Source organism: Cupriavidus sp. FW305-F7, assembly GCF_058782875.1.
Genome location: NZ_JBYSYC010000021.1, coordinates 56,100 through 112,913 on the forward strand (window position 1 = coordinate 56,100; position 56,814 = coordinate 112,913).

The window sequence follows — 56,814 nt, forward strand, 5'->3', positions numbered from 1 at the left end:
TTGCGCCGCCGCAGGCTCTCTCAGCATACGGGACCTATTTAAAAATACCTAATAGCGCACTTAATATTGCCAATGTCTATTACTACATACATTGATCCAGAGTCTGAATTGTCTGTGTCGGCAACACAACGCGAATTGCAACAACAATCATTCGTATTTATATTTCGACTCGCCCAGAGGAAGACCCCATTTTGACCCCTTTCGCGCAACACCGGCCCAGGCATATTCGTGCGTGGCGGCGTAGGACGGCTGGGCCCCGACCGCAGGGGTAGACCAAGACCATAACCATGAATCGCCGCACCCGCATTGCCACCGCGCTGCTCGCGCTGTGCGCCACGCCCGCCGCCACTCTCGCCCAGCAAGCTCCCGCACCTTCAACCACCACCACGCAGATAAAGCCGGCCGCCACGCTGCCGGCAGTGGTGGTCAACGGCGAGGCCTCCCGCGGCGATTTCAACGCCGGCAAGGCGTCGCTGAGCAAGCTGCCGGCCGACCTGCGCGACGTGCCGCAGTCGGTCACCGTGGTGAACAAGGCGCTGATGGAATCGCAGGGCGTCAGCTCGCTGGCCGATGCGCTGCGCAACGTGCCGGGTATCACTATCGGCGGTGCCGAAGGCGGCCAGATCGGCAACAACATCAACCTGAACGGCTTCTCGGCGCGGACCGACATTTACCTGGACGGCTTCCGCGACCGCGGCCAGTACTATCGCGATACCTTCGCACTCGAGCAGGTCGAGGTGCTGATGGGGCCGTCGTCGATGCTGTTCGGCCGCGGCTCTACCGGCGGCGTGATCAACCAGGTCAGCAAGAAGCCGACGCTGAAGGCCGCCACCGAGGTGACCGGCTCGGTCACCACCAACGGCCTGGTGCGCGCCACCGCCGACTACAACACGCCCACGGGCGACACCTCGGCGTTCCGCATATCGGCCATGGCGCAGGACGGCAAGCCGAGCACGCGCGACGAGATGACGGTGCGGGACTTTGGCATCGCGCCGTCGTGGCGCACCGGCATCGGCACCTCGACCGAGATCACGCTGTCGGCGCTGCTGCAGCATAACCGCGACATGCCGGACTATGGCTTCTCGAACCTGAACGGCCATCCGACCAATGTCGACCGCAATACCTTCTACGGCTTCACCGACGACCGCACCATCCAGGACATCGCGTCGCTCAACGCCGGCATCACGCACAAGTTCTCGCCCAACCTGCGGCTGCGCAACCAGACGCAGTTCAACTACGTTGAGACCGATGCCCGGGAGACCGCGCCCAACTCGGTTGGCTCGGTCGGCGCCAGGGGCTTCACGCCGCTCACCACCAGCACGCTGCCGCTGGACCAGCTCTTTGTTCGCCTGCAGAGCCATGACCGCAAGATCCGTGACTACTCGATCTTCAACCAGACCGAACTGACCGCCAGCTTCGACACGGGCCCGGTCAAACACACGCTGCTGGTGGGGGCCGAAGTGGGCCACGACGGCTACAACAACCAGAACTACTATCGCAACGGCAGCTGCAACGGCGTGGCGCTGAACCCGGCCGCCACTGCGACCGCCGCGGCTGGCACCTCCGGTTTCGTGGCCTGCGAGCCGCTGGTCAATCCGGCCTACACCGCGTCGCCGGCCAGCGTGCCCACCAGCACCGGCAACCTGCAGGGCGGCTCGGCCAATACGCTGGCGGCCTACCTGAACGACTCGATCGAGTTCAGCAAGCAATGGAAGGCGGTGGCGGGCGTGCGCTACGACCGCTACATGGCCAGCATCACCAACTCGGTCAACTCGACCAACACCCTGGGCAACACCGCACTGGCCAATGCCGAGCAGACGGTCAACTTCACCAGCGTGCGCCTGGGCGGCATCTGGCAGCCTACCGAGGCGCAGTCCTACTACGTGTCGTACGGCACCTCGTTCAACCCATCGCTGGAGCAGCTGACCGGCACCGTGGGCCAGCAGAGCCTGGACCCCGAAAAGAACAAGTCCTATGAAGCGGGCGGCAAGTGGGACCTGCTTGGCGGCGACCTGTCGCTGACGTCGGCAATCTTCCAGATCACCAAGGACAACGCCCGCAGCCAGATCGACGCCACCACCTATGCGCTGAGCGGCAAGATCCGCGTCAACGGCTTCCGCGCGGGCGCCACCGGACGCATCACCAGCCGCTGGCAGGTGTTTGCCGGCTACACCTACCTGGATGCCGAGATCGTCAACGGCATTGCCGCCAACACCACCGGCAAGGTGCCGACCAACACGCCCAAGCACACCACCACCGCCTGGACCAGCTACGCCTTCCTGCCCAACTGGGAAATCGGCGGCGGTGCCTTCTATATGTCGGAACGCTTTGCCAACAATACCAACACCGTCCAGGTGGGCAGCTTCGTGCGCTGGGACGGCATGCTGGCCTACCACCAGCCGAAGTACGATGTGCGGCTGAATCTGTTCAATATCTTCGACAAGAAGTATTACGATGCGCTGATTCAGTCCGACGGCGGGCGGTCCGTACCCGGCACCGGCCGCACGGCGATGCTTTCGTTCACCTACCGGATGTAACCCGCGGCTGGCGGCCCCCTGGTGCCGCCGGTCGTGGCGCCAGGAGCCCCATGCTAGTCGTCATCCCCAAAGTTCTCAGCGCCGAACAGGTCGGCGCCCTGCGCCAGCGCCTGGAGCAGGCCGGCGAGGCCTGGGTGGACGGGCGCGTCACCGCCGGTTACTCGGGTGCGCCGGTCAAGTTCAACCAGCAGATCGACGAACGCTCGGAAGTGGCACGGGAGTGCCAGCAGCTGATCCTGTCGATGCTGGAGCGCAATCCGCTGTTTATCAGCGCGGCGCTACCCAACATCGTCTATCCGCCGATGTTCAACCGCTACAGCGAAGGAATGACCTTCGGCGCCCATGTGGACGGCAGCGTGCGCATCCATCCGTACGACGGGCGCAAGCTGCGCACCGACATCTCGGCCACCCTGTTCCTGTCGGAGCTGGACAGCTACGACGGTGGCGAGTTGCAGGTGCAGGACACCTACGGTGCCCATTCGGTCAGGCTGGAGGCCGGCGACATGGTCGTCTATCCCGCCACCAGCCTGCACCAGGTCACCCCGATCACGCGCGGCGTGCGGCTGGCCAGCTTCTTCTGGATCCAGAGCCTGGTGCGGGACGATGCCCGGCGTGCGATGCTGTTCGATATGGACAATGCGATCCAGACCTTGAACCAGACCGGCGCCGATGAGGGCGCCCGGAGGACGCTGGTGGGGTGCTATCACAATCTGCTGAGGCAGTGGGGCGAAACGTGAGATCGGGGCGCCTCGCGGTGTGATGGCATGACACGCCCGCCATGCGGCGGGCGGCCTTGCAAATCGTCTCCCCCGGCGTCTACCCGCGGATGGAGAAGTCCACGCGGTTGGGCGCGCCCTTGTCCTTGATGCCCTCGGCGCTGAGCTTGGGCGCGGTCAGGAACAGCCGGCTTTCCGGCACCTTGCCCTCGCGTTCAAGCGACTGCTTGACCACCAGTGCGCGTTGCTCGGCCAGGCGCTTCAGGTCGGCCTCGGTGACCGTGGAGTTGGCCATCAGCAACTTTTCCATTTCCTCGGGCGGCAGGGATTTAGTGAAGCCGACGAAATTGCGCGGCTTCTTCATGGAAGTGCGCTTGTAGACCTGCTCCAGGTACTTCGGGTATTCCTGTTTCGAGACCTTGATCTCGGCGCCCTGCTCGCCGGCTTCGTCGTTGCCGGCCTCGCCGCCCGCCTGTGCGCTGTCGCGCTGGTCGCGCCGCTTCTGCTCGGCCACGCGCGCATCCAGCCACGCGCGGCGCGCGCCGGCCTCGTCGGTGGCCGGGTCGATGCGGCCGCTGATTTCCAGCCGCAGCGACGGCCTGTCATTGAGCGCCTGGCCCAGCTTGGCGATCTTGTCCTTGGCCGCCGGCGTCAGCGTCGCGGTGCCGGGCGCGAACTCGACGTAGCCCAGTTCCTCGCCCCCGCCGCCGCCAAAGGCCGAGGCGATCAGCGAGAACGGCGACGTGATCGCCTTGGTCAGCAGGTTGACGATCACGCGCACGATCACGCCGCCGATGCTGAACTCCGGATCCGACAGCGAGCCCGACACCGGCAGGTTCACGTCGATCACGCCGTTGCGGTCCTTCAGCAGCGACACCGCCAGCAGCACCGGCAGCTTGGTCGCATCCGGGCTGTCGACGCGCTCGCCGAAGGTGAGCTGGTCCAGGAACAGGTGGTTGCTCGCATCGAGCTTGCCGTTCTCGATCTTGTAGGCCACGTCCACCGTCAGCTTGCCCTTGGTGATCGGGTAGCCGGCGTACTTGGCCGCATAGGGCGTGAGCCGGGTCAGTTCCACGCCCGAGGCCTTGGCGGCAATGTCCAGGAACAGCTGCTCACCCAGCGGATTGAGCTTGCCGCTGATATTGACCGGCGCATCGTCGTCGATGCGGCCATCCAGCACCAGGTCGGCCGGGGTGGGGTCGCCCGACGACACCTTGGACACCTTGCCCTTCATGCCGGTCAGGTTGGCCGAGTAGTTGGGCTTGACGAAGAAGTCCGAGAAATTGATGTTGCCCTTCTCGAGCGAGACCCCGCCGATGCGCACCTGCGGCTTGGGCCCGCCCGGCTTCTGCTCCACCTGGGCCGTGCGCGTATCGCCGACCTGCACCGGCGGCGTTGCCGGCGCCGATGCCGGGCTGGCCTGCGTCAGGCTGGTGGACGGCGCTGCCTCGCCCTTCGCGGCGCCGCCGGCCATCACGTCCTGCAGGTTCAGGCGGCCGTTGGCGTTCAGGATCACGCGGGCATAGAAGTCAGACAGCGCGACATTGCCCAGGCTCACGCGCATCGGCCCCTTGCTCTCGTCCATGGCAAAGTCGATGCCCGACACCGCCAGCGAGCGCCAGCGCAGGAAGTCGTCGCCGCTGATACGGTCGACCGTGCGCACGTTGCCGGATAGCACGTTGCCAGCGAATTGCGCCGCGATGGGCTTGCCTGTGGGCGCGTCGACATTGAGCTTGCCCTTGACCGTCAGCGTGCCGCTGCGCAGCGCGGCATTGAAGCGGTCGGCCAGGTAGGGCTGCAGCGGGCGCATTTCCACCTCGCGCAGATCCAGTTGCAGGCGGCTGGCCGGGACGGTCGGCAGCACCGAACCGTCCACGCCGATCACGCCGCGCTGGCCTGACTCCGCATGCAGCCTGACCGGTACCGCCGCCGGCGTCAGCGGCCAGGCGATGGCGCCGGTGGCGAGCGCGATATTGCGGAACTCGTGGATCACCGGGCGGCCGCGGTTGGCCTCGGCTGGCTGGTAGTCCGCCAGGCGCGCGCTGCCGCCGTCAAAAGTGACCTTGCCGATGTTGGCCTTCCAGCCGCCGGGGGCTGGCGCGCCGCTGGCGGTGGCTGCGGCCGGTGCGGCCTGGCGCGGCGTGGCGCGCGCCTGCTGTGCCGATTCCGTGGCCCACAGTCGCGCCATCTCGATCAGCTGGCCGTGGTAGTCGCGCGTGGCGGCGATCTGCGGCTGCGCCAGCGTGACCTGGCTGGTGGCGAAGGTCTGTTTGGCGAGGTCGAACTGGATATCTTCCAGCACCAGCTTTTCCGCACGCAGCAGCGGCAGGTTGGCGCCTTCGCGGTCGGCGGCGGCGCGCTCGCGTTCGCGGCGGCTGGCGCGGGGGCCAGCGTTGCCGTTGGCAGTGGCCCGCTCCTGCGCGTCAGCGCCGGCGCGGGCGGCCGCGGATACCGGCATCGTCACCGGCTCGCGCGTCGCGACATAGAGCGGCGCCAGCTCCAGCCGCGACTTTTCCAGCACGAACTGGAACTGCGGCGTGGCCCACGCCATGCGGTAGTGCAGCTCGGCATTGACCGCGGTCTCGCCGAACTGGCTGCGCAGCTCGCGCGGCCACCACGCGGCAAACCCTTGCGGGCGCAGGCCGGTGGTTTCCAGCGTGCCGGCCAGCGTGCCGTCGCGCAGCAACAGGTCGCCGGTGTGGTGCAGCGTCTGGCCGTCGGCCACGGTCAGCGTGGCGTCGATGCGGGCCGGCTTGTCCCCTTCCGTGCCGGCAAAACCCTTGACCTCGGCATCGAGCGGGCCGAGCGCAAGCTTGCCCTGGCCCGACGGCGCCAGCGCGTCCTCAAACCCCAGCCTGGCCTGCTTCACGACGATGCGGTCGACCGCATAGCGCCACGGCACGTCCTTGGCTGCCGTGGCCGGCGGCGCCGCGGGCGTTGCCTGGGCGCCTGACGCCGCGACGGGCGCGGATGCCGGTGTCGGTGCCGGCGCCACACCATCGGTGGACTTGCTGACCGCCTGCGGCAGGAACGCCGTGGCCAGGTTCAGCGAGCCATCCGCGCGCCGTGCGGCTTCCACGCCGAGCCCTTCAATCTCCACGCTGCGCAGCTGCGCGCGGTGGGCCAGCGGCTCGAGCTTGCCGATATCCACTGCCAGGCGGCCGCTCTTGACCAGCGGCTGGCCGGCGCGCGTGACGACCTCGGCATCGCGCAGCGCGGCCGTGCCCATCACCAGCATCTCCTGCGTGTCCTTCTGCTGGCGGAAGGCCACGGTCAGGCGCGTGTCGAGCTTGCCGGACTTGACCTCGGCATCGCGCAGCGGCGGCGCGAACGCCATCAGCCGCGCGACCTCCAGGCCGTCAAGGTTGACGTTGAGCCGGGTCTGGCGCGAATCGGCAAACGGCAGCACCTCGCCATCGAGCGCCAGCGGCGTGCCGTTGACCTGTGCGCTCAGCGTGGGCCGCGTCACGATCTCGACGTCATGCGGCAGGTTCGACAGGAACGGCAGGGTCAGCGTCAGGTTGTCGACGCGCAGGCTGGAACCGAGCTGCTTGTCGTCATAGCTGAAGCTGGTGCCGGTGACCGCGATGTTGTTGACCGAGAAGCGCGCGGGCTTGGCATCGGGCGGCTTGGGCGGCAGGGCCGCAAGCTTGTCCTGGACATCGGCAAAGCTCATGCGGCCGTCGGCGCCGCGCAGCACGTGCACGGCCAGCCGGTCGACATGCAGGTTGTCCACCACCGGCGCCAGGTGCCAGACCGAGGCCAGCGAAGTATTGGCCTCGGCCTCGCCCAGCGTCAGCGCGGGGGTCTTGCCGTCGCGCTCATAGATAGTGAGGTCCGTCAGCGTGGCCGCCAGCTCGAACGGGCGCACGTGGGCCTTGCCCAGCGTGACCTTGCGCCCCAGCGCCTCGGTCGCGTTCTTTTCAATCAGGTATTTGAGCAGCGGCGGGCCGCCAAAATACCCCGCCAGCCCGAACACCGCGAGCGCCGCGACCACGCCGCTGGCGACGCGCGTCGCCAGCCGGCCGCGTGGCGTGGCAGCCACTGCCTGGATGGATTGCTTGAAAGCCATGTCGTTCCAGAAGATCTGACCCCGCATTCCGATGCTGCACGATGGTTTGTGCCCCGGATTTCACATTTTTCGACATTATGGCAACGGTTTCGGACAAAGCAAAGAAATCAGAATTGCCCCCTCAACGCCGCATAGGCCGATCTGGTATCTTTACGTCCTTTGCGAAGCGTTTCGTCGCAAGCCTGCGGCTTACCCGCCACATCGTGCCTGCCTCCCCTGCGCTGTACCCACCGGCCACACCCATCACGTATTCCGTGCTGCGCGCTTCGCATGCGATCTCTTCCATGCGAGTCCATTCATGTCTACCACCAGCAGTACCGCCGTGGGTGTCGGCGGCGCGCCGCGAGCCAGCGCGCGCCCGCTGACCGGCCAGGATTACAAGACCCTTGCCCTTGCCGCGCTTGGCGGCGCCCTTGAGTTCTACGACTTCATCATCTTCGTTTTTTTCGCGACGGTCATCGGGCAGCTGTTCTTCCCGCCGTCGGTGCCGGACTGGCTGCGCCAGTTGCAGACCTTCGGCATTTTCGCGGCCGGCTACCTGGCCCGGCCGCTGGGCGGCATCATCATGGCGCACTTCGGCGACCTGCTCGGCCGCAAGAAGATGTTCACCCTGTCGATCCTGCTGATGTCGGTGCCCACGCTGCTGATGGGCCTGATGCCCACCTACCAGTCGATCGGCCTGGCCGCGCCGGTGCTGCTGCTGGTACTGCGCATTCTGCAAGGCGCGGCCGTCGGCGGCGAAGTGCCCGGCGCCTGGGTGTTCGTCTCGGAGCACGTGCCGGCGCGCCATGTCGGCTATGCCTGCGGCACGCTGACCGCGGGGCTGACTGCCGGCATCCTGCTGGGTTCGCTGGTCGCCACCGGCATCAACAGCGTCTTCACCCCGGCCGAACTGGCCGACCACGGCTGGCGCGTGCCGTTCCTGATCGGCGGCGTGTTCGGCATCGCCTCGATGTACCTGCGGCGCTGGCTGCATGAGACCCCGGTCTTCGCCGAACTGCAGCAGCGCAAGGCGCTGGCCGCGGAAATGCCGCTGAAGTCGGTGGTGCGCAACCACCGCGGCAGCGTCGCGGTGTCGATGCTGCTGACCTGGATGCTGTCGGCCGGCATCGTGGTGGTGATCCTGATGACGCCCACCTTCCTGCAGAAGCTGTACGGCTTTGACGCGCGCACGGCACTGGTCGCCAACAGCGTTGCCACGCTGTGCCTGACGGTCGGCTGCGTCGTCTCCGGCGCGCTGGCCGACCGCATCGGCGCGCGCCGCACGCTGTTCTTCGGCGGCCTGCTGCTGGCCATCTGCGCCTACGCGTTCTACACAACCATCTTCACCCGCCCCGACCTGCTGCTGCCGCTCTATGCGCTGGCCGGCTTCCTGGTCGGCACCATCGGCGCGGTGCCGTTCGTGCTGGTCAATGCATTCCCGGCGCAGGTGCGCTTCTCGGGCCTGTCATTCTCGTACAACGTGTCGTATGCGATCTTCGGCGGGCTGACGCCGATGGTCGTCACGCTGATGCTGAAGCAGGATCCGCTGGCGCCGGCCCACTACGTGGTCGCCCTGTGCGTGCTGGGCATGGTGACCGCGCTGTTCGTCAAGGACCGCTCGCGCGGGTGACGCTGCTGCTGCAATGAAAAAGGGAGGGCAGGCGCCCTCCCTTTTTTCATGCGCGCTTCTTGCGCATTGGTGCCGCCGGACTTCAGCGCCGGTGCTGGCTGAAGAACTGCCACATCATCGAGCTGGCATCCGGGCCGATATCGCTGTGGTAGCCATAGCTGGCGTCCCCACCGCTCCAGGCGTGGCCCAGGCCCTCCACTTCCACCAGCGTCACCAGGTCGCGGCGCCAGCGGCCGAAGCGGTATTCATGGGACCGGCCCGGCGCTTCGTCATCCGGGTTGGACCGCTCGGGCGTACCGGCGAGCCGGTCTTCCAGGCCGTTGTAGGCCAGGAACTGCCGCGCCAGCAGACGGCCGTTGACCGGATGCACGGCATCGTCGGCCAGGCCGTGGATCACCAGCGCGGGCATCTCGGGACCGCCCGGCGTCACGCCGGCGGCATCCAGCAGCCATGACGGCTCGGCGGCCGAGCCTTGCTGCATCGCCCGCAGGCCGGCGCGCGGGTTGTCGGCCGCGCCGATGACCACGCCGGAATGCAGGGCCGCGGCCGCCACCTTGCCCGGGTAGCGCAACGCCACCAGCGCGGCCATGGCCGCGCCGGCGGACATGCCGGCCAGGTAGATCTCGCGCTCGCGTACGTCGTGGCGCGCGGCCAGCGTATCGATCAGCGCGGCCACCGCCTGCGCCTCGCGTCCGCCCTCGGCGGCACCCAGGTCGAACCACTGCCAGCAGCGCTGCACCTGGCGCCGCAAGGGTTGTTGCGGGTAGGCCACGATAAATCCCTCGCGCTCGGCCAGCGCATTCATGCGGGTGCCGGCCGACAGGTCATCCGGCGTCTGGCGGCAGCCATGCAGCACTACCACCACCGGCAACGGGCCGCGATGGGCCTTGGACGGTATGTAGAGGTGATACGAGAGTTGCGGCACCAGTTCGCCGGGCAGCGGCGCCAGGCGCAGCCTGTGCGCCTGCCAGGTACCGGGCAGGGAATCCGGCGCGGGTGCCGGCCGGGCGGGCCGGACTTTGCCCGGCGGGCCAGCAGGGCGAGCCGGTGTGAGCGGATTCAGCGAATCCATGCGGCCCAGCCAGGACTTCACCTGGGCTTCTGTGCGGGCTTGCGCGCGGCTCAGTCGCCGGATCTGCGCATGCCAGTCAGCGGCGAGGCTTTTGGTCATGAGGACTCCTGGTCGTGTGACGGAATCTCCCCCCTATGCCTTTATTGTTGCGTTGCAGCATACCATAATCAGCCTTACGTCCACCGGCGTGCCCCCGTCGTTATGGCACAAACGCAACGCGCCTCGCCCCCGCGATGCGAAATTTCTAAATTAGCAATACGAAAGAATGCAGATCGCAGCGAGATGGCTTGCGTTGCCGGCGTCTTATACTTGGCCATCGCCACCGGAGGACAATGACACCATGCCGGACAGCGGCGCCCCAGCCTGCCTGCTCTGCCTCTTTCGCCACGTTTGCCATAGCGCGGGGGCGCAAGCTCCCCTGTCGCACGCACCGGTGGCGCTGCAGCCGCAGCGGGTGGAAGTGCGCACCGGCGAGCATGTTTTCCGCCAGGGGCGCCCTGCGCTGACGGTCTACCCCCTGCGCCATGGCAGCGCCAAGCAGGTCTATGAATCGCCGCTGGGCTGGCGGCAGGTAACGGGTTTTTCGCTGCCCGGCGATGTGCTGGGGCTTGAGCCGCATGAAGGCCCGCTCCACGGGACCGCCGCCATCGCGCTGCAGGACTCGGTGGTTTGTGCTGTATCGGTCGAGTCCCTGCGCGCGCTCATGCAGGCCGCCCCATTCCGTGAAACGGTGCTGGACGCGATGCGCCGCAATGCCGAGCGCGAACGCGTGCTGCTGGTGGCAGTGGGATCGATGAGGGCGCCGCAGCGCCTGGCCATGCTGCTGCTCGACCTGGCCGGCGAGCAGGCGCGCCGCGACGGCAACCGCGACGGCGCGCTGACGCTGGCCATGTCGCGCACCGACATCGCCAGCCTGCTCGGGCTGACCCTGGAAACGGTGTCGCGGCTGCTGTCGCGCTTTGCCTCGGTCGGGCTGATCTCGGTGCGCCAGCGGCACCTGCGCATCATCGACCGCGACGGGCTGGCCTCGGTCTATGCCGACCTGGATCCGGCCCCGCGCCAGGCGGCGGCCAGATCAGACGCCTACGGCGCGGAGTTCGGCGAACCTCGGCTGGCCTAGACGGCTGGCCGGGGCGCAAGAGGGCTCAGTGGTCCGCCACGAGCTGCCAGCCGGCCGGCGAAAAACTGCGGATAGTCCTGGCGCGCGATGCCGTGCTGGACCCGAGGTCGCGCTCATAGAACACGCGGTCGCTGCCGAGCATGAAGGTGTGCACGCCGGTATCGCCATAGCGGGCCGGCCATGCAATCAGGCCGTACTTGGCGTCGCTGCCCTTGGCCGGCGGCAGGATCCGGTAGTGGTAGCCGTAGAAGGCGTCTGCGGCTGCGTATCCGGGCCACGGCCAGCGCATCGGGACCGATCGGGCTGGCGTCCTGCTCGCTGGCCGCGGGCCAGTACAGGCCGTTGGTCTTGCCCGGCGCGCTGATCAGCTGGGTGGCGTAGCGCCCCTGCCCCACCTGCTCTGCGTAGCGCTGCTGGGCATCGGCCAGCTGCAGCAGCGTTTCCATCGTCACCAGTTCATTGCGCCCGAGCCGGCGGCGGCGCACTTCCTGCTGGCCGGCGCGCAGGTCGAACTGCCAGCCGTCCTTCTGCTTCGCCAGCGGCACGAGGAAGGTCCATCCGCTCTGCCCGACCTCGATCAGCGCGCGGCGCTCGCCATCGGGCTGTACGGCATGGTGGCGCGCCCAGGCGCCAAGGAATTCATAGACATCGTCCCGGTCGATGGCGCCCTGCGGCACCAGCGACTGGTATTGCTTGCCCAGCACGCGCTGCAGGGCGTCGCCGTCGCTGCGCGCGATGGCATCGCCCAGCGCCTCGGCGGCCGCGTCAGGACCCGGGAACACCTGCTGGGCCATCGCCGGCAGGCCCAGGGACAGGGCGACGGCCGCCACCAGCGTGCGCAGCGCGCGCTCCGGCTGCAGCAGAGAATGGGTTATCGGTCATGCGCATCATGACTTACCGACCATGGCCGAAATGTTCACCGCCGCCGCCCAGTCCACCACCCTGGCGCCCGCCGCCGTTCTGGTGGAACCCGCCTGGGCGCGCATGCGGCGCTTCCCGCTGCGGCGTTGCCGCGTGCTGGGTCTGCTGGCGCACGCGGTCGCCGTTGCCGGCACCGCGCAGCGCGCTGTCCCGGTTGGCATTGCGGGCACGGTCGCGGGCCTGGGCCTGGTCTGCGCGCTGGCGGTCGGCACTTGCCGGCCGCGGATTCTGCACGCCACCGCCGGCCGCACCGGGCCGCGAGCGCTCTGCCGCCCCGCCCGCATGGCCCGCATGGCCCGGGATGGATTGTCCGGTACGGCCCTCGAAGGACTGCGCGGCGCGCTCACGCGCCTGGTCGCGCTGGGAAGGCTGGCGCTGCACCCCGCCGCCAGCAGGCCCCACGCGCTGGCCGGCTTGCGCACCCTGCTGGCGGCTGGCGAGGCCAGACTGGCGCTGCTGGTCATAGCGACCGCGCACCGCCGCATTGTTGTAGGGCACGTTGCCGCGGTTGGCGGGGTTGTGCTGCCAGTTCACGTTGGCACGATTGACGTCCAGGCGCTGGTTGACGTTGATGTTGTTGTAGCGGTTCACATTGATGTTGACGTCATGGCTATTCCAGTTGAACCCGCCCCACATCGCATCGACCGCCGCCACGCCAAGCCCGAAGCCGATGCCCGTTACCAGTGCCGTGGCAAACACGGAGCCGGGCGGCGGCGGGTAGTACGCCGGCGGATACGCGGGGTACGCCCAGGTGCCGTAGACCGTGGTCGGGTTGTAGGCCGGCACGTAGACCACTTGCGGATTGGCCGGCTCGATCTGCACGATCGTGGTGCCGCCGGTGGTCTGCGTCACGACCTTCTGCTGCTCGGTCGTCTTCAGCGTGCCCGCGTTCGCGCCTGCACCCGCAGCCGCTGCACCGAATCCATCACGTCGTTGGGCTGGGCCAGGAAAGCGTCGCCGACCGACTGCACCGACTGCGGCTGGCGGCCCATCATGTCGAGCACGGACGGAAACGCGGCCAGCGACTGCACGCTGGGGTCCCAGGCCTGGCTGGCGACTGCCTTGGTCGCAGCATCGCCAGACAGGCTGGGATTCGCCTTGGACCATTGCGCCGCAGCCGCGACATCAGCCGGAAAGGCGGCCGCCATCAGCACCTGCGACAGCAGCGCATCGGGATACAGCGCAATCGGCGCGGTCAGCTGGTCAAGCTGGGCATTGCTCAGTTTGGACTGCGCCATCGCTGGCCCGTGCGGCGCCATCAGCATCAGTGCCAGGCACCATGCGAAGAGGTGTTTGAAACAGTGCATGTAGGCTCTCCACAAGTACGCAGGTGACGGCCTGCTGCCGGGGGGCGCCTCAGCGGCGCTGCTGCGCGCACTCCTGGCGATACGCCTCTTCCAGGCGCTTGCGATCTGCCTGCCGTTCCAGTGTCGGATAGGTGCGCCCGTCGGCAGTGGCTACCGACGACTTGCCGGTGGACCACTGCGGCCCGCCGGGCAGCGCGTTGATCTGGTCCAGCAATGACTGGCAGTGCTGCCGCTGCGACGCGGACAGCGTGCCATCAGGTCCTTCCACCACGGCCGTGGCTTCGTCCAGCATCCGTGGCGGCGGCGGGGCCACCATCGGGGTGCCGGCGGCCGCGGCCGCCGATGCAGCACTGGCCGCCCACGCCGGGACAGCCACCATGGCGGCGCATGCCAGCACGCCCGCCTTGATCAGAAACTTCGTCAAACCAATACTCCAGAACCCTCCGCGGTATGTGGAACCGACACCGCGGCGCATTGCAGGAACCGTCCGCCGCTAGCGATCCTTGCCTGTGCCATTGCGGCGGCCGGTACGGTTGCGCATCAGCTCAAGCTTGAGCAGCGCATCCGCAAGCATACTCTTCAGCCGGGCATTCTCTTCCTGCAGCTCGCGCAACTTGCGGCCGTCACGTGCATCCCCCTGGCTGGGCTGGCCATAACGGGCACGCCATCCGTAGAACGAAGCATCGCTGAAACCATAGCGCGCGCACAGCTCGCGCACTGGCACGCCACTGGCCGCCTCGGCCAGGTAGCTGCGGATCTGCTCTTCCGAATACCGTCTGTTCACGAATCTCTCCGCATCACAACAGCGGGCCTCAAGCGGCGCCAGCCGCGCCGCCAACCGTGCCGACTCTGGCCCTACGTTAGCCCAGGGCCGCGCCAAAAGGCAATTCAGTGTCTTCGCTGCGCGAGTTAAGAAAATTATCTCTGCGCAAGCTGCTGCGTGCGCTGGCGCGCATTGCCAAATTTCGTTAAGCCAATTTGGAATCTAGTTAGACCATTGGCGCTGCGCATCGCGGAAACGGAAATGCCGGCCCCCATATCACATGAGCATGACGGCCTTCTGCACGGCGGTGGTCGTGCATGAATCGGCCCGCAACCCCGATTTCAAGCCATGTATTGATGTACGGACAAAGACGTGCTAAAGAAAATTAGAAGACTGCCCTCAATTCAAGTTTCTATGACTTTCGCTGAGCATGTATTAAGATTCCTCGGCACAACTAAATTTCGCACGCCTTCGCGCGGCGCCCTGGCGGCGCCGGCAGAAGAGCGGCCAGGCAGCCCGCACCACCCTGACGTTGTACGGTGCGCATTCCACGCTGCCAACATGTACCGGGCCTGAAGGATCGAGTCGTCACTGCGCCATTTGTCGACGCAAGTCGGACATTTAGGAGTCGTGCCATGCGTTTTCGCAGCATCCTGCCCGGGCCTTTGCCCGCCTGGTTTTCATCCGGACATGCCCGCATTGCTCGCCGTGCATGCCGTTTGCGCCTGTCCCAGTCAGGGACCGGATCATTGCCCTGACACCTGGCCGCTCTTGCGCCCCATGCGCAGTGCAGTACGCGTCGGACAAGCAAAAAAACAGCGAAAACAAAGTCGTGGATCGGGAGAAGTCGGAATGCGTCACGTCAGCACGAAGTTGTTGCATGTCTTTGTCCTCGTCATGGAATACCGGGACCTCAGCGCCGTTGCAGCCTGCACGCAGGGACGCGTGCCCACGGTGGCCTACAGCCTCGCGCGCTTGCGCGAAATCACCGGCGATCCGCTGTTCGTCAAGCGCAACGGGATGCTCGAACCCACTCCGCACGCCCTGCGCCTGGAGCAGACGGCGCGGCAGATCCTGGCCAAATGGAACCAACTGGTGCGCCCCGGCGAGCCTGGCCTGAGCAAGCGCCGTGACGACGGCAGGCGCGTCTCGATCGGCTTTTCATCGTCGATCGGCGACCCGGTCATCACCGAGATCCTGACGGCACTGTGCGAGCAGTTTCCGCAAGACAGCTTTGTCACGCGTCCGGTGATTGCCGACGCCGCGCTTGCCGGCCATCTCGGCAGCGGCGAACTGGACTGCGCCTTCGTCGTCGACAGCGGCCACGATCCCGAATGCGTGCGCCAGCACAACATCATGGCCACGCCGCGCCGGCTGGTCAGCGCCACGCGCGGCGGCAGCCATGACGAAGGCGAAAGCGAAAGCGACTGGATCCTGCTGCAGGAAGACTGCGAGGCCGGCAGCCCGCTGCGGACCTTCCTGAGCCGCCAGGCCAGCACCCCGGGGCATCGCGAGACCGTGGTCCCGTCATGGCATACCCAGATCACGCTGCTGCATTCGGCCGGGGGCATCTGCCCGGTGCTGGACTTCAACGTGCCGCTGGTCACGCGCGAGCGCTCGACGCGCCTGCTAGCACCGCCAAGCAGCTTCCCGGAATGGGCCGCACTGCATTTCTGGGCACCGGAGCGCAGCGGCGACAAGGGCGTGCTGCGCGACATCATGGACGTCGGCAGCGCCGTGCTGCGCGACCCGCTCAAGGCCATCGACGGCCGCCGCAACGGGCGCCCCGCAGCCCACGCGCAGCCCGCGCCGGCCTGACGCAACTCCCGCAGCACCGGCGTCCGGAAGGCGCTGGCAGCCGCATGGCGCCAGCGCCTTTTTCTTTGGCCTCGCAGCAGCGGCGGCGTCTTTATTGCAGTCTTGAGACATTTTTCCGAGCGCTGACCTTGCGCTACACTCGCGCGACTTTGGCCCGCTCAGGCCGATGCGCCATGGCGGCGCTTTGCGAATCCTCCTAGTTTCGCCAGGCCGCGCTGCCGATATCCTGCAATGGCATTGCAGCGGTCCGGCCGTCTCCCGTTTGGCCCGGTCCCGGGGCAATGCATGCAGTTGTCTGGCGTCGTATTGTTTGGCGTCGTTTTTGCGCCGCACGTCTCGCTGACGTGCGGCGTTTTCTTGATGTCGGCGCTGCCACGAACCAGAATCGAGCAGCAACCAGATGACATTGAGGATCCTGCTTGCCGACGACCACCCCCTGGTAAGCGCGGCCGTCGCGGACCGCTTGTATACCCAGACCGGGTGGGAGGTGTGCGGCAGCGTGACCAGCGCGACGGCCTTGCTGAACAGCGTGGAAAGCCTACGTCCCGATGTCGTGATCACCGACTACCACATGCCCGCACAGGGCGAGGGCAACAGCGACGGCCTGCGCCTGCTTGCCAGCCTGCGGCGGCGGCATCCGTCGCTGGCCGTGATCGTGCTGACCTCACCAATCCGCTGGTGCTGCGCTCCATCCTCGACACCCAGGTGCACGGCCTGTTGCTCAAGGACTCGCCGCTGTCAGAACTGGTGACTGTGGTTTGCCGTATCCAGCGGGGCTTCCACTACATCGGCAAATCCGCGCTGGAAGTCCTGTCGCAGGCCGATCCGGGCAACCCGGCCGCACCCGGCCAGGCCGGCGCGGAGCGCCTGTCCCGGCGTGAAATGGAAGTATTGCGGCTGTACCTGACCGGGCGGTCCGTGAGCGAGATCGCTGTCCTGCTCTGCCGCAGCGTCAAGACCATCAGCCGGCAGAAGAACTGCGCCATGCAGAAGCTCGGCGTCACCAACGACCGGGAACTGTTCGAATTTGCGGCGCTTAACGGCATGCTGCTGACTGCCTGAGCACCAGCGGCACGAGCGCAGCCGTATCAGGCGGCGTCGGCTGCCTGTGCCGCGTGGGCCTGCGCGTAGGCGATGCCGGCCTCCAGCCGCGCCAGGCCGCGCGACAGCTCGCGCATGGTCGACGGCGACACCTCGGCCAGCACATCCTCCAGGAAAGCTGAGCGCAGCGGCATGGCTTGCGCCACCACCTGCTGGCCGGTCCGTGACAGCGTGACGTGCGTCACGCGGTTGTCGCGTTCCGAGGTGCTGCGCTCCACCCAGCCAAGTTCCTGCATGGCCTTGAGCTGCCGCGTCAGCGCGCCGGGGTCCATGCCGACCAGGTCAGCCAGCGCCTTCTGGCCGATCGCGCCCTCCTGGTGATGCAGCGCATGCAGGATGCGCCAGCGGGGCAGCGGCAGCCCCAGGCGCTGCTCGAACGCGGCCGCGTAGGCGCGGTAGGTGCGGCCGAACTGCTGCAGTACGGCCACGCTTTGTCGCTCCAGTTCCATCCGTTTTCCTCAGGTTACGTTGCAGGCCGGCGCGTCAGTCGGCGGCCATGGCGGGCGCCGGCGCCCGGGTCAGCTTGATCGACGGTACCCGGCGGGCGCACCACACGCCCAGCGCGGCGGCCACCGCAGCGACCACCAGGCCGAGGTGGATGGCACTGACCAGCGACACGCGCGCCTGCTCCAGCAGCAGGGCGCCATTGTGCCCGGCTTGCTCAAGCTGGCCGAGCAACGCGACTTGCGACGCCTTGTCGATCAGCACCTGCGGGTCCGCCATGCGCGCCGTCCACTGTCCGGCATTGGCGGCGGCCAGCGCATGTTCCACACCTCCGGTATAGCTGCGCGTGACCAGCGTGCCCACGATCGCGGTGCCAACCATGCCACCCACCATGCGCAGCGATTGCAGCATGGCCGTGGCAATGCCAAGGTGTTCGCGCCCTGCTGTCTGCTGCGCGAACACCGTCAGGTTCGGCATGATGAAGCCGAGCCCGAACCCGCCGATCAGCATGATCGTCAGCAAGACGCCGTGCGGCATACTGCGCGTGGCCTGCGACAGGCCTAGGCAGGACACCGCCAGCATGCCAAAGCCGGCATAGAGCATGGTATTCGGGCGGCGAATGCGCGTGACGATGCGGCCGTTAAGAATGCTGCCCACGGTAATGCAGACCACCAGCGGCGTGATCAGGATGCCAGCCTCCTTCGGCGAATAGCCAAAGCCGCCCTGGAACAGCAGCGGCGCATAGAGCAGCAGCGCGAACATGGTGAAGCCCGTGAACACCGCCAGCTGAAACAATGGCGCCAGCCCCGGGTTGCGGAACATCTCCACCGGCAGGATCGGGTTGGCACAACGCTGCTCCCACTGCCACAGCGCCACCAGTGCCACCGCCGCCAGCACCAGCAAGCCGCCGGTATAGGCGTCGATCCCGCGCGCCGGCAGCAGTTCAACGCTCAGCTGCACGCACCCCAGCCCGCCTGCGATCAGCAAGGCACCGAGCCAGTCCACGCGGATCGGCCCGCTATGTGCCTGCTGGCGCAGGTGCGGCAGGTAGCGCCACGCAAACCACAGCCCCAGCACGCCCACCGGCAAGTTGACATAGAACACCGCGCGCCAGCCGTACCACTCCGTCAGCAGCCCACCCAGCGACGGCCCCACCGCATTGGCAATGCCGAATGCCGCGCTCATCATCACCTGCCAGCGCAGCCGCACATGCGTATCCGGAAACAGGTCGGCAATGCAGGCAAAGGCGGTGCCGACCAGCATGCCGCCGCCAATCCCCTGCAGGGCGCGCGCCAGCACCAGGAACGGCATGCTCGGCGCCATGCCGCACAGCGCCGAGGCCACCGAGAAGACCACGATCGATGCCAGCACGAACGGCTTGCGCCCGTAATAGTCCCCCAGCCGCCCGAACACCGGCACGGTGATCACCGATGTCAGCAGGTAGGCCGTGGCAACCCAGGCGTAGTACTCGAAGCCTTGCAGCTCGGCCACCACGGTCGGCAGCGCCGTACCGACCACGGTCTGGTCCAGCGCCACCAGCATCACCACAAAGGCCACGCCAAGCATGGCCAGCAGGGACTCGCGAAACGGCAGCACCTGGCCGTTGACCTCGGACTTTTCTGGCTGTGGGGTCACTTTATTGCTCGATCAATCGTTGTGTTATCAAGCATTATAGGTGCAGTTCGGCCAGCTGCGTCATTGCCCTGTGATCGCGAGAAATAATGTCGCCCCCTCATTCGCAACCGCCAACAGGCATGGGCTTGCCGGAAACCCTTGTTTGCAAAGGCTTTCTGGGAAACCGCCAGATTTTGCACGAAAAGCACCATTGCCCCTCCTTGCAACTATCTGACAGATCAGCTATTGTCTCGTCAGCAAGCAAGGAAACTCGCCATGGACCACTACTCAAAGGAAGACTTCCAGATCACCCAGAGCATCGGCTTCTTCCTCAACCGCGCCCGCAACACGCTGCTGATGGAAATGGATGCGGCATTGAAGGACCTGGACATCACGGGCCAGCAGATGGGGATCCTGATGTCGCTCACGCATGGCGTCGCTACCACCCCCTTCGAGCTGAGCAAGTTGCTGGGCATCGACACCGGCCTGATGACCCGCATGCTGGACAAGTTGGAGGCCAAGGGCCTGCTGTCACGCAGCCGCAGTCTCGACGATCGCCGTGTGGTCAACCTGACGGTGACCCGAAAGGGCCAGGAAGTTGCCGAGCGCATCCCGGATGTGGCCCCCAAAGTACTCAATCAGCGGCTCAGGAACTTCAGCAAGGAAGAATTTGCCGAGTTCCGCCGGCTGCTTGCCAAATTTGCGGGCGCCTGAACGCCTCTTTTTTGCCCATTTGGTTGATTTGGTCAAAAGGTGCCAGGGCCTGTGCCCGCCTTTTTTTACCCATTTAACTGACAGATCAGACAATGCTCAGTCAAATTACTCTTCCGGAAGCGCTCCGCCTGGCCTGTCGCTTTGCCGGTCTCCTGCTGTCGGTGCTGGTAGCAGCATTCCTGAGCGCCTGTGCCAACTACGCCGGCATCCACAGCGACAAGCAAATCGCCGAACCTACCACCTACACCACCACGCAAAGCATCCCCGCCGAGCAGGGCCACTGGCCTTCGGCGGACTGGGCCGACCAGTTCGGCGACGCCCAGCTCAAGGCATTGATCACGGAAGCGCTGCAGGGGAGCCCGTCGTTGGAAAAGGCCCGTGCCCGCGTGGCCTCCGCGGTGGCGTTCAGCGAGGGCGCCAATGCCAACACGCTGCCGCAGGTGAGCGCAGGCTATTCGTTCAACCGCCAGCGCTACACGGGAAACGCGATGGTGCCGCCGCAGTTCGCCGGGACGTGGCAGTCGGAGAACAAGGCGTTCATCAACGCCTCGTATGACCTCGACCTGTGGGGCAAGAACCGCGAGGCGCTGAAGTCCGCGGTGTCTGGTGTACATGCCGGCGAAGCCGAGGCCGAACAGGTGAAGCTGACGCTGAGCAGCGCCATCGCGCGCGCCTACAACGAACTGGCCCGCCTCTACACGCTGCTCGACATCTCCAGCGACGAAGTCAGACAGCGCCGCGAAGTGCTGCGCGTGACCAACGGCCGGGTGACCATGGGCCTGGAGACCGAAGTCGAGAAACGCACCGCCGAGGCCAATCTCGCCGCCAGCGAAGTCGCCGTCGCCGCGCTGGAAGGCAGCATCCAGCGCACCCGCTACCAGCTCGGCGCGCTGCTCGGCCAGGGCCCGGACCGCGGCCTGGCGATCGCCCGCCCCAACCTCGGCGCCGGCGACGACGTCCGCCTGCCCGACAACCTGCCAGCCGACCTGGTCTCGCGCCGCCCCGACATCGTTGCCGCGCGCTGGCGCGTCGACGCCACCCTGCACGACATCAAGGTGGCCAAGGCCGAGTTCTACCCGGACATCAACCTGACGGCGATGATCGGCCTGGACGCCATCGGGTGGGGGCGCTTCCTGCGCGCCGCCAGCCGCACCGCCTCGGGCGGCGCCGCGATCCACCTGCCGATCTTCGACGGCGGTGCGCTGCGCGCCCAGCTCAAGGGCCGCTATGCAGAGTTCGACTTCGCGGTCGCCAACTACAACGAGACGCTGGTGAACGCCCTGACCGACGTGGCCACCCAGCTCTCTGACATCCGCGCCGTCGACGCGCAGATCGACAACGCCGTACGCAGCGACACGGCCGCGCAACGCGCCCTGACGCTGGCGCTGGCGCAGTACAAGGCCGGCCTGACCACGCAACTGACCGTACTGAACGCACAGACCAACGCGCTGCGCAGCAGCCAGGTGGTGGCCAACCTGCGCATGAACCGCCGCGACCGGCAGATTGCGCTGGCCGCCGCGCTGGGCGGCGGTTTTACCGATGCTTCCGAATCGACCACAAAGGCGGCCCTGGTCCGCTGATTCTCCTCTCGACGCAAGAAACTAAGTTTCAGTTAACGCCATGAACGATACGACCAAGACCACACCGGCCGACCCGCAAACCGCACCCGCCGCGGCCACCCCGACGTCCGCCAGGAACACCCGCAAGCGCCTGCTGGCCCTGCTCGGCCTGACCAGCGCGCTCGCCGCCGCCGGCTATGGCGCCTACTACTACACCGTGGCCCGCTTCCACGAGGACACCGACGATGCCTACGTCAACGGCAACCTCGTCCAGCTCACGCCGCAGGTCGCCGGCACGGTGATCGCGGTGAATGCCGATGATACGCAAATCGTGAAGGCCGGCGAGCCCGTGGTGACGCTCGACGCTGCCGATGCAACGGTGGCGCTGGCCAATGCGGAGGCCACCCTCGGCCAGACCGTGCGCCAGGTCAGCGCGCTCTATGTCAACAATGACGTGCTTGGTGCCACCGTCAAGCAACGCCAGGCTGACCTGGACCGCGCCCGGGACGACCTGCGCCGCCGCACCGGGGTGGCCGAATCCGGCGCCGTCGCAGCGGAAGACGTGGCGCATGCCCGTGACGCCGTCAAGACCGCCGAAGCCGCGCTCGAGACCGCCCGCCAGCAGCTTGCTGCCAACCATGCGCTGACCGACAAGACGAGCGTAGCCGACCACCCCAGCGTGCAGGCCGCATCCGCCAAGGTGCGCGACGCCTACCTGGCCAACGCCCGCAACACGCTGCCGGCCCCCGTGACCGGCTATGTGGCGCGGCGCTCGGTGCAGGTGGGCCAGCGAGTTGCCCCCGGCAACCCCCTGATGGCCATCGTGCCGCTCGACGGCGTGTGGGTCGATGCCAACTTCAAGGAAGTCCAGCTCAAACACATCCGCATCGGTCAGCCGGTCGAGCTCCACGCCGACCTGTATGGCAGCGGCGTGACCTATCACGGCAAGGTGATCGGCTTGTCGGCCGGCACCGGCAGCGCGTTCTCGGCCCTGCCGGCGCAGAATGCCACGGGCAACTGGATCAAGGTCGTGCAGCGCCTGCCGGTGCGCATCCAGCTCGATCCGGCGGAGCTGCGCAAGCATCCGCTGCAGATCGGCCTGTCGATGCAGGTCGACGTGGAAACGCGCATGGATTCCGGTTCGCCCTTGAGCCCGGGCGCGGAAGTACCGCAACGCACCGCCTATCGCACCGAAGTATTCCAGCGCTACGGCGAAGAGGCCGACCGCGAGATCACGCGGATCATCGCGCAGAACAGCAACGGCAAGTCAGCTGTGGGGCAATCATCGCCAGCTTCGCAAGTTGCGCAGCAGCCTCAGGCGATCAAGCGCACGGCGCAAGTTGCCGGCAGCGCCTCCGGCGCATGAGCGGCATCACGCCAATCGCCTTCCCGCGCCAATTTAACTGACCCATCAGAAAAAGCGGCCCAAAACCCCGGAGCGCATCTTGCAACCCCAAGCCCAGACCTCACTCGTGCCAGCCCCGCTCACCGGCGGCAAGCTCCTGTTGGGAAGCTTCGCCGTGGCCCTGGCCACCTTCATGAACGTGCTGGATTCATCGATCGCCAATGTGGCGATCCCGACGATCGCCGGCAACCTCGGTGTGTCGATCGATGAAGGCACCTGGGTGATCACGCTGTTCGCCGCGGCCAATGCTGTCGCGATCCCGCTGACCGGCTGGCTCACGCAGCGAATCGGACAGGTCCGCCTGTTCGTCGGCGCCATCCTGCTGTTCGTGCTGTCGTCCTGGCTATGCGGCGTGGCGCCGAACCTGACCACGCTGCTCGCCGCGCGCATCCTGCAGGGCGCCGTGGCCGGGCCGCTGATCCCGTTGTCGCAATCGATCCTGCTGTCGTCGTACCCCAAGGAAAAAAGCGCCACCGCTCTGGCGCTGTGGGCCATCACCGCCACCGTCGGCCCCATCGCCGGCCCGGCGCTGGGCGGCTGGCTGACCGACAGCTACGCGTGGTCGTGGATCTTCTACATCAACGTGCCAGTCGGCCTGTTCGCCGCTGCCGTGACCTGGGCGATCTACCGCGACCGAGAAACGCCGACGCGCAAGCTGTCGATCGACGTGGTGGGCCTGGCATCGCTGGTCACCTGGGTTGCGTCGCTGCAGATCATGCTCGACAAGGGCAAGGACCTGGACTGGTTCAGCTCGCCCGTCATCATCGGGCTGGGCATCGTCGCGCTGCTCAGCTTCATCTTCTTCGTGATCTGGGAGCTGACCGAACCGAATCCGATCATCGACCTGCGCCTGTTCAAGGGCCGCAACTTCCTGGCCGGCACCGTTGCCATCTCGGTCGCCTTTGCGGTGTTCTTCGCCAACCTGGTCGTGCTGCCGCAGTGGATGCAGCAGTACCTGGCCTACCCGGCCGTCAACGCCGGGCTGGTGACCGCGCCGCTGGGCATCTTCGCCGTGCTGATGGCCCCGGTGGTGGGCAAGATCCTGCCGAAGTCGGAGTTGCGCGTGCTCGCCACCCTCTCCTTCCTGGGATTCGCGGCGGTGTACTTCATGCGCTCGCACTACACCACGGGCGTGGATACCTACACGCTGGTGCTGCCTACCTTGCTGCAAGGCATTCCGACCGGACTCTTCTTCGTGCCGCTGACGGCCATCATCCTGTCCGGCCAGCCGCCCGAGAAGGTTCCCGCCGCCGCAGGCCTGTCAAACTTCGTCCGCGTGTTCTGCGGTGCGGTGGGTACGTCGCTCGCGACCACCGGCTGGAACAACCGCGCCATCCTGCACCACGCGCAGCTGGCGGAACAGGCCAGCGTGCACAACCCGCTGTACGCCAGGACAATCGAATCGCTGCAAGCGACGATGGGATTCACGCAGGGCCAGGCCGCCGCCTACTTCGAACGCGGTCTGAACACGCAGGCCATCATGCTGGGCCTGAACGACATCTTCTGGATCTCGGGCGTGATCTTCGTCGCCATCGTGCCGCTGATCTGGCTCACGAAGCCCGCCAGGGGCGGCTCCGCGGCCACTGCAGCGGCTGCGCACTGAGTGAACAGACGACGCACGTCCCGCAGTCATGACAGGACGCCTGACTAAAGCGATAACCTTGAGTGGTCAGAGGACAATACCGTGCTCGGCCGTTGGCGCGGGGATATCGCACTTCTCGCCAAGCATGTCCATGAGTTCGTTTTCGATCTTCCGGCAGATCTGTGCCATGGGCACATCATTGGCGTTTCCTTCGAACGGGTTCTCCGTGCTTTCGCCCACTTGCTCCAGCGCGAGATACATCCAGGAGATCATCGTGCTAAATGGAATGACCAGCCAGATCATGCTGCCATGCATGACGCCTGAAACGCTGGCATTGAGCTTTTCGAATTCCGTAAGAATGCCAAAAGGCAGTAGCAGACAAAAAGTACGGACAAAGAGCTTGTTGACGACCGCATATTGCCTGGGATACGGATAGTCCTTGATACGCTCCGCCCGTCCTTGCTGCGCGAACAAGCCTTTGATCGATCCTACCAACTCCAGATAGAAGGCATTGCCGATCTCGCCAGCGTCAAGGAGCCGCCTGATCGTCGCCGACTGCGTTCCCAGCAACCGGCTTGTCTTGCTCTCGGCGTGCGCAAGCGAGTCGAGTTCGGCCTGTGGCAGATACCGCGCAAGCGCCTCGTGCAATGGAGTCTCCCACTCTGGAACCCGGTAGTACTTCCGGTACTCCACGTTGGATGCCTTGCCCGCGCTTTCCCAGATCCTTGGGGTTCTCAGTTGATAGCGGAGCGCCGTCAGCCACGCGCAATGCCGGAGAATCAGATCCCGCCCGGCCGCCTGCCCTGCCAGAAAGTCCCGGCTCATCACACCCAGACACCGGCTGCCATTCAGGATCTCAGTCCAGATCTGCTGTGCCTCCAGGGCCCTGCTGTAGGTCTGCACGTTCCGGAAACCCACGATGAATGACGTGGCCGTGCCCAGCAGCACCACAACCGAGACCGGGACCGACAGCCATTTCAGCCCGAAGAACTGATAAAGGACTACGGGCAGCGAACCGCACGCTAGCGAGGCATAAAGTTGCCGTCTCGACCAGAACGAGAACTCGGTTATTGTGTACGATTTTCCCAGGTGCATGGTGCGCATCTCGCGGCGGTGGGGCAGGTCGCGGGTCCGAGGTCCGAACTGCGGCAGGCAGCACGGCCAACCGCCCTCACCACCGACCAGATCGCTGCCCGGGACCTGGTTTTGTCATGGTGATATTGCCAAGAAACCGACGTAGTATCAATTTCCGTCCCACAACCCTTCACACCACCCTGGAAAACAGCGGCACGGCAAGAGCAAGCGGTAGCGCCGCTCTTGCCGTGCCGGACAGTGCGCACCGGCATTGCCGGTGCCTGAATGGACGTCGACTACTTCACCGGCGTCAGGATCGGCGCGCCCTTGTTCTTGATCAGGAACACGACAAACTTTGCTGGCTGCGTCTTGCTGGCATTGCGTCCGACGGTGTGGATATCGTTGGGACCTTCGTGGAAGGTATCGCCCGCTTTGAGCGTTACCTCTTTTCCGCCCTTGAGGCCCATGACGATGCTGCCCTCGAGCACGTAGACGAAGGCGTGGGCGTCATGGCGATGCACGGGATCGGCGCTGCCCGGCGGATACTCCACGATGATCATCTCGGCTTCCTTCCCCGGATATTCGGGCAACGCTTCCTTGGCCAGGGGCGTGACACTCGCCTCCGGCGCGGCGGCGGCCGGCTGTGCAACCGTCAGGCACGACAGCACAAGTGCTGCCGCAACGGAAGTGACCGTCTTCATGGCATCACTCCAGGTTGGCCTTGTCGAGCCCGAACGCCTTGTCCGACGAACCAGGCACCATGCGGAAAGCCACGTTCAGGCGGTTCCAGGTATTGATTGCCCCCACTAGGAAGGTGAGGTCAGACAGTTCCTTCTCGCTGTACTGGGTGCGCACGCGCTCATAGATATCGTCGGGCACGCCTTCGGCGGGAAGCCTGGTCAGCACCTCGGTCCAGGCCAGCGCGGCGCGTTCGCGCGGCGAGAACAGCGTCGACTCGCGCCAGATCGCCACATGATGCAGGCGCAATTCGCGCTCGCCGTGGATCTTCGCCATCTTGATATGCATGTCGACGCAGAACGCGCAGCCATTGAGCTGCGATGCGCGAATCTCGACGAGCTCGCGAATGGGCTCTTCGATCGTGGTCTTCTGGAACAGCGCGCCGAACTCCATGAGCTTCTTGGACAGTTCCGGGGATTGCTGGAAGTAATTCGTACGTTGGGTCATGTTTGCTCCTGGTGATCTGCTCAATGTGGTACTGACGAAAGCGCTGCTACTTACGTGGGCATGCGCCCTGCGGACTATCGTTGCTGCGATTGACGCAGCCATTCCTCTAAGCCGATGCGCCCGAGGCGCGCCTCGCCCAACGGCACGAGCGAATGTTCCTCGACCCGGCCGCCGAAGTAGCGGGCCTCGGGGTCGCGCACGACTTCACGCGGGTCGCCAACCGCCTTGAGATAGCGGGCGACGATCTCGTTGAACGGGGCTCGTTCCGGGCCGGCGATCTCGACGATGCCGTTTCGCGGTGGCGCGAGCGCTACATCGGCAACGATTGCGGCAACGTCGTCCGCCGCAATCGGCTGGAACAGCCCAGGCGAAAGGTGGACGACATTTCCTTGCGCACTGGAATCGGCGATGCCGCCGATGAATTCCATGAACTGGGTCGAGCGGATGATGGTGTAGGGGATGCCGGAGGCCTCAATAAGTTTTTCTTGCGCGACCTTGGCACGGAAATAGCCGTTTTCGGGCGTCCGGTCGGTGCCGACGATGGACAGCGCGACATGGTGCTGAACGCCCGCTTTGGTCTCCGCCGCATGAAGGTTGCGGCCGGAGGTCTCGAAGAACTCCAGCACCGCCTTGTCTTCAAACGACGGGGAATTGGCAAGGTCGATCACCACCTGAGTGCCGGCGAGGGCCTCCTGGAGCCCCTCGCCAGTGATGCTGTTGACACCGCTCTTGGGCGAGGCGGCCACGACCTCGCGGCCGCCCTGGCGCAGAATGGCAACGGTCTTCGAGCCGATCAGGCCGGTCCCGCCAATGATGACAATCTTCATGATGCTTCTCCGTGCTGAGGAAGGTGGAACGATTCCATGTTAGGGAACGCGGCATCCCCGCGCCAGATCGACTCGGAGCGCTGGCTCGTGGGATAGTCACGGCGCGGGCTGCAATCGAGCAGCAGCAGGCTGAGGGGCTTCATTGCAACTCCATGCAGAAGTGGAGGCCCTTGGCGAGCAGGCCGGAACGGAAATAGAAGCGCTGGGCCAGCGCGTTCGCGAGTGCGGTATCCAGGACAAGTCGCTGGCAGCCTTCTGTGCGTCCAAGCTCGCAAAGCGCCCGCAGCAGACGCTCGCCGTGACCCTGCCCCCGGCCTTCGGCATCGGTGATCAGGTCATCGACGTACAGAAAGCGCCCGTGGATCAGGTTGTCAAGACGCCGATATCCGGCCAGCGCAACAGCTTTGCCATCGTCCCAGAGCGCGAGCAGCCGGTACCCTTGTCCGCTTTGCAGCATGAAGGTGTCGAGAAAGTCTTCCGGCATTTGCAGCTTGGGGCGCAGTTGCCGCATAACCGGGAAGCAGGCATGGATCTCGGCTTCCGTTTCCGCATGCCTGAGCGTCAGGTTCTTGGTCATGGTGCCGATGCGTGCTGGTTTGTGCAGGCTTCAATGTAGTTGAGCGATGACGCAGTCAACAGGCACATGTTTATCGTTTTCAACTAGGCCATCGACCATCGACATGGGACGGTATGACCTAAGAGTGGTTTGTCATGCGATCGACCAGGCGGCGAATGATGGGCGTAGCCGACACGACAACCGGCAGCATGGTCAGCCAGGAAACGCTCCAGGACCTTAGCCAGTGCTGAAAGAACTGGCCTTCTTCTGCAAATGGAAGGCTTGCGATGGCAGCAGCGATGGAGCAGGTCAAGCCGGCCTGGATAACGCCATAGGCGAAATAGCTGTAGCGCGAAGGAATCTTGGGCATGTGAGTCGCCTCTATGCATTCTTTGAACCAGACATTGATGCACCCTGCCATTGCCGCGCCAGGCGCTACGCGGCTGCTTCAATCTTTCCTGCCAACCGCTGCACGGTTTCGTTGGTATCCCACAGCGCGTTTGCGATGAGGCGGAAGTTGACCAGTGCCGCGTGATACCCATCCCCTTCGGGTAGCTACGGCGTCGCGCACGACAGCAACTTCGAAACCTTGCTCCAGCAGATCACGCAGATGGGATTCGACGCACGGATTGGCGGCCATGCCCGCAAGGATCACCTGGTCGACGCGCTGCTTGCGCAACTGTGAGACGATGGTGTCGCAGGAACTGGGCCTGCTCTATGACAAGGGCAACGGCCTGCAGGCGGGCGTGACGCTGTTCAACAACGACGTCAAGGACAAGATCACGCGCGTCGCCTGCCCGACCACGCAGTGCACCGACGGACCAAACCGGTTCGGCGCCGACCCGACTACCTACATGAACGTGGACCGCGCCTACTCGCGCGAGGTGGAAGCCAGCCTGCGCTGGCCGATCGCGCAAGCGTGGTCGCTGACCTGAAGCTATACCTATATCAAGTCAGAACAGAAGAGCGGCCAGTACCAGGGCCAGCCGCTGAACCAGTTGCCGATGCACCTGCTGGTGGCCACGCTGAACTGACGGCCGAGCGAGCGGGTCAACGCCTGGGCGCGCGTCAATTACCGCGGCAAGGAAAGCCAGCCGATCACGGGGCCGTCTTCCAGCACCGTGGTGGCGCCGTCATACACCTTTTTCGACCTGGGGGCGACCTATGCGGTCACCAGGAACGTGTCGGTGTTTGCTGGTATCTACAACCTCTTCGACAAGCAGGTGAACTACACCGATTATGGGTATGTCGAGGATGGGCGGCGGTACTGGATGAGTGTTTCAGTGAAGTTTTGAACGGGCCCCCTCAGCTCGCGACATCATCCGCCCGGCACGTTGCCGGCACCTCTCCATAGAGAGCCATCAACGCGCCCGCAATCGCATTGGTCCAACCAAAGCCATCCTGCAACGGATACTCGCCCCCACCCCCGCCCAAGGCCCGGGCTCCGATATTCCGGATGCGGTATTTCTCCACCAGCTTGCATTCATGGATGTAGAGACTGGCCACGGTCGCCAGCCAGCGCTGCGCGATCTCACGCGCCAGGTCGTCGTGACCATAGCGTGCCAGCCCGCGCACGGCCAGCCATTGCAGCGGCGCCCAGCCGTTGGGCTGGTCCCATTGCTGGCCAGAGGTGCATTCCGTGGTGGCCAGCCCGCCGTCGACCAGCAGCCGGTCCTTCACCGCCTGCGCCACGGCTTGCGCCTGCGGCGGCCGCGCAAGACCGAGATAGAGCGGCATCACCATTGCCGCGGTCAGGCACAGCCGCGGCGCGCCGCGGCACCAGTCGTAGTCGACAAAGGCGCCCGCTGGGTCGTCCCACATGTATTGCAGGATGGCTGCTTCGCGCCGCTGCGCTGCCGCGCGGTAAGCCTCTGCCGCGGCATCGCCGGTCTGCTCGCACAGCGCGGCGAGGCGCGTTTCCAGGTGCCAGAGCAGTGCGTTGAGGTCGACCGGCAACATTGCCGTGGTCCGGATGGTGGCAAGGTCCGCGGTCCGGCCGGGCGGCGTGGATGGCGAATCGAGCCAGCGTGAACTGAAGTCCCACCCCGATTCCGCCGCGGCGCGCAGGTCGCGGAACACCAGGTGATGCGGCCGGCCGCTGCGCATCGCGGTCTCCATGTCCTCCAGGAAGGCTTCCTCGCGCGGCCACGGGCGGTCGTCCCAGTAGCGGTTCAGCACCGCGCCGTCGGGCAGGCAGACCACCCGCCGGTGCGCGTGGCCGGGCCGCACGCAGTCGGCACCGTCCATCCAGAAGGCGTATTCGCGGCGCAACTGCGGCAGGAAGTCGATGGCGCTGGCCAACTGCTCGCGCTCGAGCAGGTCCACCATCAGCGCAAACACCGGCGGCTGCGAGCGGCTCAGGTAGTAGTTGCGCGTGCCGTTCGGCACCATGCCATACGTGTCGATCAGGTAGGCGAAGTTCCGCGCCATCTCCACCATCAGCTCGCCGCACCCGCTGCCGGCCAGGCCCTCCATGGTGAAGTAGGAATCCCAGTAATACAGCTCGCCGAAGCGCCCACCCGGCACCACGTAGCGGTGCGGCAGCGGCAGCAACGACGACAGCGGCGGATGGGCCACGGGCTCGCGCGTCAGCACCGGCCACAGGCCATCGATATGTTCGCGCAGGGTGCTGGCCGGGTCTGACACGTAGTGGCTCTCCGGCACGATGGCGCGGGTGAAATGCGCCTGCACGAAATCGGCCAGCGAGAAGCCCGGCGTGTCGCGCGTTTCGCGGTAGCGCGCCACGATCAGGTCCGGGTCGCAGTTGGGAATGCAGTCAGGGAAGGTCTTGCTGTCGGCAAACAGGCCGCTGTGCTGGACATCGACGAACAGTTCGCAGTAGCGCGCCGCGGGCGACAGCATGTCGGCGCAGGCGCAGCCGGGCAACGTGTGCGGCGGCGGGCAGTCCCGGTGCGTGACCAGCGCTGGCCGCGCCGCCGCATGGACCTTGCCGGGCGCCGCCACTGGCCCCGGCACCGCGCCGGCGCCGTCAGGGGTGGCCGGGGCCGAGCGCGGCACCGTGCTGCCGCCGGCAGCGGGGCCTGGCGACGGCGGGATGGCGGGTTCGGACCCGGACTTGCCTGTCGGCTGCATGGACGCCTCCTTGCACCGGGCGCTGCCGGCTCATGTGGATAGGAGCCGGGAAGTGCCGGGTAAGTTCGCGGCCGCCCCCCAAAAGCGGCCCATGTGCCACGCAGTTGTTTACACCTCCTTCTCGCCATGCTGCACCGGTATCGCCGGCGCGGGCTCCCGCACGCCCAGTTGCATGAAGATCCAGGCCGACGCGCACGTGATCAGCCCCATGCAGACAAAGGTGGCATGAAACGCTGGCAGCACCGCCGCGGTATCGCCGCCAAAGCGGTGCTGGAAGGTCGCCAGCAAGGCGCCCGCCGAGGTCACCGCCAGGCTCATCGACAGCATCTGCACCATCGACAACATGCTGTTGCCGCTGCTGGCGCCGGCCCCGCTCAGGTCCTTCAGCGTGACCGTGTTCATGGCCGTGAACTGGATCGAATTGACCATGCCGAACAGCGCCAGCAGCGGAACCAGCAGCCACAGCGGCAGCTGCGGCGTGATCAGCGCAAAGGCTGCCATCACCAGCCCTACCACGAAGGTATTGGCCACCAGCACGTGGCGGTAGCCGTAGCGCTGGATCAGGCGCGTGGCCAGGCGCTTGGAGGCCATGCCGGCCGCGGTGACGGGCAGCATCATCAGGCCCGCATTGAACGGCGAATAGCCCAGGCTGACCTGCAGCGTCAGCGGAATCAGGAACGGCATCGAGCCGTTGCCGATCCGTGCGAACAGGTTGCCCAGCAGCCCTACGCTGAAGCTATGGATGCGGAACAGCCGCAGCGGGAACAGCGGCTGCTTGCGCCGGTTGGCGTGCAGCCCGTAGGCGGTCAGCGCGGCCATGCTGGCGATCAGCAGCATCAGCACGGTGGCGTGCTGGAAGCCCAGCCCGGCCAGCCCGTCGAGCGAGAATGACAGCGCCAGCATGGCGATGGCCAGCAGCAGGTAGCCGGCGATGTCAAAGGACCCGATGCCTGTCAGCCGCGCGTTGGGCATATAGCGCACCGTGGCCAGTGCGCCCAGCAGGCCGACCGGCACGTTGATCAGGAAGATCCAGTGCCACGACAGCACCTGCGTCAGCCAGCCGCCCAGCGTCGGCCCGATCAGCGGGCCGATCATGCCGGGGATGGCGACGAAACTCAGCGCCTGCAGATACTGCTCGCGCGGGAAGGTGCGCAGCACCGAGAGCCGCCCCACCGGCAGCAGCATGGCCCCGCCCACGCCCTGCACCACGCGCGCGCCGATCAGGAAGTTCAGCGTCGGCGCGTCGGCGCACAGCAGCGAGCCCACCACGAACAGCCCGATGGCGGTCTGGAAGATGGTGCGGGTGCCGAAGCGGTCCGCCAGCCAGCCCGAGGCCGGGATGACCACCGCCATGGTCAGCGAGTAGGCAATCACCACCGACTGCATCCGCAACGGACTCTCGCCCAGGCTGTGCGCCATTGACGGCAGCGCGGTGTTGACGATGGTCGAGTCCAGCGTCTGCATGAAGAAGCCGACCGCCACCACCCACAGCATGATATTGGAATCTCGGTTATCAGTACGAAAACGGCTGGGAAACATGGGGTTTCAGTGTGGGTAGGTGGAAACGAATGTGCCCCAAACCGACGCTTTGGGGCACTGCGGAGCTAGTATATCCGTCGCAAAAACACACATATAGCGGTGCACCAGAATGGCTAATTTCGAGCAACGGGGGCACACGGTTCGTGCCCTGGTTCGCATGAAGGGACAGCGCATCAGCGCTACTTTCGACAGCGAGAAGGCCGCGCGGCAGCATCGACGTCACACTTATCAACGCGACCGCGAGCCTGGAAAGGCTCCACCCTGATTGCCGTTGTGCTGCTGCTTACAGGCTGCGGCACAACGCGGGCCCGGCAGTGCGATCGCTGCCGGAGATGGCAGCCGGACAGACCTTGCAGGACTATACGCTCGACGTGGTCACGTCGATCCTTGGCGCCGTGCTGTCCATCGCCGGCCGTGTCACGGCGTCGAAGACCATCATCCCGCCCAAGGGCTGAACGGCGTTGGCTGCGTACTAGCGCGCAAACCCGGCGCGCGCTTTGCGACTACCCACCGCCAGCGCGAGCATCAGTGCGTGACTTCGACACTCTTTCGCTTGAAACTTGGCGGAAACAGAATATGCCAATGCATCATTCAGTGATGTCGCCCATCTAATGAAGAAAAAGAGCCCCCGGGGACCGGGGGGTTCCCCGAGGGCCTTAAATGCGAGGCGAAACAGCAGCCCCGCACATTCCATGCTGAATGATGGTCGTTGAATCGGCATCCGCCAGAGTATCTAAACCATTGCGCCATTAAGTGTGTTTCAACGGCGAATAGGGCAATTACTTGCCTATTGAGACGTGATTACCGGGTGAACCTCGGCGGCGGCACGGCGCCGGGACGCTTGATCTTCATCCATTCGCGCGAGCGCTCCCCGTCCTGATACAGCGAGCCGGCGCGCTTCCTCACCACTCCCTCCACCCCGGTGAGAGCGCATGGCCGTACAGCCACGCGCCATCCTCGACGCTATCCGCGTACAGAAGCCCTGCACGCGGCTCGGCCAGAAGTCGACGGAGTGGACGCTCCAGCGGCTGCCGGCGCAAATCCTTTCCCTTGCCGACCCGCATGCCAAACACGCAGTAGGCCACAAGGTCCGCGCCCTTGTACCAGCCCCGGGCCCGCGCATGCCTGCTCACTGTCTCTCGCCGACCCGACGCAGCCATCCGACGCGCCTTGGCGGCGACCGCATTGTCGGCATAGCCTGTATTACGTGCAACGCAAAGGCAGACTTATTCGCCACTTCGACGAGTCTGGAGCCGCACGCTGAAATCGTACGACGCTTTGTCGTTTTTCCGCTTTGTCGTTTTTCTATTAATAAGAATTGAGAACCGCACCTGGCCATGCCTGTTGGGCAACCAGCCTCGGTGGGCCGGTATCAGCGCATGTTGCTGCCTAATGCGGCCGATGACAACCTTGTGGATCTGCAGCGCGGCAAAAAAATAAGTATAGGTCGACTGGGCAGCCATTGCGCCCAAAAATACAGCGCACAACTTCCCCTGAACCAAAAGAAATCTCCAGTTCGCCGCCTTGCTTTAACTATACTTTCGAGAACGTTATTACATACCAAAATGTAAATTCTGCAGCAATGCTGAAGCGCATATTTTTTAATACGAAGCGAGGAGGTAACCATCATAGCTTTAAGGATCTGCTGAATACTGCGGAGCGAAGAAAAAAGTAAACAGCAAGCCAATTTTTCTCATCCGGGGGCTCAATGGATTCTTGGAGAAAAAGATGAGGAATCTAGCTTTAGTTACATTGGCTGCGGTGCTGGTCGCTCCCGCAGCTTGGGCCGAAACCATTGCCGCCAATGGGCCCAGCGGAGCACATTATGCAAGCGGCTCTGCCGAGCCGGTATGCACCGTAAATTCCAGCCAGGATGTCAGCTGTACCGGGACCACCATCGGGGGGGTCGGCAAAACTAATGCGACAGCGATTCTGTCAGCGACTTACTCAGGCACCGTGCAGTGCACAAACCATGGCGGCCAGATCGTCGAGGTGAAGACGCAGTCCACGGACGCTACTTCGTCGGGAACCCTGAGACCTTCCAGGAACGGGCAGCTGGTAGTGCCGCCGCTCAGTACGACGGCGCCGACCACCCAGGAGTTACTAAACGCGGCCACCTGCCCCAACGGGAACTGGACCAAGCAGCTGATCGCGGGCCCAACCCTTGCGGGTTTCGTGTATACGGTCACCTTCGCGGGCTTCACCCAGCCTTATATCAGCATCGTGGGTCCTTGATTGACTTAGCACAGGCTTCGGCACATTCGGCTGATACGCGAGGGCGTCCTAAGCCATAGGGATGGGCGTGCCAGCATCCGCTGGCACGTCTGCAATCGGTGGCGGCTGGTACCAGCATTTCATGCGGTGCCACGCCCGCTTTTTCCTGAATCATCGGATGCTTGACCATGCAACAAGACGTTCACCTTAATTGCCACGGGTGGCATGCACCGCGCCATTTTTTGCATGCTCGGTGGATGCTGCTGTTCAGTCTGCTGCTTACCGGATGCGGCGGAGGGGATTCCGCCCCCGCATCAATGGCAGCCACGCAGCAAGCTTCGTCGGGACCGAGCCCATTGGCCGCGCAAAGCACGTCGCCAGGAGGGGCAAAATGGGCACCGTCGGCCGTGACGGACGAAGCTGCCGTGCCTTCGGTTGGGTCCGCCAGTATGGTGCAACTCAGCGCGCTACCGCAGCTGTCATCGCTGTCCGACCGTGAGAAGGCGGGGTTGCTCATGCTGCTGCCCTCCAAGTCGTCTTCGCAACGGCTGGCATTGATTAACATGTATCCCAGTCTGGTCAAGCTGCCGGCCCAGCAAAAGGAGCTGTTGCTGGACCAACTGGAAAAAATCGTCCCGGTCACGGTAAGTCAGCGTCAATGACCGCTTTCCGACAGAGGCTTCGCTGCCATGCTAGTCGAGGCGCTGACGCTGGTCCTGGCTGAAATAGGCAAGCCGGTACAGCCGCCACGGTGCCTGCGCACTGTCGCGGCAGTAGCCATAGCGGAAGGTGTCTTCCAGCGCGGGCAGGTCGTAGCGCAGGTCGGTGAACCAGACGCAGGCGACTGTTTCGCCCGGCGGCACGGATGGCGATGCCCGCATCGCCGTGATGGCGGACAAGGCCGGATAGACCGCGAATTGCCTGAAATCGGCAAAGTCCGGCCGCACCCAGAGCTGCCATGCCAGCGCCTGCTCAGCCGGCGCCTCCGGCAGCCGCGGCCGCTGTGTCCAGGCCATGCACGCGGGCGGCTCGTAGGCCCTGGCCATGGCCGGCAGGCGCCCCAGCACCTGCCATTGCGGCACCCAGGCCGGATGCCCGGCCAGGTTGACGTGGGCGACGCGGTAGTCTGTCTCCGCGCGGGCGATCAGTTTCCAGTTGAACGGAGAAAATGGCTGGGGCAGCGCGTCCACGCCCTGCGCCTGGATGCCGGCGGCGCGCAAGGATTCGTTGCCCAGTTCCAGCGCCCGTTGCCTGAGCACGGCCTGGGCGCCGACATAGGCGCACAGCAGCGCGATCCCCGCCAGGGCGGCCCGACTGCGCCACTGCAGCGCTAGGAACAGTGCCAGGACCAGGCCGGACACGACGATGCCGCTCAGCAACGGATCGACCAGGAAGCTGGTGCCAAGGCTGAAGCGCCGCTCGGAGCCGGGATAGAAGATGCGGGTGCCATAGACGGTGATCAGGTCCAGCGCGATATGGCTGGCCAGGCCGAGGCAACTGACCGCCAGCGCATCTCTCCACGCCTCGCGCCGGCGGGCCACCAGGCAGAACAGGCCAGCAAGGAGCGCGCCCCAGGCGGGGAGCAGCAGCAGCGAATGGGTCGGCCCCTGGTGCCACTGCGCCAGGAAGCGCAGCGGATGGACCAGGAAGCCCAGAAAATCAATATCCGGAAAGGCACCGGCGGCAGCGCCCAGCAGCAGGCGCTCGCGCGTGCTGAGTCGCCGGCCGGGGGCCTCGGCCATGGGGATGGCAAGCGCGGCCTGCGCTCCCATCAAGGCATGCGTGATCGTATCCATCCCGACCGGCCCCCCTTGTCGCCAGGGTGGCGCCAGGCCAGGCGCTCGGCGCAGCGCAGTTGCCGTTCGAGCCAGGCTTGCGTGCGCCCGGTATCCGGCGAACGGTCGCGCAGCCAGTAGCCGAAGGTGGAGAGGAAGATGCCGGTCAGCACGACCTCCCCCACTTCGCGGCGCCAGCCGGATTCGGGCAGGCGGGCCGATTCCCGCAGCCACTGCACGGTGCGGCTGATATGCAGCAGGCCCTGTACCTGCAGATGCACGTGCTCTGGCTGCAGCTTGTAGCGCAGCATCTGGGCGGTGAGTTGCCGGTGCGGGGCCAGCGCCTCGAGCCAGGCGAGGATGGCCTGCTCCAGGCGCTCGCGGTGCGATAGGGCAGCCCAGCCTTCACGCGTGGCAGCGCGCACGAGCGCAAGGTCGGCACGTTCGAACCAGGCCTCGGCCAGGTCGTCCTTCTGCAGGTAATGTCGATGAATCTGGTCCAGGCCGATGCCCATGTCATCGGCGACGTCATGCAGGTGCAGGGCGTCCCAACCGCTGCGCTCGCCGAGCATCAGGGCGACCTCCAGTATCCGGCCGGCCAGGGCTGCATCGTCGTTCATGACGTTGCCATCCTCGGGAATGCGCATCAGCGCTCTACCTTCCAGCATAGAGAGGCAGCCCGCGTGCGAGCGCGAATTTCTTTGCCATGTGCACGATGCTGCCGGATCGGCGTGCAGTCGGGGGCTTGCCGGCCTGTACCCGGTTCGGCACCTGCCTCGACAATTTCCGCACGCGGGCTATCTTTAGGGTGTCAGTCCAGGCGCCATCCGGAACGGCCGCCGTGCCAGCCAGAATTCGGCGGCGGCCGCGGCGTTGCGTGGACAGAGGCCGTACGCGCATGAAAGCGGATTCTCCCCCGAGGCAGAACTACGAGGATGCCCTGCTCGGCATCGTGCGGGAGATGTCTTCGGCCATGCGCCCGCCGGCAGAGTCTGAAGTGACGGTCGCGCTGGACAGCACGCTCGAAGGCGAACTGGGCTTTGACAGCCTGACGCGCGCCGAGCTGCTGACCCGCCTTGAACACCGCTTCGGCGTCAGCCTGCCAGAGCAGGTGCTGGCCCAGGCCGACACCCCGCGCGCGCTGCTGCGTGCCTTGCTCGCCGCCCAGGACCTCCCGCCTGGCGCAAGCGGCGCGCACCTGCGCCAGGCCCGCCCTGCCCCGGCGGCGCAGGCGCCCGAGGGCGCCGCCACCTTGCCGGACGTGCTGCGCTGGCACTTGCGCAGCCACCCGGAGCGCACCCACATCATCCTGCAGGACGGCGACGGCGCAGACACGCAGATCAGCTTTGCGCAGCTGCACCGCCGCGCCGCGGCCATCGCCGCCGGACTGGTCGCCCGCGGCGTGAGCGCGGGCACGGCCGTGGCCATCATGCTGCCCACCAGCCCCGAGTACTTCTACAGCTTCTGCGGCGTGCTGCTGGCGGGCGGGATTCCGGTACCGCTCTACCCGCCGGCGCGGCTGGCGCAGATCGGCGACCACCTGCAGCGCCACGCCGGCATCCTGGCCAACGCGCAGGCGCCGATCCTGATCACGGTGGCCCAGGCGCGGCCGCTGGCGGCCCTGCTCAAGGCCAGCACGGGAACGCTGCATAGCGTGCTCACGCCGCAGGAACTGGAGGACGGCGGCGGCGCCCCGGTCCATCCGATGCTGCGCACGCACGACATCGCCCTGCTGCAATACACCTCGGGCAGCACCGGCTCGCCCAAGGGGGTCGTGCTCAGCCATGCCAACCTGCTGGCCAACCTGCGCGCCATGGGCAAGACCCTTGCCGTCGGCTCGCAGGACGTCTTTGTCAGCTGGCTGCCGCTCTATCACGACATGGGCCTGATCGGCGCCTGGCTGGGCAGCCTGTACTACGCCTACCCGCTGGTGGTGATGTCACCGCTTGCCTTCCTGGCGCGGCCCGAGCGCTGGCTCTGGGCGATCCACAAGTACCGCGGCACGCTCTCGGGCGGGCCCAACTTTGCCTTCGAGCTGTGCCTGCGCAAGCTGGCCAATGCCGACCTGGCCGGCCTGGACCTTTCCAGCTGGCGCTTCGTCTTCAATGGCGCGGAGCCGGTGAGCCTGCAGACCATGCGCGCCTTCATGGAGCGCTTTGCCCGCTACGGCCTGCACCCGCAGGCCGCCGCGCCTGTGTACGGGCTGGCCGAGGCCTCGCTGGGCCTGACCTTTCCGCCGCTGGGCCGCGGGCTGGCCGCCGACCGCATCGACCGCGCCGAGTTCACGCGCACTGCCGTGGCCGTGCCCGCCGGCGAACGCGAGCCCAATGGTGAGCGCAAGACCCTGGAATTCCCGTCCTGCGGCCGGCCTCTGTCCGGCCACGAAGTCCGCATCGTCGACGCCACCGGATGCGAACTGGGTGAGCGGCATGAGGGCCTGCTGCAGTTCCGCGGCCCTTCGGCCACCAGCGGCTATTTCCGCAATCCCGTGCAGACCCGCCAGCTGTTCGACCGCGGCTGGCTGAACACCGGCGACTATGCCTATATCGCCGCCGATGAGGTCTATATCACCGGGCGCGCCAAGGAAACCATCGTGCGCGGCGGCCGCAATATCTATCCCTATGAACTGGAGCAGGCGGTCGGCGCCATCCCCGGCATACGCAAGGGCTGCGTGGCCGTGTTCGGCAGTCCCGATCCGGAGAGCGGCACCGAACGCATCGTGGTGATGGCGGAAACCGCCGAGAAGGATGTGCAGGCGCGCCGCGCGCTGCACCGGCAGGCGCTGAAGACCGCCCTCGACGTGCTGGGCATGCCGCCCGACCATATCGCGCTGGTGCCGCCGCACAGCATCCTGAAGACATCGAGCGGCAAGATCCGGCGCGCCGCCTGCCGCGAGCGCTTCGAGCACGGACGGCCCGGCCGTGGCGTGGAGGCGCCCTGGCTGCAGATCGCGCGCTTTGGCTGGCGCGCGCTGCGGCCGGAGCTGCGGCGCGGCCGGCAGACCGCCGCGGGCCTGTCCTACGCCCTCTATGCCTGGCTCCTGTTCGCCGCGCTGGCGCCGGCAACCTGGCTGGCATCAGTTGCACTGCACCGGCCGGCACTGGGCTGGGCGCTCAGCCACCACGCTGCCCGGCTGTTTCTCAGGCTGGGCGCGGTGCCATGGTTCGTGCAAGGGCTTGAGCACCTGCCGCGCGACCGGCCCTGCATCCTGGTCTCGAACCACGCCAGCTACCTGGATGGCATCGTGCTGGTGGCGGCGCTGCCCGCGCCGGTATGCATGGTCGCCAAGCGCGAGCTGCAGGGCCAGCGCATTCCCGGCACCTACCTGGCCAGCATCGGCGCCGATTTCATCGACCGCTTCGATAACGTGCGCGAACACGAGGACGTGGAGCGCGTAGTGGCGGCGGTGCGCGCCGGGCATTCGGCGCTGTTCTTCCCCGAAGGCACCTTCGGGCGCGCCCCGGGGCTTCAGGCCTTCCGCTCCGGCGCGTTCCTGGCGGCCGCGCGGGCCGGCGCGCCGGTGGTGCCGGTCGCCATCCGCGGCACCCGCTCGGTGCTGCGCGACGGCCAGTGGCTGCCGCGCCGGGGGCCGATCGGCGTGGTATTCGGCAGCCCGCTCTGGCCGGACGGCGCAGACTGGCCGGCCGCCATGCGCCTGCGCAACACCGCCCGCGCCGAGATCCTGCATTACTGCGGCGAGCCGGACGCCCGGCGCACGACGCACCGGGATGGAAGGCGGGCCTAGTGCCCCGCGCCGCGAGGAACTTGCCATGACATCTGCCGACGGCGCAGGACACTAGCGGCATGGATACCTTTGCCACCGCCCCGATGTGGGCCGGCTTCCTGGTCCTGGTGCTGGGGACGCTGGTCGTGGACATCTTCGTCCTTGGCGGCCGGCGCGCGCACCGTGTTTCGACACGTGAAGCGCTGGGCTGGACCCTGACCTGGTCGACCCTGGCCCTGCTCTTCGGCATCGCCCTCTGGTGGCTGCTGGCCGGGAGCACCGGACGCGAGACCGCGGACCGCAAGGTGCTGGAGTTCTATACCGGCTACCTGATCGAGCTGTCGCTGTCGGTCGACAATATGTTCGTGTTCGCGATGATCTTCGGCTATTTCGCGGTGCCGCCGGAGTTGCAGCGCAGGGTGCTGCTGTTCGGCGTGGTCGGCGCCATCGTGATGCGCGCCGCCATGATCCTGGCCGGCGTGTGGCTGATCAGCGAATTCTCGTGGATCCTCTATGTGTTCGGCGTGTTCCTGCTGTTCACCGGCATCAAGATGCTGTTCGTCTCCAGGCGTGCCCCCGATCTCTCGCGCAATCCCATCGTTCGCTTCTTGTGCGCGCATATGCGGGTCACCGCGGACTATCACGGCGAGCGCTTCTTCGTGCGCATGGACGGCCTGCGCCATGCGACCCCGATGTTCCTGGTGGTGCTGCTGGTCGAGGCGACCGACCTGGTGTTTGCCGTCGACAGCATTCCGGCCATCTTCGCCGTCACCACCGACCCCTTCATCGTCTTCACCTCCAACATCTTCGCCATCATGGGGCTGCGGGCGCTGTACTTCCTGCTGGCCAACCTGGCGCAGCATTTCCAACACCTGAAGTACGGCCTGGCCATCGTGCTGGCCTTTATCGGCGCCAAGATGCTGGCCGAGCCGTGGTTCCATGTGCCGGTGCACTGGTCTCTCGGCGCCGTCGCCATGACGTTGCTGGTGTCGGTCCTGGTCAGCCAGGCCAGGGCCCGGCGCACACTTGCACACGCCGGCGACGAGCTGGGTAGCCACTGCGCGTCGCGCGAGCGCAGGGCGGGAAACAGGCGCACATAAGGAGCAATGCCATGAACAAGATCCTGCTTGCGACCGACGGGTCGGCCTATAGCGACGCGGCCGCGCGCTACCTGGTACAGAATCCCCTGTTCAGCCGCGACTTCGTGGTGCACGTGATGCACTGCGAGCCGGATGTGGCTGGCGACATCAAGACCTTCATCGACCGGCACACCCTCGATGCCTGGCATCGCGAACAGAACGACAAGGCGATGCAGTCCGTGGCCAGCATCCTGGGCGAGGCCGGTATCGCTTTCGAGTGCCATGGCGTCGTCGGCTTCGCGCCGGCGCGCATCGTCGAGTACGCGGGCAGCATTGGCGCCAGCCTGATCGTGATGGGTTCGCACGGCCGCGGCGGCTTCCTGGATGCCATCATCGGCTCGGTGGCCAGGCGAGTCCTTGCCCACGCGCACTGCCCGGTGCTGCTGGTCAGGAGCTAGCCACTCTCAAAGGGCGGCGCGCAGGCCCAGGAAGAAGCGGCGCCCGGGCGCGGGTTCGAAATACCGCCCGTTGGCCTCGTTGACGATCACCGAGCCGATATAGCGCCGGTCGGTGAGGTTGTCGATGCGGCCGAAGACGTAGAGCCGGGTCGGGCCGATGCGGAACTCATAGCCGGCGCGCAGGTTGAAGACCGCATAGCCGGGCGCGGCCTGCGTGTTGAGGTCGTCGGCGTAGACGCGGCTGTCCACGCGCATCTCGGCCCCCAGCGTCAGCGGCGCTGCCGGCCGCCATGACAGGTCCGCGCCCAGGCTGTGGCGCGCGGTGCCGGGCAGGCGGTTGCCGGCTGCCACGGTCTGGCCCTGCGCGTTGACGAAGCTGTCGCCGAAGTAAGCATCGAGCCAGGTATAGGCCAGTCCTGCCTCGATACGGCCGCCGCCGCCCTTGCCCGGCGTGCCCACCTCGCCGAGGAAGCCGCCGCGCCAGCCCAGTTCAAAGCCGCGCCGGTGCACGCCGCTGACATTCTGGTAGACGGTGCGCCCGGCGTTGTTCGATTGGGGCACCACTTCGTCGTGGCTGTCGGCATCGAACAGCGCCGCCTCCAGCCGCTGTCCCGCCGCCTGCCACTTGATGCCGATCTCGCCCTGGCGGCTGGTAGAGGCCTGCAGCCCCAGGTTGCTGCCGACGCCGCCTGGGCCGTAGGCGACTTCGGTCAGCGTCGGTGTCTCGAAGCCGCGGCCGAGGTTGGCGTAGACGTTGAGGGAATCGAGCGCGTGCCACACCACGCCAAGCACGGGGCTGACGTTGCTGTAGGTCGCGCTGCCACTGTCGTCGGGGCTGGCCGCATTGATGAAGTGGTCGTCAATGCCAAGCCGCACCCGGCTGGCGCGCACGCCGCCCACCAGTTGCCACGCCGAGTGGAAGCTCCAGTCGAACTGCGCAAAGGCGCCAAGGTCGGTCGCGGTATTGGTCTCGTCGCGGCGCAGCGCGCCCTGCGTGCCGTTCTGGTTGACGTAGCCGTTGCGGCCATCGCGCATGCCGTTGGCTTCGAGCCCGGCGCTCCATAGCAGCGGCAGGCCGGCGGCGGTGGTGGCGCGCCGGCTCCACGACAGCGCGGCGCCGCCGTAGGTGCGGTCCAGGTCGACGATGCCGCCGGCCGAATTCGGCGCGGCACCGCTGAGGCCCAGCCGCTGGTACAGGTTGCGCGTGCCGCCGTACAGGCGTGCCGACAAGCTGTCGGTCCCGGTCAGCTGGTGGTCCACCACCACGCCGGCCTGGGTCTGCTCGACATTCTTGCCGGTATCGAACTGGGTCGCCGCGGGCACCGCCTGGCGCGGGTTGGCATCGGCCTGCGCACGCGTGAGCCCCAGCGGGTCCTGCGCCAGCGGCTGGTTGAAATAGTTGAACTGGCCGGTCACGCGCGTGCCGCTGGCCGGCTGCGCCACGACCTTGGCATTGAGCTGGTAGCGGCGCGCCGCGCTGTGGTCGCGGTAGCCGTCGGTCTGGTAGGTCCAGGCATTGAGTGAGCCGCCGAGCCGGTCGTTGCCGCCGGCCAGCGCGATGCCCGCCTGCCACTGGCCATCCGAGCCGAACCCCGTCGACGCGCGCCCGCTGAAGCCATCCTTGGGCGGATCGGGCGTGAACACCTGCACCACGCCGCCCGACGCATTGCCATACATCTGCGCAAACGGGCCGCGCAGCACCTCGACGCGGCTGGCGTTGGCAAGGTCGGCAGTGGAAGCCTGGCCCTGCCCGTCCGGCATGGTGGCCGGGATGCCGTCGACATACAGGCGCACGCCGCGCACGCCGAAGGTAGAGCGCGTGCCAAAGCCACGCACCGCAAGTTGCAGGTCCTGCGAGTAGTTCTGCCGGTCGCGCACCGCCACGCCCGGCACGCCGGCCAGCACCTCGGACAGGTTCACCAGCGGCGTGGCGCTGCGCAGCGGATCGACCGGCACGCTGTCCACCGCCGCCGGCGCATCAAAGCGGCGCTGCTCGCCGCGGGTGGCGCTGACCACCACGTCGGGCAGCGTTTCAGCAGTGGCAGCGGCCACTGCCGTGCCGGGCGGGTCGGCGGCACGCGCGCCGGTGCTGGCAAGGATCAGCGCGGCCAACGCCAGCGCGGAGCGGTTCGCGAACGGGATGCGGGGGATACCGGAACGGCGCTGCTGCCGGACCGCCAAAATCTGCCTGCCGCCTGGTTTCATGGGGATCGGAAGCGGTTGCGGGTTCTGGCGCGGAGGACGGGGGCGCCGGGCACAGGTGAATGTGTCGCAACTTTATCGTGCCGACAGCACTATTGTCACGCGCGCGGCTGCGGGGAAAACCCGCGGAAGAGACCATGCCGAAACCGGATTCCAGATGTTCAGAAAAATTCAACAACTGATTGCATGGACGCTCACGCAACCAATTCCATGGCTCTCTACACTGCTTTCATCACCCGCCGCAACCGCACCAGTCCATCACGCGATGCAGCATAAGGGTATTCAGATTTCCGCAACTACCAAGGGATCCACCATCATGACCACCGCACAAACCCGCATCGCCATCGTCTACCATAGCGGCTACGGCCACACCGCCAAGCAGGCCCAGGCCGTTGCGCGCGGGGCCGGCAATGTCGCAGGCGCTGAAAGCCTGCTGATTCCGGTCGAGGACATCGACCAGCACTGGGACACGCTGGAGCAGGTGGACGCCATCATCTTCGGCGCGCCGACCTACATGGGCAGCGCCTCGGCACAGTTCAAGGGTTTCATGGACGCCACCTCGCGCAATGTCTTTGCCAAGGGCGGCAAGTGGGCCAACAAGGTCGCGGCCGGCTTCACCAACGCGGCCTCGCGCTCCGGCGACAAGCTGGCCACGCTGCAGCAGATCGCGATCTTCGCGGCGCAGCACGGCATGCACTGGGTCAACCTGGGCCTGCCCCCGGGCCACAACAACTCCAAGTCGACCGAGGACTCGCTGAACCGCCACGGCTTCTTCCTGGGCGCCGCCGCGCAGTCCAACGCCGATGAAAGCGCCGACGTGGTGCCGCCGCTGGCCGACCTGCGCACCGCCGAGCACCTGGGTGCCCGCGTGGCCGAAGTTGCGCAGCAACTGGTCGCGGGCCGGCGTGCGCTGGCTGAACTGAAAGAAGCTGCCTGATCCCGTCGCACTCTGACTGATCGGCCCCCATGGGGCCGATTTTCTTTTCCGGGGCAGTCGCGAGCCCCTGGGCGGTCAGTACAGGACTTCCAGCTCGTCGAACAACTCACTGTCCTTCTGCGCCGCCGAGCGCGCGCGGCGCCGGATTTCCTGCAGCAGGCAGTCGGTGAAGCACTGCGCCGCAGGGCTGCGCACCGCGTTGTGGCGCGTGATGACGCCGAGCCGGCTGGTCTCGAACTGCTCGGCCAGCGCAAAGACGTGGACCCAGCCGCGCATCGACTCGGTCAGCAACAGCGGCCGCGGGCAATAGCTGATCATGCCGGCATTGCGGATCAACTCCAGCAGCAGCGCGGTGGAGTGCGCGCAATGCAGCCGCGCCGGGTCGATGCGGGCTTCATGCTGCCAGAACAGGTTGCGCATAAAGGACTCGTAGCTGGCCGCGGTGTAGTTGACGACCCAGTCCTGCTCCAGCAGTCCGTGCAGCGACCGCGCATCCGCGCACGGGTGCCCGCGCCGCGCGATCACACACGAGGTGTAGGCAAGCAGCGGCTCGCACTCGAATTCCTGCGTGGACATCGCCGCCGTGAACGGCCCCACGGCAAAGTCCAGCGTGCCTTCGCGTAAGCGGGGCAAGGCCACCGCGGTCAGGCCTTCGAAGATCTCCACCTGCACGCCCGGCATGCGTTCGCGAAAGCGCAGCAGCACGCGCGGCAGGAAGGTCAGCATGACCCAGGGCGTGACGCTGATGCTCAGCCGCCCCACCCCTTCGCCGCGCAGCGTGGCCAGTTCTTCACTGGCGCGGGCGAGCTGCCCGACCACCAGCCGGGCGTGGCCCAGCATGCGCTGCCCCGCCTCGGTCAGCGCCACGCCGCTGGCGGTACGCGACAGCAAGGGCAGCCGCGCCTCGCTTTCCAGCTCGCGCAGCGCCTTGGTGACCGCCGCCTGCGACAGCCCGACCAACCGGGCGGCGGCGCGGATACTGCCGGCGTCGGCAACGGCGACCAGCGCCTGGATCTGGTGGAGTTTCATCGTCATGGCGGTTCGAACTGGTGACAACCAATGGTTGTCAGGATAACAGTATTGCGGCTATCGGCACGCGCGGGCCCTGCATAAGATCGGCCCACGCAATCCCCCGACAAAGCCTCCGGAGACCCCATGCACCCCGATCCCGTCCTGCCCGGCATCCGCGCCATCGAAGCCGAGATGGTGGACCTGCGTCACCGCATCCACGCCTATCCCGAGCTCGGCTTCGAGGAATTCGCCACCAGCGACCTGGTGGCGGAGTGCCTGCAGGCCTGGGGCTATGCCGTGCATCGCGGCCTGGGCGGAACCGGCGTGGTAGGCACGCTGCGTCACGGCGAAGGCCGCGCCATCGGCCTGCGCGCCGACATGGATGCGCTGCCGATCCGCGAAGCCACGGGCCTGCCGTATGCCAGCAAGATCGATGGCAAGATGCATGCGTGCGGCCATGACGGCCACACCGCCACGCTGCTGGCCGCGGCCCGCTACCTGGCCGAGCACAAGCCTTTCCGCGGCACGCTGCACGTCATCTTCCAGCCGGCCGAGGAAGGCATGGGCGGCGCGCGCGAGATGATCCGGGACGGCCTGTTCCGCCTGTTCCCCTGCGATGCGGTGTTCGCGCTGCACAACATGCCCGGCCACCCGACCGGCAAGTTCGGCTTCCTGGGCGGGCCGTTCATGGCCTCGTCTGATACTGTCACGATCCGCGTCACCGGACGCGGCGGCCACGGCGCGGTGCCGCAGCGGGCGGTCGATCCGGTGGTGGCCTGCGCGTCGATGGTGATGGCCTTGCAGTCGGTGGTGGCGCGCAATGTGAACCCGCTCGACATGGCCATCGTGACCGTCGGCGCGATCGAGGCCGGCAAGGCGCCCAACGTGATCCCCGAGAGCGCCGAGCTGCGCCTGTCGGTGCGCGCGCTGAAGGCCGAGGTGCGCGACCTGCTGCAGGCACGCATCACCGCGCTGGCGCATGCCCAGGCCGAAAGCTTCGGCGCCAGCGCCGAGGTCCACTACGACCGCCGCTACCCGGTGCTGGTCAACGACCCCGCCACGACCGAGATGGCGCGCGAGGTCGCGCGTGAATGGCTGGGCGAGGACGGCCTGATCGACAACATGGTGCCGCTGACCGGCAGCGAGGATTTCTCTTTCATGCTCCAGGAATGCCCGGGCTGCTACCTGATCGTCGGCAATGGCGATGGCGAGGGCGGCTGCATGGTGCACAACCCCGGCTACGACTTCAACGACGCCTGCCTGCCGCTTGCGGCCACCTACTGGATCAAGCTGGTCGAGCGCTACCTGCGCTGAGCCACGCTCCGCCGTCGACAATGACCGGCCCCAAGGCCGGCGCCACCCCACCCACGGAGACACCGAATGCCCACTTCCCTGCCCGCGCAGCCGCTGGACGGCGCTTATGCCGCGCCCCCGGCCAGCCGCGCCGCACCGCGCCGTGGCGTGATCGCAGCCATCACCATTGGCAACGGCCTGGAGTTCTACGATTTCACCGTCTACAGCTTCTTCGCGGTACTGATTGGCAAGCTGTTCTTTCCCGTGACCGGCAGCTTCGGCCAGCTGATGCTGTCGCTGGCCACGTTTGGCGTGGGCTTTGTCGCGCGCCCGCTCGGTGGCCTGCTGATCGGGCTCTATGCGGACCGCGTGGGGCGCAAGCCGGCCATGGCGCTGACGCTGTGGCTGATGGGGCTGGGCTCGCTGCTGTTCGTGGTCACGCCCACCTATGCGCAGTCCGGGCTGGCCGCGCCGCTGCTGATCGTGCTGGCGCGGCTGCTGCAGGGCTTTGCGCTGGGCGGCGAGGTCGGGGCCTCCACGGCGCTGCTGATGGAGTACGCCGACGACCATTCCCGCGGCTACTACGGCAGCTGGCAGCTGTTCAGCCAGGGCGTGAGCGTGCTGCTGGGGGCGGTGGTCGGGCTGTCGCTGACCAACGGGCTCTCGCCTGACGCCCTGCAAAGCTGGGGCTGGCGCGTGCCGTTCGCCATCGGCATCCTGGTGATCCCGCTCGGCCTCTATATCCGCCGTCACCTGGAAGAAACCGCCGAAGCGCCGGCCGCCGGCGCGCCGGGCCATGAACGTGCAGGCCTGACTGAAATCTTCCGCGGACACGGCCGCGTGGTGGTGGCCGGCGTGCTGGTGACCATCGGCGGCACCTCCGCCACCTATATCGTGCTGCACTACATGACCAGCTACGCGGTGACGGTGCTGAAGATCCCGCTCGGGCTCAGCATGGCCGCCGGCTGCGTCGCCGCGCTGGTGCAGGTGGGGCTGTCCGCGTATGCCGGCAGGCTGTCCGACCGCATCGGCCGCAAGCCCGCCATCCTGTGGTCGCGCGTGGCGATGCTGGTGCTGGTCTACCCCGCCTTCCTGCTGCTCAACGCACGGCCGTCGCTCGGCACGCTGCTGGCCGTGGTCGCGATGCTGGCCCTGCCGCTGGTGCTGAACGTGGTGCCGTCCGTGGTGCTGATCACCGAGCTGTTCCCGCGCCGCATCCGCGCCAGCGGATTGTCGGTAGTCTATTGCATCGGCGTGCTGGTGTTCGGCGGCTTCGCGCAGCTGATCGCCACCTGGCTGATCGAACTGACCGGCAACGCCAGCGCCCCGGCGCTGTATGTGATCGGCTGCGGCCTGATTTCGCTGGTCGGGCTGGCGATGGTGCCGGAGACGGCGGGCAAGCGGCTGGACTGACGGTGGCGGACTAGTGTCCTGTTCCGCAGATAGCTTGCCAAAATGAAATCGTCCAGTTGGCTGTCAGGCTAGGCGCGAGGAGGCGCCATAGCCATAGCTATGGCAACGACGAGCAACGACGAGCAACGACGCATGGCGGCCAACTGGGCGATTTCATGGCAAGGTATCTGCGGATACAGGACACTAAGCGCCGGACAAGATCCGGCGCGCGCGCTCCAGCACCGGACGGTCCACCATCTTGCCGTCCACCGCCACCGCGGCGCCATCGGCAGCGGCGGCCGCGGCCATGACACGCACGGCCCAGTGCCGTTCATCGGCCGACGGCACCAGGCCGTCGTGCACGCCGCGGACCTGGCCCGGGTGGATCAGCAGCTTGGCGCCAAAGCCGAAGGCCCGGGCGCGGCGCGTTTCCGCGGCAAGTGCGGCGTCATCGCCGATTGCGGTGCAAACGCCATCCACGGGCGCGGGCAAACCCGCCGCGCGGGAATGAAGCACCAGCCGGCTGCGAAAGTGGTGCAACGCTTCGCCGTCGTCCTGCACGTCGAGATCGAACATCAGATCGATGCTGCCGAACAGCAGCCGGACCACGCCGCCGGCACGGGCCAGCTCGCGTAAGCCGGCAAAGCCGGCGGCGTTCTCGACCAGCGGGAAACAGCGCACACCGGGCAATGCCGCAGCCAGCGCATGGACGCCGGCCGGATCAGCCTTCGGCAGCACGATTTCCGAGACACCCTGCGCGCGGCACCAGGCGAGATCGTCTTCGTAGTACGCGGTATCGGCCCCGTTGATGCGCACCAGCATGGCGACGCCGGCTGCCGATGCCTGCGCGCAAAGCGCCGCCCATGGGGCGCCAAGTCCGTCGCGGGCCTGCCCCTTGTCGGCGGGCGCGACCGCATCCTCGAAGTCGACGATGACGGCATCGGCGCCGGAGACTATCGCCTTGGCGATGCGCTCCGGACGCGAGGCCGGGACAAACAGGTAGCTGCGCGGATTGGCGATCGGCATGGCGCTCCTTTCAGACTGCGCCGGCTGAGCGCAACGCGGCAATCTGCGCCGCGGTCTGGCCCAGATCGGCGAGGATGGCATCGGTGTTTGCGCCGAGCGACGGAATCGGGTCCATGCGTGCCTCGGTCATGCCCGGCGGCAGCAACGCCGGCACGGGACCCACCGGCGTGTCGACCTGGCGCCAGCGCTGGCGCGCCGCCAGCTGGGGGTGATCCCATACGTCAGCGATGGTGTTGACGCGCGCATTGGCGATCCTGGCGGCCTCCAGCCGGTCGACCGCTTCGGCGGCGGTCAGGCCCGAGAAGCTGTCGACGATGCGCGCGCGCAGCGCCGCGCGGTTCTGGTTGCGCAGGCTGTTGCTGGCAAAGTCGGGATGCGTGGCGAGATCGGGTTCGCCCAGCACTGCCTCGCAGAACACGACCCACTCGCGCTCGTTCTGCAGTCCCAGCATCACGGTCTTGCCATCGCCGGTCGGAAACGGGCCATAGGGATAGATGGTGGCATGTGCCGCACCCGCGCGCGGCGGCGGCTCGGCGCCATCGAAGGCGTAGTAGAGCGGGAAGCCCATCCACTCCACCATCGATTCCAGCATCGAGATATCGATGCGCTTGCCGCGCCCGGTCTTGCCGCGTTCGAGCAGCGCGGCCAGGATATTGGTATAGGCATACATGCCGGCCGCAATATCGGCCACCGAGGCACCGGCCTTGACGCCGTCCTCCGGCGTGCCGGTCACGGAGACAAAGCCGGACTCGCTCTGGACCAGCAGGTCGTAGGCCTTCTTGTCGCGGTACGGGCCGTCGCTGCCATAGCCCGAGATATCGCACACGATCAGGCGCGGGTACTTTTCGCTCAGGCTGTCGAAGTCCAGGCCCAGGCGCGCGGCCGCGCCGGGCGCGAGGTTCTGCACCAGCACGTCCGCGCGTTCGAGCAGTCCGGCCAGCACGGGGGCGGCCGCGGCGTGCTTGACGTCGAGCGTGAGGCTCTCCTTGGAGCGGTTGGTCCAGACGAAGTGCGAAGACAAGCCGCGCACGCGCGTGTCGTAGGCGCGGGCAAAGTCGCCGCTGCCAGGCCGCTCGATCTTGATGATGCGCGCGCCCAGGTCCGCCAGCTGGCGGGTACAGAACGGGGCCGCGATCGCCTGCTCCAGGGAAACGACGGTGATGCCTTCGAGGGGATGGGGCATGGTGGTATCCGGTTTTGCGCAATGTCCTGACGGCAATCTACCGGAGCGCGCCGCACCTGGGAAATACCGATTGCCGAGGGGATCATAAGTAAAATGAATACTTTGGAATTCTCCCGGAGCCTGCCTTGGACCTGCGCGCCATGCGCTATTTCATCGCCATCGTCGACCAGGGCAGCCTGACGCGGGCAGCCGAAGTGGTCTGCGTGGCGCAGCCCGCACTCAGCCAGCAGCTGGCGGCGCTGGAAAAAGAGCTGGGCGTGCCGCTGGTCCACCGCGGCGCCATGGGCGTCAGGCCCACGGAAGCCGGCCGCACGCTCTATCGCCACGCCCGCAATATCCTGCGGCAGGTGGAGATCGCAGGCGCCGAGGCCCGGGTGGCGGGCACGGATGTCACCGGCATGGTTGCCATCGGCCTGCCCACCACGGCGGCAGCGGCATTCGGCATGCCGCTGATCCGCGCCGTGCGCGCCCGCTATCCGCAAATCCGGCTGCAGCTGTTCGAGAGCATGAGCGGTTATATCTCGGAGCTGCTGGACCACAACCGGCTGGACTTCGCCATCCTGTTCCGCGATGTGCCGTCGCGCGCGGTGGAACTGGAGCGGCTGGCGAGCGAATCGCTATACCTGGTCGGAACGCTTCCCGTGACGCGCGGGCGCACAAAGGCGCAAGCGAAGCCTCGGGCGCAGGCCGGTGCGGAAGGCGCTACGGTCGCGATCAAGGCATTGGGCGAGCTGCCACTCGTGCTGCCAAGCGGCTCGCAGGGCCTGCGCGAAGTGGTCGAGCTTGCCTTCGCGCAGGCCGGCGTGCCGCTGAACGTGGTGGCCGACCTGGATTCGCTGCCCTTCCTGCTAGCGACCGCGCGCGAGGGCCTGGCCTGCACCATCCTTCCCGCGTCGTCGCTGTCCGACGCGGACAGCGAAGTGCCGCGGCACCTGATCGTGCCGGAACTGCGCCGCACGCTGTCGCTGTGCTGGCCACGCGCGCTGCCGCGCACCAGCGCGGCCGAGGCCGTGGCGGAGGTGCTGCGCGAACTGGTGGCCGAACGCATTGCGGCGGGCGGGTCGCTCAAGCCGCCGCTCATTCCGCCGCCTGCAGCCGATCAATAAAACTTATGCCCGTAGTCGGCGATTGAATTTCACGCCGGCGCAGCAGTCGGCTAGAGTTGCCACCAGCCTGGGCCGGCATTCACGGCCCCGCAACTCCAGGAGACACCATGCAACGCACCCGCCGCGCCCTGGCAGCCGCCGCTGCCCTGGCCGCCTGCCTGCCGCTGTTCAGCGCCAGGGCCCTCGCCGCCGATCCCTATCCGTCCAAGCCCATCCAGATGATCGTGCCGCAGGCGCCGGGCGGCACCAACGATATCGTCGCGCGCCTGGTCGCCGCGACCCTGTCGCAACGGCTCGGCCAGCAGGTGGTGGTGGAAAACCGCCCGGGCGCCGGCGGCAATATCGGCACCCAGGCAGCGGCCCGCACCGCCCCGGACGGCTACACGCTGCTGATGACCATCAGCAGCACGCAGGCCATCAACCCGTCACTGTACCGCAGCATCCCGTTCGACCCGGTCAAGGATTTCGAGCCGATCGCCCCGGTGGCGAGCGTGCCGAACGTGCTGGTGGCCAATCCCGCCTTCCCCGCCAAGTCGCTGCCCGAACTGATCGCGATGGCCAAGGCTAGCCCGGACTACTACCGCTATGCCTCCGCCGGCAATGGCACGCTGAACCACCTGCTGGGCGAGATGCTCAACAGCATGGCCGGCATCAAGCTCGAACACGTGCCCTACAAGGGCGTCGCGCCAGCGCTGAACGATGTGCTGGGCAACCAGGTGCCGCTGGCCTTCGCCAGCCTGCCGTCAGTGCTGGCCCATATCAAGGCGGGCAAGGTGCGCGCGCTCGGCGTCAGCTCCGCCAAGCGCTCGCCGTTCGCGCCGGACATTCCCGCGATCAGCGAAACCGTGCCCGGCTATAGCGGCGACCTCTGGGTCGGCCTGTTCGCGGTCAAGGGCACGCCGAAGGACGTGACGCAAAAGCTTGGCCAGGCCATGCAGGAGATCCTGGCGGACAAGACCCTGCGCGACAAGCTAGCGGCACAGGGCGCCGAAGTCATGACGGGCACGCCGCAGCAGTTCAGCAAGATGCTGGCGTCCGACATGGACAAGTGGGCCCGCATCGTGAAGGCATCGGGCGCGCAGGTGGACTGAGCGCAAAAGCACCCAGGCGGCACGCCAGCGGGCATGCCGCCACTCCCGCACACCCCCACCCTATCGGGCAACGAGCGCCGCCAGGTCCAGCCCCCCGCCGGTCGCGAAATTATTGCGACAAGACCCCTTCCAGCAGCTTTCCTCAACAGGTAGTTCCTACCTTCGGCTAATCGTCGGGCCAGACAGCTCCCATGACGGCGAGCCGCCAGGGCCATCCCACTTGGTGTTTTCCCTAGGGCAAAAAGCCTTGGCGAAGCCCGCGGCAGTGCGCTACATTTGAATCAAATAAATCTTTTATTTGATTATTTATTCGATGCGCGCGATACGTCACGCGCCACCAGGAGACAGCGCCCCCGATGAGTTTCCAAAACCACTCTTTCTAGCGACGGCGGTGATAGGTTGCGATTTCGCGCGTCGCGATCTCGTAGACCTTTTCCAGTTGTTCCAGCTGTCCGGCCGCCTTTAGGGCGCCGGATTTAGGGCCGAATTCGCCTTGCGCGGTCTCGAGCAATGTCTCGCGCCGCAAGCGGGCGAATTCGTCGCACACCCTTATGCCTTCGTCAGTGGCGAAGTAGTAAATGCCCGTGCGTGCGCTGCCGTATTTGTCGACCAGTTCGGCCTTGAGCAGCTTGCGCAACTCATATTGCATGTTGGGCACATCCTGGCGATTGGTCATGTGCAGCAGGTCCTTGATGGTCTTGGGCCGTTCGTGCATCCGGATGATGTGCAGCAGGGTATTTTCCTGCCCGCTCAGCGTAATACCGGTCACGGCAGCCAGGCATTCGGACTGCCACCGCAGGAACGACTGATAAACCCGCATGACGGCGTATTCGAGGTCGGTGATCTCGACGCTGAAATCATCCGTCGCCAGGTGCCAGCGATGTTGCTCGGCAGTGCGGTCGATTTTCGCGGATGGCGTGGAGTTACTCGAGGTCTTGGGCATTGTCAGCTCGACGCACGTTGCGTGCGTGGGTTTATCAGGGCAGTACGGGCGCCGCATTATCCGTGTGCGGCGCCTGCTTCAGGGATTCTACTTGGCCGGGAGATACGCATGAGAAAAATTCTGAACACGAAGGACTTTGTACTGGGCACGTTTGCGACCAATTGCTCGGGTGGCATGTCGGTAACCAAGATCGGCGAGCGCTGGGACAACTCGTGGGAAAACAACGCGAAGCTGGCCCGGATGCTGGACGACGCCGGTATCGACTTCATGCTGCCGATCGCGCGCTGGATCGGCTACGGCGGCGAGACCGACTTCCACGGCTCGGTGCTGGAAACGATCACGTGGGCTGCCGGGTTGCTGGCGCAGACCAAGAACCTGACGGTATTCGCGACCATCCACACCGCGGCCAACCACCCGGCGGTGGTGGCCAAGCAGATCGCGACGCTGGACCAGATCGGCCAGGGCCGCGCGGGCCTGAACATCGTGGCGGGCTGGAACCGCCCCGAGTACGAAGCCCTGGGCCTGCCGCTGGCCGCCGGCCACGACAAGCGCTACAGCTATGCGCAGGAGTGGTTCGACGTCATCAAGCAGATCTGGGAGCGCGACGGCGCCTTCAACTATGACGGCGAGAATTTCCACCTGAAGGGCATCTACGGCCTGCCCAAGCCGTGGCACGGCGAGCGCCCGCCGATCCTGAACGCCGCGGGTTCCGGCGAAGGCCGCGACTTCGCCATCCAGAACGCCAACTTCCTGTTCACGCCGGCGATCGACCTCGCGCGTTCCAAAGTGGAAGTGGCCGAGCTGAAAGCCAAGGCCCGTGCGGCAGACAAGCCAGTGCAAGTGCTGACCTTCTCGCACGTGGTGTGCCGCCCGACCGAGCAGGAAGCGCGCGACTATCTGCGCCACTTTGCGCAGGACAACGCCGACTGGGCCGCGGTGGACAACCTGGTGGCGCTGCAGTTTGCCAACGCGCAGTCGTTCCCGCACGACCTGCTGGCACTGATCCGCGACCGCATGGCGGCCGGCCACGGCGGCTTCCCGCTGGTGGGCACGCCCGAGCAGGTGGCCGACGGCATCTGCGCGCTGGCCGAAGCCGGCTTCAAGGGCACCACGCTGTCGTTCGTCGACTACGTGAAGGAGTTCCCGTACTTCCGCGACACGGTACTGCCGATCCTGGAGGCACGCGGCCTGCGCCAGCCCGGAGGGTCGAAAAATGGCGGCCAGTAAGCACGACCCGCTGGCTGCGCTGCAGCAGCAGTTCAAGCAGGCGATGCGTGGCTTCGCCGGCGCGGTGACCGTGGTGACGGTGGCCGAAGGCGAAGAGCGCAGCGGCTTCACCGCGACCTCCGTGTCGTCGTTCTCGGCCGAGCCGCCGATGGTGGTGGCGTCGATGAAGGCGACCAGCTCGTCGGCCGGGCTGCTGCAGAGCACGCGGCGCTTCGGCGTGAACCTGCTGCGCGTGGAGCAGCAGGCGATCGCGCAGCGCTTCACCGGCTTTGGCGGCGAGGCCGGCGCCGCGCGCTACGGCGGCGACGCCTGGACCCAGCTCACCCGCGACGGCGCCCCGGTGCTGGCCGATGCCGTGGTGGCCATGGATTGCGAGGCGGAGGAACTGCTGGAGCGCCACGGGCACATCCTGATCATCGGGCGGGTGCGGGCGGTACACGTGGCCGAGCAGGCCCCGGCGCCGCTGCTCTACTGGCAGGGGCGGTACACGCGGCTGGCACACGCGTCGGCCTGACACGGCGCACACAACAAGGAGACACCATGAGCAACACCGTGCAACAGCTTGCCGCGGACCTTTCCAGCGGCAAGGCAAAGATTATCGACCTGACTCAGACCCTGTCGCCGGACTTCCCCGCGCTGGTGCTGCCCCCCGAATTCGGGCAGGTGTGGGCGTTCAAGATGGAGCGCATCAGCCAGTATGACGACAAGGGACCGGGCTGGTACTGGAACAACTTCTCCTGCGGCGAGCATACCGGCACGCATTTCGACGCGCCGGTGCACTGGATCTCGGGCAAGGACCACGCCAACAACACCGTGGACACCATCGACCCGGCCAACTTCATTGCCCCCGCGGTAGTGGTCGATGCCAGCGCTGAAGTGGCGCAGAACCCCGACTGGGTGCTGACGGTGTCGCACCTGCAGCGCTGGGAAGCCGAACACGGCCGCATTCCCGCCGGTGCCTGGGTGCTGCTGCGCACCGACTGGAGCAAGAAGACCGACCCCGCCGAGTTCCTCGGCCTGCGCGAGGACGGTGCCCATACTCCCGGCCCGGAACAGGCTGCGGTCGAATGGCTGATCCATGAGCGCAACGTCCACGGCTTCGGCGTCGAAACCATCAACACCGATGCCGGCCAGTCGTACGCGTGGCCGCTGCCATACCCGTGCCACACGCTGACGCACGGCGCGAACAAGTACGGCCTGCAATGCCTGAAGAACCTGGACCAGTTGCCGCCTACCGGCGCGTTGATCGTGGCGGCACCGCTGAAGATCCAGAACGGGTCGGGCAGTCCGTTGCGGGTACTGGCGATCACGGCCACCTGACAGGCCGCGGACGTCCACAAAAGAAGAGAGAGGAAGAGAAGACAAATGAAGCACCAACGCAGGATCCTGGCCGCCGCGGCGGCCGCCGGCAGCCTCGCCTCCGGCGCCGCACATGCCCAGAGCGCCGTGCAGCTTTACGGCACCATCGACGCCTTTGCCGGCTCCGTGCGCGCCAGTGGCGATGCGCACAGCACTGCGGTCG

The 56,814-nt window shown here is 66.5% G+C and carries 46 protein-coding genes and 5 pseudogenes (1 of these 51 cut by a window edge); 26 read left to right on the forward strand and 25 right to left on the reverse strand.

What is annotated here, in order from left to right; genetic code table 11:
* Positions 1–287 precede the first annotated feature (287 nt).
* On the forward strand, positions 288–2,537 hold the full coding sequence (locus AC3WL8_RS20210; protein WP_211982025.1) for a TonB-dependent receptor: 2,250 nt from the start codon (positions 288–290) through the stop codon (positions 2,535–2,537).
* A gap of 50 nt (positions 2,538–2,587) precedes the next feature.
* Positions 2,588–3,274 (forward strand): Fe2+-dependent dioxygenase, encoded by a 687-nt coding sequence (locus AC3WL8_RS20215; RefSeq protein ID WP_153953350.1) that lies wholly within the window; start codon positions 2,588–2,590, stop codon positions 3,272–3,274.
* A gap of 79 nt (positions 3,275–3,353) precedes the next feature.
* On the opposite strand, the gene AC3WL8_RS20220 is transcribed toward AC3WL8_RS20215, so the two are convergent.
* Positions 3,354–7,352, reverse strand: coding sequence for a DUF748 domain-containing protein (locus AC3WL8_RS20220; protein ID WP_492378682.1), 3,999 nt, complete (start codon positions 7,350–7,352; stop codon positions 3,354–3,356).
* Positions 7,353–7,623: 271 nt separating this feature from the next.
* On the opposite strand from AC3WL8_RS20220, the gene AC3WL8_RS20225 reads away from it, so the two are divergent.
* Positions 7,624–8,937: an MFS transporter gene (locus AC3WL8_RS20225; protein ID WP_211982029.1), complete on the forward strand. Its 1,314-nt coding sequence runs from the start codon at positions 7,624–7,626 to the stop codon at positions 8,935–8,937.
* Between the two features lie 82 nt (positions 8,938–9,019).
* Here the strand turns inward: AC3WL8_RS20225 and AC3WL8_RS20230 are convergent, their stop codons facing one another.
* Positions 9,020–10,108, reverse strand: coding sequence for an extracellular catalytic domain type 1 short-chain-length polyhydroxyalkanoate depolymerase (locus AC3WL8_RS20230; protein ID WP_211982032.1), 1,089 nt, complete (start codon positions 10,106–10,108; stop codon positions 9,020–9,022).
* Positions 10,109–10,349: 241 nt separating this feature from the next.
* On the opposite strand from AC3WL8_RS20230, the gene AC3WL8_RS20235 reads away from it, so the two are divergent.
* Positions 10,350–11,129: a Crp/Fnr family transcriptional regulator gene (locus AC3WL8_RS20235; protein ID WP_211982034.1), complete on the forward strand. Its 780-nt coding sequence runs from the start codon at positions 10,350–10,352 to the stop codon at positions 11,127–11,129.
* A 25-nt stretch (positions 11,130–11,154) separates the two neighbouring features.
* On the opposite strand, the gene AC3WL8_RS20240 is transcribed toward AC3WL8_RS20235, so the two are convergent.
* The 5 genes and pseudogenes from AC3WL8_RS20240 to AC3WL8_RS20260 form a co-directional block, all read right to left on the reverse strand.
* A complete protein-coding gene (locus tag AC3WL8_RS20240) occupies positions 11,155–11,418 on the reverse strand; it encodes a DUF2950 family protein (protein ID WP_371827407.1) in 264 nt (87 codons plus the stop codon).
* A gap of 40 nt (positions 11,419–11,458) precedes the next feature.
* Positions 11,459–11,923 (reverse strand): annotated as a pseudogene (locus AC3WL8_RS20245) (DUF2950 family protein); the annotation flags it as partial.
* 100 nt (positions 11,924–12,023) lie between these two features.
* Positions 12,024–13,357 (reverse strand): annotated as a pseudogene (locus AC3WL8_RS20250) (DUF3300 domain-containing protein).
* 49 nt (positions 13,358–13,406) lie between these two features.
* On the reverse strand, positions 13,407–13,781 hold the full coding sequence (locus AC3WL8_RS20255; RefSeq protein WP_041228703.1) for a hypothetical protein: 375 nt from the start codon (positions 13,779–13,781) through the stop codon (positions 13,407–13,409).
* A 69-nt stretch (positions 13,782–13,850) separates the two neighbouring features.
* Positions 13,851–14,141, reverse strand: a complete 291-nt coding sequence (locus tag AC3WL8_RS20260) for a transposase (RefSeq protein WP_013953661.1) — start codon at positions 14,139–14,141, stop codon at positions 13,851–13,853.
* Between the two features lie 831 nt (positions 14,142–14,972).
* Here AC3WL8_RS20260 and AC3WL8_RS20265 point away from each other — a divergent pair.
* Both AC3WL8_RS20265 and AC3WL8_RS20270 read left to right on the forward strand, forming a co-directional pair.
* A complete protein-coding gene (locus tag AC3WL8_RS20265) occupies positions 14,973–15,938 on the forward strand; it encodes a LysR family transcriptional regulator (RefSeq protein WP_013953662.1) in 966 nt (321 codons plus the stop codon).
* Between the two features lie 400 nt (positions 15,939–16,338).
* Positions 16,339–17,000, forward strand: a pseudogene (locus tag AC3WL8_RS20270) (response regulator).
* A 26-nt stretch (positions 17,001–17,026) separates the two neighbouring features.
* Here the strand turns inward: AC3WL8_RS20270 and AC3WL8_RS20275 are convergent.
* Both AC3WL8_RS20275 and AC3WL8_RS20280 read right to left on the reverse strand, forming a co-directional pair.
* On the reverse strand, positions 17,027–17,488 hold the full coding sequence (locus tag AC3WL8_RS20275; RefSeq protein WP_013953664.1) for a MarR family winged helix-turn-helix transcriptional regulator: 462 nt from the start codon (positions 17,486–17,488) through the stop codon (positions 17,027–17,029).
* Between the two features lie 34 nt (positions 17,489–17,522).
* Positions 17,523–19,049, reverse strand: a complete 1,527-nt coding sequence (locus AC3WL8_RS20280) for an MFS transporter (RefSeq protein ID WP_153953379.1) — start codon at positions 19,047–19,049, stop codon at positions 17,523–17,525.
* 324 nt (positions 19,050–19,373) lie between these two features.
* Between AC3WL8_RS20280 and AC3WL8_RS20285 the strand changes: the two genes are divergently transcribed.
* From AC3WL8_RS20285 to AC3WL8_RS20300, 4 genes are all read left to right on the forward strand, one after another.
* Positions 19,374–19,811, forward strand: coding sequence for a MarR family winged helix-turn-helix transcriptional regulator (locus tag AC3WL8_RS20285; RefSeq protein ID WP_211982037.1), 438 nt, complete (start codon positions 19,374–19,376; stop codon positions 19,809–19,811).
* Positions 19,812–19,903: 92 nt separating this feature from the next.
* Positions 19,904–21,391: an efflux transporter outer membrane subunit gene (locus AC3WL8_RS20290; RefSeq protein WP_211982039.1), complete on the forward strand. Its 1,488-nt coding sequence runs from the start codon at positions 19,904–19,906 to the stop codon at positions 21,389–21,391.
* A gap of 40 nt (positions 21,392–21,431) precedes the next feature.
* Positions 21,432–22,736, forward strand: a complete 1,305-nt coding sequence (locus AC3WL8_RS20295) for an HlyD family secretion protein (RefSeq protein WP_211982041.1) — start codon at positions 21,432–21,434, stop codon at positions 22,734–22,736.
* A 79-nt stretch (positions 22,737–22,815) separates the two neighbouring features.
* A complete protein-coding gene (locus AC3WL8_RS20300; protein ID WP_013953669.1) occupies positions 22,816–24,378 on the forward strand; it encodes a DHA2 family efflux MFS transporter permease subunit in 1,563 nt (520 codons plus the stop codon).
* A 66-nt stretch (positions 24,379–24,444) separates the two neighbouring features.
* Here AC3WL8_RS20300 and AC3WL8_RS20305 read toward each other — a convergent pair whose 3' ends face one another.
* From AC3WL8_RS20305 to AC3WL8_RS20335, 7 genes and pseudogenes are all read right to left on the reverse strand, one after another.
* The gene (locus tag AC3WL8_RS20305; RefSeq protein ID WP_492378683.1) at positions 24,445–25,452 is read right to left on the reverse strand and encodes a bestrophin family protein; all 1,008 of its coding nucleotides are present in this window, start codon (positions 25,450–25,452) and stop codon (positions 24,445–24,447) included.
* Between the two features lie 275 nt (positions 25,453–25,727).
* Positions 25,728–26,132, reverse strand: a complete 405-nt coding sequence (locus AC3WL8_RS20310) for a cupin domain-containing protein (protein WP_013953671.1) — start codon at positions 26,130–26,132, stop codon at positions 25,728–25,730.
* Positions 26,133–26,136: 4 nt separating this feature from the next.
* Positions 26,137–26,616: a carboxymuconolactone decarboxylase family protein gene (locus AC3WL8_RS20315; RefSeq protein ID WP_013953672.1), complete on the reverse strand. Its 480-nt coding sequence runs from the start codon at positions 26,614–26,616 to the stop codon at positions 26,137–26,139.
* Between the two features lie 74 nt (positions 26,617–26,690).
* The gene (locus tag AC3WL8_RS20320; protein ID WP_492378684.1) at positions 26,691–27,443 is read right to left on the reverse strand and encodes an SDR family oxidoreductase; all 753 of its coding nucleotides are present in this window, start codon (positions 27,441–27,443) and stop codon (positions 26,691–26,693) included.
* A gap of 139 nt (positions 27,444–27,582) precedes the next feature.
* On the reverse strand, positions 27,583–28,020 hold the full coding sequence (locus AC3WL8_RS20325; RefSeq protein WP_153953338.1) for a GNAT family N-acetyltransferase: 438 nt from the start codon (positions 28,018–28,020) through the stop codon (positions 27,583–27,585).
* Positions 28,021–28,138: 118 nt separating this feature from the next.
* A complete protein-coding gene (locus tag AC3WL8_RS20330; protein ID WP_211982045.1) occupies positions 28,139–28,369 on the reverse strand; it encodes a DUF2798 domain-containing protein in 231 nt (76 codons plus the stop codon).
* Between the two features lie 65 nt (positions 28,370–28,434).
* Positions 28,435–28,681, reverse strand: a pseudogene (locus tag AC3WL8_RS20335) (isochorismatase family protein); the annotation flags it as partial.
* 1 nt (position 28,682) lies between these two features.
* Here AC3WL8_RS20335 and AC3WL8_RS20340 point away from each other — a divergent pair.
* Positions 28,683–29,294 (forward strand): annotated as a pseudogene (locus AC3WL8_RS20340) (TonB-dependent receptor domain-containing protein); the annotation flags it as partial.
* 10 nt (positions 29,295–29,304) lie between these two features.
* Here the strand turns inward: AC3WL8_RS20340 and treF are convergent.
* Together treF and mdtD are read right to left on the reverse strand one after the other, a co-directional pair.
* The gene (gene treF / locus AC3WL8_RS20345) at positions 29,305–31,092 is read right to left on the reverse strand and encodes an alpha,alpha-trehalase TreF (RefSeq protein WP_211982047.1); all 1,788 of its coding nucleotides are present in this window, start codon (positions 31,090–31,092) and stop codon (positions 29,305–29,307) included.
* Positions 31,093–31,200: 108 nt separating this feature from the next.
* The gene (gene mdtD / locus AC3WL8_RS20350) at positions 31,201–32,631 is read right to left on the reverse strand and encodes a multidrug transporter subunit MdtD (protein WP_211982049.1); all 1,431 of its coding nucleotides are present in this window, start codon (positions 32,629–32,631) and stop codon (positions 31,201–31,203) included.
* Positions 32,632–32,963: 332 nt separating this feature from the next.
* Between mdtD and AC3WL8_RS20355 the strand changes: the two genes are divergently transcribed.
* The 3 genes from AC3WL8_RS20355 to AC3WL8_RS20365 all read left to right on the forward strand — a co-directional run bounded on the left by AC3WL8_RS20355 (position 32,964) and on the right by AC3WL8_RS20365 (position 35,507).
* Positions 32,964–33,086, forward strand: coding sequence for a hypothetical protein (locus AC3WL8_RS20355; protein WP_256449323.1), 123 nt, complete (start codon positions 32,964–32,966; stop codon positions 33,084–33,086).
* A 1,273-nt stretch (positions 33,087–34,359) separates the two neighbouring features.
* A complete protein-coding gene (locus AC3WL8_RS20360; RefSeq protein ID WP_211982051.1) occupies positions 34,360–34,866 on the forward strand; it encodes a hypothetical protein in 507 nt (168 codons plus the stop codon).
* 167 nt (positions 34,867–35,033) lie between these two features.
* Entirely contained in the window at positions 35,034–35,507 is a 474-nt protein-coding gene (locus AC3WL8_RS20365) for an FAM174 family membrane protein (protein ID WP_249221317.1), read from the forward strand.
* Positions 35,508–35,537: 30 nt separating this feature from the next.
* Here AC3WL8_RS20365 and AC3WL8_RS20370 read toward each other — a convergent pair whose 3' ends face one another.
* A complete protein-coding gene (locus tag AC3WL8_RS20370) occupies positions 35,538–36,641 on the reverse strand; it encodes a metal-dependent hydrolase (protein ID WP_492378685.1) in 1,104 nt (367 codons plus the stop codon).
* A complete protein-coding gene (locus AC3WL8_RS20375) occupies positions 36,617–37,240 on the reverse strand; it encodes a hypothetical protein (protein WP_041228937.1) in 624 nt (207 codons plus the stop codon). Before AC3WL8_RS20375 ends, AC3WL8_RS20370 begins: the two co-directional genes overlap by 25 nt.
* 278 nt (positions 37,241–37,518) lie before the next feature.
* Between AC3WL8_RS20375 and AC3WL8_RS20380 the strand changes: the two genes are divergently transcribed.
* Genes AC3WL8_RS20380 through AC3WL8_RS20390 form a run of 3 tightly spaced genes read left to right on the forward strand, consistent with a single transcriptional unit; the run spans position 37,519 to position 41,881 of the window.
* Positions 37,519–40,365, forward strand: a complete 2,847-nt coding sequence (locus tag AC3WL8_RS20380; protein WP_013953684.1) for an AMP-binding protein — start codon at positions 37,519–37,521, stop codon at positions 40,363–40,365.
* 59 nt (positions 40,366–40,424) lie between these two features.
* Positions 40,425–41,444 (forward strand): TerC family protein, encoded by a 1,020-nt coding sequence (locus AC3WL8_RS20385; RefSeq protein WP_211982057.1) that lies wholly within the window; start codon positions 40,425–40,427, stop codon positions 41,442–41,444.
* Positions 41,445–41,455: 11 nt separating this feature from the next.
* Positions 41,456–41,881, forward strand: a complete 426-nt coding sequence (locus AC3WL8_RS20390) for a universal stress protein (RefSeq protein ID WP_013953686.1) — start codon at positions 41,456–41,458, stop codon at positions 41,879–41,881.
* A 6-nt stretch (positions 41,882–41,887) separates the two neighbouring features.
* Here AC3WL8_RS20390 and AC3WL8_RS20395 read toward each other — a convergent pair whose 3' ends face one another.
* Entirely contained in the window at positions 41,888–44,086 is a 2,199-nt protein-coding gene (locus AC3WL8_RS20395) for a TonB-dependent receptor family protein (RefSeq protein ID WP_211982059.1), read from the reverse strand.
* A gap of 313 nt (positions 44,087–44,399) precedes the next feature.
* On the opposite strand from AC3WL8_RS20395, the gene AC3WL8_RS20400 reads away from it, so the two are divergent.
* The gene (locus tag AC3WL8_RS20400) at positions 44,400–45,020 is read left to right on the forward strand and encodes a flavodoxin family protein (RefSeq protein ID WP_013953688.1); all 621 of its coding nucleotides are present in this window, start codon (positions 44,400–44,402) and stop codon (positions 45,018–45,020) included.
* A 75-nt stretch (positions 45,021–45,095) separates the two neighbouring features.
* Here AC3WL8_RS20400 and AC3WL8_RS20405 read toward each other — a convergent pair whose 3' ends face one another.
* The gene (locus tag AC3WL8_RS20405) at positions 45,096–46,055 is read right to left on the reverse strand and encodes a LysR family transcriptional regulator (protein WP_013953689.1); all 960 of its coding nucleotides are present in this window, start codon (positions 46,053–46,055) and stop codon (positions 45,096–45,098) included.
* A 120-nt stretch (positions 46,056–46,175) separates the two neighbouring features.
* Between AC3WL8_RS20405 and AC3WL8_RS20410 the strand changes: the two genes are divergently transcribed.
* Positions 46,176–47,345: a M20 aminoacylase family protein gene (locus tag AC3WL8_RS20410; protein ID WP_153953336.1), complete on the forward strand. Its 1,170-nt coding sequence runs from the start codon at positions 46,176–46,178 to the stop codon at positions 47,343–47,345.
* Positions 47,346–47,411: 66 nt separating this feature from the next.
* Positions 47,412–48,737: an MFS transporter gene (locus AC3WL8_RS20415; RefSeq protein WP_211982061.1), complete on the forward strand. Its 1,326-nt coding sequence runs from the start codon at positions 47,412–47,414 to the stop codon at positions 48,735–48,737.
* Positions 48,738–48,920: 183 nt separating this feature from the next.
* Here AC3WL8_RS20415 and AC3WL8_RS20420 read toward each other — a convergent pair whose 3' ends face one another.
* Both AC3WL8_RS20420 and AC3WL8_RS20425 read right to left on the reverse strand, forming a co-directional pair.
* Positions 48,921–49,742 carry an HpcH/HpaI aldolase/citrate lyase family protein gene (locus AC3WL8_RS20420; RefSeq protein ID WP_492378686.1) on the reverse strand — a complete coding sequence of 274 codons (822 nt, stop codon included), beginning with the start codon at positions 49,740–49,742 and terminating at the stop codon, positions 48,921–48,923.
* Between the two features lie 10 nt (positions 49,743–49,752).
* Positions 49,753–50,925 (reverse strand): CaiB/BaiF CoA transferase family protein, encoded by a 1,173-nt coding sequence (locus AC3WL8_RS20425; protein WP_153953334.1) that lies wholly within the window; start codon positions 50,923–50,925, stop codon positions 49,753–49,755.
* Positions 50,926–51,050: 125 nt separating this feature from the next.
* On the opposite strand from AC3WL8_RS20425, the gene AC3WL8_RS20430 reads away from it, so the two are divergent.
* Both AC3WL8_RS20430 and AC3WL8_RS20435 read left to right on the forward strand, forming a co-directional pair.
* Positions 51,051–52,031 carry a LysR substrate-binding domain-containing protein gene (locus tag AC3WL8_RS20430; RefSeq protein ID WP_153953333.1) on the forward strand — a complete coding sequence of 327 codons (981 nt, stop codon included), beginning with the start codon at positions 51,051–51,053 and terminating at the stop codon, positions 52,029–52,031.
* A 107-nt stretch (positions 52,032–52,138) separates the two neighbouring features.
* Entirely contained in the window at positions 52,139–53,122 is a 984-nt protein-coding gene (locus tag AC3WL8_RS20435; protein WP_153953332.1) for a tripartite tricarboxylate transporter substrate binding protein, read from the forward strand.
* Positions 53,123–53,501: 379 nt separating this feature from the next.
* Here the strand turns inward: AC3WL8_RS20435 and AC3WL8_RS20440 are convergent, their stop codons facing one another.
* Positions 53,502–54,065, reverse strand: coding sequence for a winged helix DNA-binding protein (locus AC3WL8_RS20440; protein ID WP_228772319.1), 564 nt, complete (start codon positions 54,063–54,065; stop codon positions 53,502–53,504).
* A 108-nt stretch (positions 54,066–54,173) separates the two neighbouring features.
* Between AC3WL8_RS20440 and AC3WL8_RS20445 the strand changes: the two genes are divergently transcribed.
* The 4 genes in view from AC3WL8_RS20445 to AC3WL8_RS20460 are tightly spaced (at most 45 nt apart) and all read left to right on the forward strand, a layout consistent with a single transcriptional unit that may run on beyond the window.
* Positions 54,174–55,292 carry an LLM class flavin-dependent oxidoreductase gene (locus tag AC3WL8_RS20445; protein WP_153953330.1) on the forward strand — a complete coding sequence of 373 codons (1,119 nt, stop codon included), beginning with the start codon at positions 54,174–54,176 and terminating at the stop codon, positions 55,290–55,292.
* Positions 55,279–55,806 carry a flavin reductase family protein gene (locus AC3WL8_RS20450; protein ID WP_013953698.1) on the forward strand — a complete coding sequence of 176 codons (528 nt, stop codon included), beginning with the start codon at positions 55,279–55,281 and terminating at the stop codon, positions 55,804–55,806. Before AC3WL8_RS20445 ends, AC3WL8_RS20450 begins: the two co-directional genes overlap by 14 nt.
* A 26-nt stretch (positions 55,807–55,832) precedes the next feature.
* A complete protein-coding gene (locus AC3WL8_RS20455; RefSeq protein ID WP_013953699.1) occupies positions 55,833–56,612 on the forward strand; it encodes a cyclase family protein in 780 nt (259 codons plus the stop codon).
* Between the two features lie 45 nt (positions 56,613–56,657).
* Positions 56,658–56,814, forward strand: the beginning of a protein-coding gene (locus AC3WL8_RS20460; protein ID WP_153953329.1) for a porin. It continues 896 nt past the right edge of the window; the window shows 157 of its 1,053 coding nt (coding positions 1–157); its start codon is at positions 56,658–56,660; the stop codon falls past the right edge of the window.

Coding starts and splice junctions, on each gene's coding strand:
- AC3WL8_RS20210 (WP_211982025.1), top strand. CDS start 288: ATGAATCGCCGCACCCGCATTGCCACCGCGCTGCTCGCGCTGTGCGCC.
- AC3WL8_RS20215 (WP_153953350.1), top strand. CDS start 2,588: ATGCTAGTCGTCATCCCCAAAGTTCTCAGCGCCGAACAGGTCGGCGCC.
- AC3WL8_RS20220 (WP_492378682.1), bottom strand. CDS start 7,352: ATGCGGGGTCAGATCTTCTGGAACGACATGGCTTTCAAGCAATCCATC.
- AC3WL8_RS20225 (WP_211982029.1), top strand. CDS start 7,624: ATGTCTACCACCAGCAGTACCGCCGTGGGTGTCGGCGGCGCGCCGCGA.
- AC3WL8_RS20230 (WP_211982032.1), bottom strand. CDS start 10,108: ATGACCAAAAGCCTCGCCGCTGACTGGCATGCGCAGATCCGGCGACTG.
- AC3WL8_RS20235 (WP_211982034.1), top strand. CDS start 10,350: ATGCCGGACAGCGGCGCCCCAGCCTGCCTGCTCTGCCTCTTTCGCCAC.
- AC3WL8_RS20240 (WP_371827407.1), bottom strand. CDS start 11,418: ATGCGCTGGCCGTGGCCCGGATACGCAGCCGCAGACGCCTTCTACGGC.
- AC3WL8_RS20265 (WP_013953662.1), top strand. CDS start 14,973: ATGCGTCACGTCAGCACGAAGTTGTTGCATGTCTTTGTCCTCGTCATG.
- AC3WL8_RS20275 (WP_013953664.1), bottom strand. CDS start 17,488: ATGGAACTGGAGCGACAAAGCGTGGCCGTACTGCAGCAGTTCGGCCGC.
- AC3WL8_RS20280 (WP_153953379.1), bottom strand. CDS start 19,049: ATGCTTGGCGTGGCCTTTGTGGTGATGCTGGTGGCGCTGGACCAGACC.
- AC3WL8_RS20285 (WP_211982037.1), top strand. CDS start 19,374: ATGGACCACTACTCAAAGGAAGACTTCCAGATCACCCAGAGCATCGGC.
- AC3WL8_RS20290 (WP_211982039.1), top strand. CDS start 19,904: ATGCTCAGTCAAATTACTCTTCCGGAAGCGCTCCGCCTGGCCTGTCGC.
- AC3WL8_RS20295 (WP_211982041.1), top strand. CDS start 21,432: ATGAACGATACGACCAAGACCACACCGGCCGACCCGCAAACCGCACCC.
- AC3WL8_RS20305 (WP_492378683.1), bottom strand. CDS start 25,452: ATGCACCTGGGAAAATCGTACACAATAACCGAGTTCTCGTTCTGGTCG.
- AC3WL8_RS20310 (WP_013953671.1), bottom strand. CDS start 26,132: ATGAAGACGGTCACTTCCGTTGCGGCAGCACTTGTGCTGTCGTGCCTG.
- AC3WL8_RS20315 (WP_013953672.1), bottom strand. CDS start 26,616: ATGACCCAACGTACGAATTACTTCCAGCAATCCCCGGAACTGTCCAAG.
- AC3WL8_RS20320 (WP_492378684.1), bottom strand. CDS start 27,443: ATGAAGATTGTCATCATTGGCGGGACCGGCCTGATCGGCTCGAAGACC.
- AC3WL8_RS20325 (WP_153953338.1), bottom strand. CDS start 28,020: ATGACCAAGAACCTGACGCTCAGGCATGCGGAAACGGAAGCCGAGATC.
- AC3WL8_RS20330 (WP_211982045.1), bottom strand. CDS start 28,369: ATGCCCAAGATTCCTTCGCGCTACAGCTATTTCGCCTATGGCGTTATC.
- treF (WP_211982047.1), bottom strand. CDS start 31,092: ATGCAGCCGACAGGCAAGTCCGGGTCCGAACCCGCCATCCCGCCGTCG.
- mdtD (WP_211982049.1), bottom strand. CDS start 32,631: ATGTTTCCCAGCCGTTTTCGTACTGATAACCGAGATTCCAATATCATG.
- AC3WL8_RS20355 (WP_256449323.1), top strand. CDS start 32,964: ATGGCAGCCGGACAGACCTTGCAGGACTATACGCTCGACGTGGTCACG.
- AC3WL8_RS20360 (WP_211982051.1), top strand. CDS start 34,360: ATGAGGAATCTAGCTTTAGTTACATTGGCTGCGGTGCTGGTCGCTCCC.
- AC3WL8_RS20365 (WP_249221317.1), top strand. CDS start 35,034: ATGCAACAAGACGTTCACCTTAATTGCCACGGGTGGCATGCACCGCGC.
- AC3WL8_RS20370 (WP_492378685.1), bottom strand. CDS start 36,641: ATGGATACGATCACGCATGCCTTGATGGGAGCGCAGGCCGCGCTTGCC.
- AC3WL8_RS20375 (WP_041228937.1), bottom strand. CDS start 37,240: ATGAACGACGATGCAGCCCTGGCCGGCCGGATACTGGAGGTCGCCCTG.
- AC3WL8_RS20380 (WP_013953684.1), top strand. CDS start 37,519: ATGAAAGCGGATTCTCCCCCGAGGCAGAACTACGAGGATGCCCTGCTC.
- AC3WL8_RS20385 (WP_211982057.1), top strand. CDS start 40,425: ATGGATACCTTTGCCACCGCCCCGATGTGGGCCGGCTTCCTGGTCCTG.
- AC3WL8_RS20390 (WP_013953686.1), top strand. CDS start 41,456: ATGAACAAGATCCTGCTTGCGACCGACGGGTCGGCCTATAGCGACGCG.
- AC3WL8_RS20395 (WP_211982059.1), bottom strand. CDS start 44,086: ATGAAACCAGGCGGCAGGCAGATTTTGGCGGTCCGGCAGCAGCGCCGT.
- AC3WL8_RS20400 (WP_013953688.1), top strand. CDS start 44,400: ATGACCACCGCACAAACCCGCATCGCCATCGTCTACCATAGCGGCTAC.
- AC3WL8_RS20405 (WP_013953689.1), bottom strand. CDS start 46,055: ATGACGATGAAACTCCACCAGATCCAGGCGCTGGTCGCCGTTGCCGAC.
- AC3WL8_RS20410 (WP_153953336.1), top strand. CDS start 46,176: ATGCACCCCGATCCCGTCCTGCCCGGCATCCGCGCCATCGAAGCCGAG.
- AC3WL8_RS20415 (WP_211982061.1), top strand. CDS start 47,412: ATGCCCACTTCCCTGCCCGCGCAGCCGCTGGACGGCGCTTATGCCGCG.
- AC3WL8_RS20420 (WP_492378686.1), bottom strand. CDS start 49,742: ATGCCGATCGCCAATCCGCGCAGCTACCTGTTTGTCCCGGCCTCGCGT.
- AC3WL8_RS20425 (WP_153953334.1), bottom strand. CDS start 50,925: ATGCCCCATCCCCTCGAAGGCATCACCGTCGTTTCCCTGGAGCAGGCG.
- AC3WL8_RS20435 (WP_153953332.1), top strand. CDS start 52,139: ATGCAACGCACCCGCCGCGCCCTGGCAGCCGCCGCTGCCCTGGCCGCC.
- AC3WL8_RS20440 (WP_228772319.1), bottom strand. CDS start 54,065: ATGCCCAAGACCTCGAGTAACTCCACGCCATCCGCGAAAATCGACCGC.
- AC3WL8_RS20445 (WP_153953330.1), top strand. CDS start 54,174: ATGAGAAAAATTCTGAACACGAAGGACTTTGTACTGGGCACGTTTGCG.
- AC3WL8_RS20450 (WP_013953698.1), top strand. CDS start 55,279: ATGGCGGCCAGTAAGCACGACCCGCTGGCTGCGCTGCAGCAGCAGTTC.
- AC3WL8_RS20455 (WP_013953699.1), top strand. CDS start 55,833: ATGAGCAACACCGTGCAACAGCTTGCCGCGGACCTTTCCAGCGGCAAG.